Origin of the sequence: Priestia sp. Y58 (assembly GCF_029522095.1) — a bacterium.
Classification (GTDB): Bacteria; Bacillota; Bacilli; order Bacillales; family Bacillaceae_H; genus Priestia; species Priestia megaterium_E.
Window position 1 is genome coordinate 115,343 of sequence record NZ_JAKWFL010000004.1, and the last position, 57,671, is coordinate 173,013.

A 57,671-nucleotide genomic window follows, 5' to 3' on the forward strand; every position below is an offset into this window, starting at 1 on the left:
ATTCGACAGCTAGATTCTTCGATTGTGAATAAGCTGGTTATTTGCGGTACAGGAGATCAGCTTGACGAAATAAAAGAAATTGCTAAGACAGATAGCAGAATTGTAGTAAAAGGAAAAATAACCCAAGAAGAAGTGTATCAACAGATGGCCAGTGTAGATGTAACCGTAGTGCCGTCAAAATGGGCTGAGCCTTTTGGACGGGTAATTATTGAATCTTATCAGCAGGGCACTCCTGTTCTTGCCACAGCTGTGGGCGGAATTCCCGAGTTAATTCCTGAAAAAGATATGTTGTTTGAAAGAGAAAATATAGAAGAGTTAAAAGAAAAACTAATCGTTATCCAAAAAATGTCGCGCAAATCATATGAAAAGTTGGTTTCTGATAGTTACGAAAATTCCGTTAAATATAGAGACAATCTTGTAGATTACAAACGCGTGTATGAGAAAGTAATGTAACAAGTGTTATAAAAATGCGCATGTAGGAGGAGTATAACATGAAAATTAGTGTGGTAGGAACTGGATATGTGGGGCTTGTAACAGGGGTATGCCTATCGGAAATTGGCCATGATGTTACGTGTATTGATACAGACATCAACAAAATTAACAAAATGAGACAAGGGCAATCGCCCATCTACGAACCAGGATTAGCTGAGCTAATGGTTAAAAATATTAACGAAGGTCGCTTACATTTTACAAATGTCCATAAAGAAGGCTTCGAAAATTCAGAAGTCGTGTTCATCGCAGTAGGAACACCTCAGCTTCCAGACGGTTCTGCTAATTTACAATATATTGAAGCGGTAGCAGAGCAAATTGCTCAAGAGGTAACAACTGATGTGGTCGTTGTAACAAAAAGTACAGTGCCAGTAGGAACAAATTATCGAGTAGAGAAAATTATCCGTGAAAATCTTAAAAATGACGTAAAAATCAGCATTGCTTCAAACCCTGAGTTTTTACGCGAAGGTTCAGCGGTTCAAGATACATTTAACGGGGATCGAATTGTTGTCGGAACAGATGACGCTGAAACAGCGGCTATTCTTGAAGAGATGTACAAGCCTTTGAATATTCCAGTATTTAAAACAGACATTTCAAGTTCTGAAATGATTAAATATGCATCAAATGCGTTCTTAGCAACAAAAATTAGCTTTATTAACGAAATTTCTAATATTTGTGAAAAGCTAGGGGCGAATGTAGAAGATGTAGCAAATGGTATGGGCTATGATCAGCGTATTGGCCGAAACTTCTTAAATGCGGGCATTGGTTATGGAGGGTCATGTTTCCCAAAAGATACGCATGCATTAGTACAAATCGCAGGCGGAGTGGAGCATGATTTTGAGTTACTTAAATCTGTTATTCAAGTAAATAACAATCAGCAGCGTCTAATGGTAGATAAAATTGTTTCTAAATTTGGCAGTTTAGAAGGAAAAGTTATTTCATTATTAGGTCTGGCGTTTAAACCAAATACTGATGATATGCGTGAAGCAGCTTCTATCGTTTTAGCAAAAGAATTAATTGCTCAAGGAGCTAAAGTGAAAGCATACGATCCAATTGCTATGGCAAATGCAAAATCACTTCTTCCAGAAGCAGTTACTTACGAAGAATCGGTTTCAGGTGTTCTACAAAATGCTGATGCAGCAGTAATCGTAACAGAGTGGGATGAATTTAAAAATATGAACTTAAAAGACTTGCATACGGTCATGAATGAAGCAGTTGTTTTTGACGGACGTAATTGTTTTGATGAAAAAGCCGTAACAGAAGCAGGTATTGAATATCATTCTGTTGGTCGAAAATCTATTTACACTTCTAAGTCATTAATTAATTCCTAAGGGGGCAGAAGGTTAAATGCCTTCTCCCTTTTTCAAAGCTTCTCTTTCCTATTAGGAATAAATTTTAATGAATATAAGGAGAATACTATGGATGTATATATAAATGGACGATTTTTGACTCAGCGCGTAACAGGTGTGCAACGGTTTGCGTGGGAAATCATACAGCGTTTAGACAAACAAAAAGACGTTCAATTCACGATTTTAGTTCCCCCTAATTATGAGGGGGAGCATTCGCTTCAAAACATAAAAATCAAATCAATTGGCCAATCTACAGGACATAAATGGGAGCAGTTAGAGCTACCGGTTTATGTAAAGGCAAAACCTTTAATTAATTTCTGTAATACGGGTCCTATTTTGAAAAAAAATCAAATTGTTGTGATTCATGACACGGCTGTCTATGCTTCACCGCAAGGCTTTTCAAAAGCTTTTAGAGTATGGTACAAAACAATGTTCACATTCTTCAAGCTTAGATCAAAAAAAGTATTAACTATTTCTCAATTTTCAAAAGAGGAATTAATAAAATATTTAAAAATCAGCTCAAAGAAATTAGAGTTGATTTCTGAAGGCAAAGAACATTTTGATTCTATTAAAGAAGATCATTCAATCCTTGAGAAGTTTGATTTGAAGCCCCAGAAATACATTCTAGCTGTGAGCAGTATGAATCCAAACAAAAACTTCAAAGCGCTAGTCGATGCTACCGAGTATTTGCAAGACGAAGATTTTCAGATTGTTATAGCTGGCGGAACGGATTTAAAAGTTTTTAATAAAATTGACATTGAAAATGAAAATATTAAGCAAGTTGGATATGTAACAGACGAAGATTTAAAAGGTCTGTATATGAATGCAGGCTGTTTTGTATTTCCGTCCGTTTACGAAGGATTTGGATTACCTCCCTTGGAAGCAATGTCTACAGGATGTCCTGTACTTGTGTCCAATGTCGGCCCGATGCCTGAAGTATCTGGTGACGCTGCTATTTACTTTGATCCGAACGATTCACAAGAACTTGCAGATAAAATTAGATATGTCATGAATAGTGATGATGTAAAGCAAGAGCTAAAAGTAAAAGGTTTAAAACAAGCTGAAAAATTTTCTTGGCAAACAGCAGCTAATCAGCTGATCGGATATACAAAGTCGCTGGATGCATAAAAAGGCAAAGGTCTTTTTATGAAAGGAGATTTATCCCCTATGAAAGTAATGCATGTAGGTGAATACGTAAAAGGCGGAGTAGCCACTTATGTAAAGGAAGTTATCGATTACCAGAAACACTGCGAAGATATTGAGGAAATCTATCTTGTTGCAAGTGACACAAATTCTGATAAAGATTTTGATCTTCCCTCTGAACACCTGTTTTTTTATAAATACGAACGTAATTTGAAGAGCGTTGCAAGTGCGGTTAAACAAATAGAAAAAGCAATCGATCAAGTACAGCCTGATGTCGTACATGTTCACAGTACGTTTGCAGGAGTGTTTGTAAGGTTTCCTTTGTTTTTTAGAAGAAAGAAATATAAAATTGTTTATTGTTCACATGGATGGGCTTTCTTGATGGAGTTATCTTCCTTAAAGAAAAAGGTATTTACGTTTGTTGAAAAGGTACTGTCTACAAAGACAGATAAAATTATCAATATTTCGCAAAACGAACAAAAGAAATCTCTTGAATTAGGGTTTACTGATAATAAATTAGCGCTCATTAACAATGGAATTAATACAACTGTACGTGATGGAAATCCAAACCTTAAAGTCGATAAAGAAAAAATAAACCTCTTATTTGTAGGGAGGTTTGACCGACAAAAGGGACTAGATATCTTAATTGAGTTTTTTACAGGCTATAAAAATAAAGATATCCAGCTATATATTATTGGTGATAGTGTGCTGAAAAATAGTGCAATTGAAATCCCTGAAAATGTGATAAGCGTTGGCTGGGTAGATAATAATCAACTAGATTCATATTATGAGTTATTTGATGCGGTGATTATTCCTTCCAGATGGGAAGGTTTTGGATTAGTTGCCGTGGAAGCAATGAAAAACGCAAAGCCAATCATAGTAAGTGATCGAGGAGCGTTACCTGATTTAGTTGGAAATGATAATGGTTATATTTTTTCGCTTAATCAGTTAAGTACATTGGAACAAATCTTGAACTCGCTTAATAAAGCTGAGCTGCGACGTAAAGGTCTAAATGGTTATGACTATTTTATCGACAACTTTACTAGCGAAATAATGAATAAAAAAATTATTGATGTATACAAACAAATAATTTAATAAGGTGGGCATAAATTTGAATTTAGTACTTTTATCAGGTGGGTCTGGTAAGCGCCTATGGCCGCTGTCAAATGATGCGCGTTCAAAGCAATTTCTAAAAGTATTAGAAGATAAAAATCAGTCGCTTGAATCAATGGTTCAAAGAGTATGGAATCAGCTGAAGAATGTTGGACTCGCTGAATCCTCAGTCATTGCAACGAGTAAATCTCAGGTTGATATGATTCACAGTCAGTTATCGAATGAAGCTGATCTAATTGTAGAACCTATGCGCCGAGATACATTCCCGGCTATTGCGCTTGCTGCTTCTTATATATACAGCGTTAAGAAAGCTTCATTAGATGAAGTAGTAGCTATTCTCCCAGTAGATCCGTATGTAGATGATGCTTTTTTTAATAGAGTAAAAGAATTAGAAAGAGTTGTGCAAGAGAGTGAAGCACAGCTGGCCCTTATTGGTGTTACCCCTACATATCCTTCATCTAAATATGGATATATTGTTCCTGCAGAAGAAAAGGAAGAAAGTAAAGCGGATTACCTTTCAGTTAACCGATTTACAGAAAAGCCGAGTGAAACGGCAGCCGCTGATTTAATTAAGCATAATGCTTTGTGGAATTGCGGAGTATTTGCTTTCAAACTAGAATATGTGATCTCTATTCTTGAGGCTAAGGGCTGGCCAACTGATTATGAAAAGTTGCTGAAACAATATAGTACTCTTCCTAAGATTAGCTTTGATTACGAAGTAGTAGAAAAAACAAAAGACATTGTGGTTCTTCCATATGACGGCTATTGGAAAGACTTAGGAACTTGGAATACATTAACGGAAGAAATGGGCACAGTCAAAATTGGTAAAGGTGTTATCAGTGAAGACAGCGAAGGAGTTCATTTAATTAACGAACTAGATATCCCTGTCACAGTACTTGGAGCTTCTAACCTGGTAGTAGCTGTAAGTCCTGACGGCATTCTTGTATCGGATAAAGAATCCAGCCCTCGTATTAAAGAGTTAGTAGGTGAGTTCGATAATCGCCCTATGTACGAAGAACGTCGATGGGGATGGTATCGCGTATTAGATTATACAAAGCTTGAGGAAGAAAAAGAAGTTTTAACAAAAAGAATTGGTGTAACAGCAGGCAAGAATTTAAGCTACCAGCTGCATGATTATCGGGACGAAGTATGGACAATCATTAAAGGAGAAGGCGAACTAGTTTTAAACGACCGCTTGCAAATGGTAAAACCGGGGGATGTAATAAAAATAGCAGCAGGAGAGAAGCATGCAATTAAAGCAATCTCGGATATGGAATTCATTGAAGTGCAAACTGGTTCTCAATTAATCGAAGAAGACATTGTTCGACTATATATGGAATGGGACGCTATTCAGGAGCATGTATTAAGTGTAAAAGAAGTGTAGGAGCAAAAGCAAAAAGGAGTAGCTTCATCTACTCTTTTTTGTTTGGTATTTTTGCTGCTAAAAACGTTATATAAGTAATAATAGAGGAGCTGTACAATCATTGAAACAACCTATTTTTTTACGACCATCATTTCAAGAGAGGATCTGGGGTGGAAATCAGCTAAATAAAAAGTACGGATATACCATTCCATCCTCGAGAACGGGAGAGTGCTGGGCAATTTCTGCTCACCCACATGGTCAAAGTGTTGTAGCATCTGGAAAGTTTGCTGAAAAAAGCTTAGGAGAACTATGGGAAGAACATCCAGATTTATTTGGTCATTTTGAAAGCGATCGTTTTCCTTTGTTAACTAAAATTCTAGATGCAAATGATGATTTATCTGTTCAAGTTCATCCGGATGATGAGTATGCCAATAAGTTTGAAAATGGTGAGCTGGGCAAGACAGAATGCTGGTATATTGTTGACTGCGATGAAGACGCAGATATGATTTTTGGACATCATGCGCAGTCCAAAGAAGAATTTGTTCAGTTAGTGGAAGATGGTAATTGGGAAGGGCTTCTGCAACGAGTCAAAATTAAGCCAGGTGATTTTTTCTACGTTCCAAGCGGTACGATTCACGCTTTGTGTAAAGGAACGCTTGTATTAGAAACTCAGCAAAGTTCAGACACTACATATCGCGTGTACGACTATGATCGCCGAGGAGAAGATGGTAAGCTTCGAGAGCTTCATTTAGATAAAGCAATTGATGTTACTACTGTTCCTCACACTGCAGCTAAAATTGAGCCAGCTATCGCTAAAACAGCTGGGGGAAGCATTACAACATTCGTGGAAGAAGATTATTTCACTCTATATAAATGGGACATTACTAACTCCTTATCACTGACTCAGGAACGCTACTTTACACTAGTAAGTGTGATTAATGGTGAAGGTAAAATAATCTCAGAAGATAAAGAATACTCAATTAAATATGGTGATCATTTTATTATTCCACATGAAATGCATTCATTTACAATTGAAGGACAGGTACAATTAATTGCTTCACAACCAAACAGTAAAGGAGGTCATCGACGTGAGATGGCAAGTACAGCTAGACAAATGGCTAATGTTTGATGATTTGAATGAAGAATTAAAAAAAGAGTTACTTTTAATGGAGAAAAATGAAAAAAAAGCAGAAGATGCATTTTATAAAAACCTAGAATTTGGCACAGGCGGAATGAGAGGAGAGCTTGGACCTGGTACAAATCGTTTAAACATTTATATGGTTCGTAAAGCTACCAAAGGCCTGGCTTCTTATATTGAGGAAAATGGAGGTAGTGCAAAGACACGAGGAGTTGTAGTAGCTTACGACTCTCGTCACAAATCACCTGAATTTGCATTAGAAGTAGCAAAAGTATTAGGGCACCATGGAATTAAAACGTATATTTTTGAAGAGTTGCGTCCTACGCCTGAGCTGTCTTTTGCCGTCCGTTATTTAAATGCATTTGCAGGCATCGTGATTACAGCCAGTCATAACCCTCCAGAATATAACGGATATAAAGTGTACGGAGAAGATGGAGGACAGCTTCCGCCTGCTGCTGCAGATACTATTATTTCTTATGTAAATGCAGTGGAAAACGAGTTATTGATACCAGTAAAAGCAGAACAAGAACTTCTTGCTAGTGAATTATTGACGTATGTTGGCGACGAAGTTGATGCAGCTTATACGGAACAGTTAAAAACAATTCAGTTGAATCGTAAAGTTGTAGAGCAAGCGGGAAAAGATTTGAAAATTGTTTTTACACCTCTACATGGTACTGCCAATAAGCCTGTTCGTGCCGGATTAAAAGCATTTGGTTTTACAAATGTTACGGTTGTAAAGGAACAAGAGCTTCCGGACCCTAACTTCTCAACCGTTAAATCGCCTAACCCTGAAGAGCATGCAGCTTTCGAATTAGCTATTCAATATGGCAAAGAAATTGATGCTGATATCCTAATGGGAACAGATCCAGATGCTGATCGCTTAGGTGTGGCAGTGAAGAATGAAAATGGTGAATATGTAGTACTTACAGGAAACCAAATGGGTGCTTTAATGCTTCACTATTTGTTAACACAAAAGCAAAAACAAAACATTCTTCCAGCAAATGGAGTGGTGGTCAAAACCATTGTAACCTCTGAAATTGGCCGTGCTATTGCTACTAGCTTTGGATTAGAAACAATTGATACATTAACAGGTTTTAAATTTATTGGTGAAAAAATTAATGAATTTGAACAGACAAAAGAGTATCAATTCCAATTTGGCTACGAAGAAAGCTATGGCTATTTAATCGGGGACTTTGTCCGTGATAAAGATGCTGTCCAGTCAGCAGTTTTTGCAGCTGAAGTTGCAGCTTTTTATAAGGCACAAGGGAAATCTCTTTATGAGGGTCTATTAGAGATTTTTGAAAAATACGGATACTACAAAGAATCTCTTTATTCTTTAACGCTTAAAGGAAAAGACGGAGCAGAGCAAATTGAACGAATTTTAACTTCCTTCCGAAATAATCCGCCAACGCAAGTAGCTGATAAGTCTGTGACGTTCATAGAAGATTACCAATCTAGTAAAAAAGTAGATGTAGTTCACAATAGATTAGAAAACATTCACTTACCGAAGTCTAATGTTTTAAAATATTATCTAAACGACGGATCATGGTTTACTGTCCGTCCGTCTGGAACGGAACCTAAAGCTAAATTTTATTTTGCTGTACAAGGTAAAAATCTAGAAGAAAGTCAAAATTTATTGGAAAGACTTCAAACAGAAGTAATAGAATTAGTAGATAGTATAATAAGTAATAAGAATCAACCTGTCACTTAAAAATATGAATTAAGAACTATTCATTAGTTTAGAAAACAGGTAAGTAGTTGTTTTTTTTTAGAGAATTTTATCAGATATTTATAAAATAGTGTAGAAGTTGGATAAAAGTTCTATTATAATGAATAGGAATGAATTTATCTATTATTGGAGGTCAACATGGCAGAAACAATCACGCTGAGAGACTTGTTTCGGACAATTAAAAAGCGTCTGTGGCTTATCGGTATTATTACTTTGATAGCAGCGATAATCAGTAGTGTCTTAAGTTTTTTTATTTTAACACCAACTTATGAAGTGAAAACACAGCTACTGGTGAACCAGGCTAAGTCTGAACAGCAACTCTATAACTCTGGAGAAGTAGAAACAAATATTCAATTAATTAACACATATAACGTTATTATTAAAAGTCCAGCCATACTTGAAAAAGTCAAATCTGAACTTAATTTAGATATGAGTGTTGAAGAATTGAACGAAAAGATAGAAGTTACAAGTGCAAAAGATACTCAAGTAGTAGAAGTACTAGTGACGGATGAATCACCGTACGTAGCAGCTAAAATTGCAAACAAAACAGCACAGGTATTCAAAAGTAAAGTTTCAAAGATTATGAATATCGATAATGTTAGTATTTTAGCACCAGCGGAAGTTAAGGAGAACATATCTCCAGTAAGCCCGAATCCTCCGTTATATATTGGTATCGGAATTGTGTTAGGTCTTATTGTAGGGTTAGGCGTTGTATTTTTAGTTGAACAGCTAGACAACACAGTAAAAACAGAAGATGATATAGAACGTTTATTAGAGTTGCCAATCATGGGCATTGTGGCACCTATTAGTGACACTAACTTGTCTACTAGTAGAAGAGCTCATTCTTCTAGTCGTCAGAGAGTGAGGGGGGAATCCATTGGCTCGCAAAAATAAAAATAACGATAAACTATTGACAGTTCAACGTCGTTTAGTTGCACATAATTCACCAAAATCACCATCGGCCGAACAATATCGTACAATTCGTACAAATATTCAATTCTCTACTTTGGAGGAGGATATTCAGACAATTGTTATGACTTCTTCGGGTCCTGGTGAAGGGAAGTCTACGACCTCTGCTAACTTAGCGATTGTATATGCTCAGCAAGGCAAGAAAGTTCTTTTAGTAGATAGTGATTTACGAAAACCAACTGTACATTATTCTTTTAGATTAGAAAACTACGTTGGTTTTACAAATGTTTTAACAAAACAAGAAACATTATTAAATGCGGTTAAGAAGACAGACGTTCCAGATCTGTTCGTTTTAACAAGTGGCCCAATACCACCTAATCCTTCAGAGCTTCTTGCCTCAGGTTATATGAATGAAGTATTGGAGCAAATGAAAGCTGAATTTGATTTTATTATCTTTGATACGCCACCAACACTGGCAGTTACAGATTCACAAATCCTATCTAACAAAGCCGATGGTACCATCTTAGTAGTAAGTAGTGGCAAGACTAATATGGACGCTGCTAAGAAGGCTAAGGGGTTATTAAGTAATTCTAAAGGTAGATTATTAGGAGTTATTTTAAATAATCGAAAGATGGACAATGATAGCCAATATTACTATTATTATGGTACTAATTAATAAAATCTTGATATTTAGACTCACTTAGTAATTTAAGAAAAGAATAAAATAATCTTTTAGGCTGCCATAACACCAAGTTCTATAGGTGTATGGCAGCCTAATTTTATTTATTGACAGACTCACACACTCTCTCACTTTCTCAACAGACAAGGAGTTATATTTTACGTAGTAGAATCCTTCAGGTTTTAAATTTGATTGGAATGACTCTAATGCCACTAATTTTAACGACCGTACCAGTTCTCAATTGGGTACGACCTTTACTTAATTTAAAAGTCTATAGTTTGGATATAGCAAGTTAAAGGTACTTATAAACTTCTTTAATTATATTTACTGAATCTAGTCAATCAAAAACTATATATAATATCAGCTCAATTGATTTAAACGTAATTATAATAGAAAACATAACAATATAATTATAAAGAAGGTTAAGAAAGAGGGGAAATATGTTAATCAGTAATTTAAAACGGATTTTCAGGAAGAAAATTTTCGTTTTACTGTTAATTTTATTAATAGCTATAACAGGAGTCATCAGTGTTTGGAAACAAAAGCAACAAAATTTCCTAGAATCGCATTATAGCGTGTCTGATGGTTTGGGAGTAAGTATTCATCCAGGATTAAAAGAAGAAGAAATAAAATCTATTGCAGAAGCAGGATTTAAATGGGTAAGAATTGACATTTTTTGGTCTTCGGTTGAAACTAAAAAAGGCATCTATGATTTTAAAGGAACAGGATATGATCAATTAAATAAATCTTTGAAAGAAAATAATATTAAACCCTATTATATTTTAGATTATGGAAACTCCTTATATGAGCAAGATAGGTCTGTTAGTACTAGCGAAGGAAGAGAAGCATTTGCGAAATTTGTGAAAGCTACAGTTACAAGGTATGGTAATCAAAAAGGTATTTGGGAAATATGGAATGAGCCGAACATAGAGAAGTTTTGGAGTCCACAGCCTAGTGAACTTAATTACGCTCTTTTAGTTAAAAAAGTAGCACCAGTAATCAAAAAAAATGATAAAGGTTCAACTATTGTAGCACCTGCACTTGCAGGTATTAATAAACAGTCTTTAATATGGATGCAGAATACGTTGGATCAAGGAATATTGCCTTACATCGATGCGGTATCCGTTCACCCTTACCAATATGATAATCCTGAAAATGTTATTGACCAATACCAAGAATTAAGAAGTTTAATAAAACAATATAGTAAAGAAGATGTACCAATAATATCAGGCGAGTGGGGATATTCACTATCTAATACAAAAAATCAAAAGTCTATTACTGAAATGCAACAGGCAGAATATATAGCCAGAATGAATTTAGTAAATAGCTTAGAAAAGATACCAGTAAGTATATGGTATGATTGGAAAAACGATGGAGGAGACCCAAATAACAGAGAACATAACTTTGGTATTAACTCTTATTATTCAACTCCTAAATTAAGCTATTTATCTATTCAAACCTTATCCAGAACTTTAGAGGGATATCGTTTTTCGAAGAAAATTAAAACTCAAAACCCCAATGACTATATCTTGGAATTTTTAAAAGGAAATAAGAAAAAGGCTATTGTTTATTGGACAACTGAAAATAGTCATCACACAACTATACCTTTAAAAGATGGCAAAGCTATAAAAATTTCAATGCTTGGAATTAAGCAGCAAGTCGAATTGAAAAAAAAGATGGGTTTAAACCTTCTTACAAGTCCTACTTATTTAATGATTGAATAGCAAGAAGGTGTATTTTTTGGTTAAAGAGGGCTGTTATCAGCTCTTTTTTTGGTTCATAAAAAAGTCCGTGTATACATAGCAATTATTGTTTCACATATCATTGGTTAGGCTTTAGAGTTTAATGACAACTGCGGTATTAATTAATGTGCTGAAGATCGCTATAAGGTGCTGGAAAACCCTTAAAAAGCATACGTTGTGTGTTTAATTTAAAGAAGTGTTATCAGAGAGGTTGCCGCTCGCTTAGTAACCTAATCCAATATCTAGCTTATTACTAGTAATGAGTTAATTTCAGCTAATGAGGATGCAAAACACATTGAATGAAATGCAGTGAGGACAATGAAATTCTATGTAGCAGAGAACTCTTACACATCGGCTTGAGAAATATCTCTGTGCATCCATAAATGTCACTGCTTTCAGAAGTAATTAACAAGGGAATACAAGACGAGTGTACAGTTTAATTAATGCTAAGAATTAGGTTTTGGATGCTTAGAAAGCATTACATAACTGAATGAATAAGAAGTTATATCACTGTTCGAGTGCATGTAGGGCGTTAAAACCTTAATAAGCTTATACACGTACAGGGTTAGTTCTTTAGTATCATTTATTTAGATAGAAAGTAGGCGTTAAATAGTATAGAGTTGAAAAAATGATTGGTATTTCCAATTGTGAATTAGTATAATAAGTCTAGTTAAGGAGGAAAAAAACATTGCAAAACATGTCTAATTCAAAACCATTAATTTACTTTTTTCTCGTATTTATATCTTTTTATGGAACAATTGCCGTATTTTTTGATAATACAATATTTAAGATATCCAAAGATATTATTTTGATATTTATTGTGTTAAGTTTTCTATTTTCATTTTTTACCCGTAAGGGATTTGAAAAACAAACATTTTCTATTATTTCTATGCTTGTCATTTTCAGTTGTATAAGTGCAATAGGTCTGTTTGGAAATTCCAGTGGATATTCTTCCACTGATTTTGTATATGGAGTTAAAACTACTATATTCCCAATGCTGGGCTTATTAATAGGTATCTCGCTTCGTGAAGCTAAAGTTAACATTGTTAAGCCTTTGTATATTGTTTTCTTCCTAATTATTATCGTGTGGTTCCTACAACGGATGTTGGGAGTTGAATCACTCATGTCTATGGGATTTGAATATGGGGTGAACGTTAAAACGTTTAATGGAAATTTACGTCTTCCTTCACTTGTAGGGACACCAGATGGTTATGCTTTTCTACTAAGTTTAATAGGAATTCTTATAGACTGGGATTTAACAAAACGCGGAAAAAAGAAGCTTGCAATTTTGTTTAAGGTACTTACGCTAGTTTTCTTACTGTTGGCTACAATCAGATCGGCAATTATCTTCTGGCTAATCTATCAGCTAATTACTACTCTTCGTTCGTTCGCTAAGTTACCTAGAAGTTACGGATATACGGTTCTAGGTTTATTAATGTTTTTAATAATACCTGTTGTTTTAGGCGGTACATACATTTTTACAAATACAACTTTAGGTAGCGTTTCATCTACACAGGATAGACTTTCACACTGGGGTGACAATTTGTCACCGTTGTTCAGCCACCAGGGCTTGTATGGCGAGGGGATTGGTTCAGTTGGTGCAGCAAGCGTTTCTACAGCTGCATTGAATACAATGGAAAAAAGCTATGCAGTAGATAATCAATTCTTTGCTATCTATGAGCAGATGGGGATTTCTGGGGTCATTCTATTATTTTTATTATTTCTAACTTTAATGATTGGATGCCTGAATGCTAATCGGACAGGACTGGAAAATAACGCTAATGCTTTAATAATAGCCTTAGGCATATCTTCAATGTTCACAAATTGCCTTGAAATGTATCCTTTCAACATAATTCTTTGGATACAAATTGGAATGGCTTATCGAAATTCTTATTCAATCAATTATGAATTGGGCGTAACAAATAAAGAGAAAAAACCTCGAATTAAGTTTCGTTTGTTTGAAACACCAGAGCAAAAGGTACAAAAGCAATTAAAATTTTAATTTGATGAAATAATATCAATAAAAAGCTAACCTTTTAGGCTGCCATATCACCAAATTCTAGAGGTGCGTGGCAGCCTTATTTTATTGATGAACCGTTCTCTCTTTCTCAAAAGACATAGAGAGATTTTTACAAATCGGAAGTCTTCAGGTTTTAAATTTAAATGTAGCTATTCTATTGCTGCATTGTCCCCATGCATGGTTTTCTCTTCGCAACATATTACTTACTACAGTCTTTTCTTTTGTGGAAATTTGGTGCGTGCGCATAGGAAGTATAGTTAACATACGTTGTACGTTGCCTCTTCCGATTCTGTTTTGATGAAATGACATCCCGTTTTAGATGTATTGTTTCGAGGATCATTGGCTCCTTTTTAGTTCCTACTTGCATGCATTTGAACAACTAATCTTGCCTATACAAAAACACCTCCGAACAAGTACTTTGTTTAAGGGTACTTATTCGGAGGTGTTTTATAATGTTTCATTTAAATAGGTTAGCCTATTTAGCGAATAACTATTAGTATTTAAACAGCTTTTGGGTGATTAGATGTTCTATTATTTTGTTTTCTTCCTATTTTTAAAATATTACCTACAAGGTATTTACCAAATGGGAATTTATTAATCACAGTAGCTAAAATAATAGAACCGGTGATACTTAATATTAATAAATATAAAGTATATGTAATCATATTCATATGAGGTAACGGTTTAATAGTATATAAGAACATCATATGTAATAGGTAAATGTTAAAAGAATAATTGCTTATTAGAACAATAAAACTTGGAGCAAGTTTTATCTTTCCAGTTAAGTAAAAAATTAAGCAGATGATAGCTGTTGTATAAATTGGTATATCAGGTCTTTTAGAGGATGAATCAGGAAGTATTCCAACTAATTTTAGTCCTACTACCATACAATAAGCAACGACAGCAAAAAGTAAAATAATCTTTCCGTTTCTGTTCAACCAAAGTTTGAAAGCTTCGAAATCTTTACCTATATAATATCCTAAAGTAAAATAAAAAATCCATCCAATAGCTAATAGCCAATAACCTCTTTCCCAAATGTAGTCATGGAATGGAATTGCTTGAATAGGCTGTACAAATTTAAAAAAGGATAAATAAAGAACGTTTACTATTAGTGAAACAGGCAGTATGACTTTCGGAGATGCTTTTTCTAAATACTTTGGTACAAACATGTGAAGTAAATAAAACTGCAAAATTAACAAGATAAACCAAGCTACATAGTCACCAATTAAAATATTCTTTAATGATTCAACGATAAAAGATTTTAAGGTGATAGAGGCACCCAGCTCAAAGAAAGTATAAATAATTCCCATAAAGATGAAAGGTGTGATCAAAAACTTTACTCTTTTCTTTAAAAAACCTTTTGGCACACCTGAGGGATATGCTTTAGCTAATAAAAATTCTGAAATGAAAACGAATGACGGCGTTCCAAATAATGCAGCCGCATAAAACAAATGCAGAAAATAAACCATCGGGGTATTTTCACCTATAAAGTAGTAATCGATTCCTTTCTGAATGGAATGGATAGTTACAACTGCCAAACATGCGAGGGCTCTTAACCAAAAAATTTCATTTACTAATTTCTTTTTCATATAAACCTCCAATTTAATTAATAACTAGACTATTGTACGACATATTTGAAAAATATTTGGGAATAATAGGGGTGTTTTCAATCGAAATCCAACTATGTATAAGCAAGCAAAAATAAGTGAAAAAGTGAAAGAACTGACGCTTCTTTCACTTTTTATGTACTATTTAAGATTTAATTGTTCTTTTAACATACTAGATAATTTTTCTCGTTCGGAGTCAGAAACAATATAGTAATAAATTCCATTCATTTTTGTTCCTTTACCATCAATTTGTATTTGTTCTAAGTCTTTACGAGCCTCTTTATAATTAGACTGAATATCTTTCATTTCATCAAATGTTAAATTCGTTCTTACATTATTACCGATTGCATCAAGAATATGACCGTAGTTAGCCAAAGACTTTACGCTTGCACCTTCTTCAATAACAGCTTGAATGATTTGTCGCTGTCTTTCTTGGCGTCCAAAATCTCCTCGTGGATCTTGATATCGCATACGGGTATAAAGTAAAGCTTTATCACCATCTAAATTTAGCGTGCCTTTTGAATAATGAACACCATCGATATCAAAGGCAAAAGGATTATTGACAGTAATGCCATCTACAGCATCCACAATATCTCTAAAACCTTCCATATTGACTTGTACATAGTAATCAATAGGTACATTAAGGAAATTTTCTACAGTTTTAACAGACATATCTATGCCGCCAAAAGCATACGCATGATTAATTTTATCCTCTTTGCCCTTACCAATAATTTCAGTGCGCGTGTCACGAGGAATACTAACCATTTTTACTTTGTTAGTTGTAGGGTTAACGGTCATTAGAATAAGGGAATCAGATCGTCCTCGATCGGCACCACGCTGATCTACTCCCATTAGTAAGATGGAAATAGGATCCTTTTTTTCTAAACTTACTTGAGTGGAACGCTTGTCAGAAACTGATCTACTTAGTGGTTCATGTGTTTTGTTAAATGTATTGGCAACTGAATTATAAACAGAAAAGCCGTAGATGCCTACTCCGATAATAAGTAGCAAAATAATACCTAAAGCTATTTTAAATCCTTTTTTCTTTTTCTTTCTGCGCTTCTTACGCTTACGTTCTTCTTCCATTCTCACTCTTCCTTTACAAGAAATTTGTTGCTGATAATGTCAAGACTTTTAACATGTGATAAAAGACACAATCATTCTTCCATTCTACCAAAAAAAATGACAAAATTAATCATTTTTTATAAAAAATTTCTCGAATTATATTATAATGAATAAATAAACAAAATAGTAAGGAGATTATTTATGAAAGTATGGATTAATATTATTGCTATTATCACTCTGATCGCTACTATAGTAGTAGGTAAGATGTACTGGAGTGAGAAAGTTGAGGCAGAAGGTGCTGCTCGTCCAACTGCAGTTGGTAGTTCATCGGTTCCTGCTTCTTCAAACGACTGGAAAAGCTATACGAAGAACCTTCCCACATCTATTGTAGAAAAATTGGAGAAGGCAAAGAAAACTGGAAAACCAATTAAGTTGCTTGTTGTAGGCTCACAAGATACCTCAACGGACTCAGGAGCATGGCCTGCTCAGCTAGAGAAAAAGTTGAATGATACATATGGATCTGCAGTAGAAGTTGAAGTTCAAGAATATAAAGATAAAAATTCACTTGAGTTTATACGTGAAAAACTCTATGAAAAGGTTATTGAAGTCAAGCCAGATATACTTTTATTTGAGCCATTTTTAGCTAATGATAATGGAACAGTGGGTATTACAAATACGCTTGATAATATCAGTCTAATCATGACTCATATCAATGAGAATGTAGACGATTTAGTAACGATTATTCAGCCGTCTCATCCCATTTATCACGCAACTAATTATCCAAAAGAGGCAGAGCAATTAAAGGCATTTGCTAAGAAAAATGAGTATGAATATATCAATCATTGGTCACAATGGCCAAACAGTGATTCTGAAAGCTTGTTGAACTATTTGACTGCAGACAAGACAGCGCCAAGTGAAAAAGGAAATACAGCGTGGGCAAAAGCTCTAGAAATTTATTTCACCAATAGTAAATGAAAAAGACTGTCTATCTAGACAGTCTTTTTTTTGTGATATTATATAAAATTTAAAAAATAAAATTGAAGTTTTTTGATAGAAAATATATTATATAAATATAAAGTGTTTGTTACATCGAACAATATTTCGATCTAACGAACAATTCTTCTTAATGAAGGATATTTGATGAAAAGCTAATAAATCAAAAGTCTTAATTTAAGCAAACTTTTCAACATCTTTTTTGTTCTTTTCGCACTTTAATTTGAATATTTCACATGCATAAGCCTTTGGAATGGTATATTTTGTTAAAGTTACATCTTTTTAATTCTCTTCTTTTATTTTACTATTAAGTATATCTATATAATAAGAGGAGAGTTTTTATGGTTGATATTCACACTTTTGTTTTACCTAACTTTAGTAAGGGACCAAAAGATAAGGATACATTTATACATATAGCTAAAATGCTTGTCAAACAAGGCGTTACCCATGCGGTAGCCACACCCACTATTAATAGCGAAGTATCAATTGAGACTAAAGAAGGTATTCTTAATCAAATTGATATTGTTAATCGCCACTTAAATGAACTATCAATCCCCTTGAAAATTCTTCCTGGACAAAAAGTTCGTTCATCTAGACAAATTTTAAGTTTATACACAGAAAGCTTGACTATTAACAATACAAACAAGTATTTAATGATAGATTTTACTGAAGAAGGCTCTGTTACTCAGTTTGACGATATTATTTATAAAATCCAATTAAACGAAGTGGTGCCTATTATTAGTGAACCGGAAATGTGTTCTTTTATCTTAGATAATCCTCAAAAGCTATATCAGTTTGTAAAGAATGGAGCAATTATTCAATTATCGGCCGCTAGCATTTTAGGCCAAAATGGCCGTAAAGCAAAGCAAGCTGCTTTTCAATTTATAGAGCATGGTCTTGTTCACGTTATTGCATCAGGGGTGACAGCTCAAACATTTAATACATACGGATTGCAGCGAGCTTATGAAGTGTTATTTAAACGCTACGGAAGTCGAACGGTCTATATGCTGAAAGAAAATGCAGAATCGATTATTCGAGGAGAAGCGTTAATTAAAGAACGTCCTGAACGAATCAAACAAGCAAAGTTTTTAGGAATATTTTAAGAAAGAGAACTTCAATGAAAATTGAGGTTCTTTTTTTATGAGATAATGGTTGAAAATAGAAAAAATAGAGTAGGAATTGGTATAATAATCGTAGAATATTACAAGTAAGTCAAATTTTAAGGGGGCTAGTAGAATGATTGATTTGTATACACATTTGTTGTTAAATGTAGGACAAGGTCCCAAAAGTGAAAGTGTATTTACAGAAATGGCTAAAAAGCTTGTGGATCAAGGTGTTAAAACTGCAGTTGTTGCGCCATGTAATAACGGAAGCGGCAGGATGCACCCAAAAGATATTAGAACGTATATACAACAAGCTAACGAACTGTTAAGCAGTAAATTTATACCTTTGCATTTAATAGGCGCTCAAGAAGTAATGGCTAGTTCAGACGTACCCATTCAATATGACAATCATGAGCTTATGACAGTCAATGAAAACAACAAATATTTATATTTGCGTTTGCCACCTCAAGGATTTCAATTTGATATAGAAACGCTTGTATATGATCTTCAATTATCAGGACTGATTCCAGTTTTCCTTCATCCAGAAAAATATCCATCATTTCAAGAAAACACTAATTCCTTATACAAAATTGCTAAGCAAGGAGCTGTCCTTTTAGCAGACGCCCAAAGCTTTTTGGGAATGAATAGCCGCAAAACAAAGAAAGTGGCTTTTCAACTGTTAGATCATGGTTTATGTCATGCAATTAGCTCAAGTGCAAATCCTTTTACATATCAAAAAGCTTCTTTAGCTAAAGTATATGATGTAATTAGTCATCAATACGGAGAAGCACTTAGAGATACCTTGATAGAAAACGCTCAAGCTATTGTCACTGGATACTCTATTCTAAAAGATGAGCCTGAACGCATCAAAAAAACAAAATTTCTAGGAATCTTTTAACTTTTCCCTTTGTACCCTGATTAACTTCTGTTTAATCAGGGTATTTGCATACAAAGACCTATTTCAATCCCTTCTTTTATCATCATTATTTGGAGTTATTTTACAAATTATGTTTGCGTTTTCACATAGAGTGATAGTAAAATATTGTTAGTTAAGTAGATGACAGGAAAGTACGCGGTTTTCCGGGGTTCGTGGTGGTAAATGTCGAGAAGAATACATAGTTTCACACGAGAAATCGTCGTAGAATAGAGCTATACAAAACGCAGGGAGGGAAATAAAGTGATTGATATTCATACGTACATATTGCCTAATATCGATAGCGGACCTGAGGAAGTAGACGGCTTTTTGAAGATGGCACGCTCCTTAGCGGATCAAGGCGTTCAGTCCGTTGTGGCGACGCCGCTTTATGATAGCGATCAAGAATTTATGAAACACCATTTATTTCTCTATGTGAATGCAGCTAATGAATGGCTCACAAATTCATGTGTTCCTCTACAAGTATTACCAGGTCAGCTTGTCCCTTTATCGCCTCAGCTTCTGCGAAACTATGAGCGAAATCAGCTTCTTACACTTAATCACACCGATAAATATTTGTTTCTTTCACTGCCTGAATATGATATCTCACCTTATTTTGAAAAAACGCTGTATGATCTTCTCACAAAAGGCGTTGTGCCTATTCTACGTTCACCAGAATGTCATCCGATTTTCCGAGATCACCCTGAGCGTTTGTATGAGCTTGTTAAAAAAGGCGTACTCGTTCAGCTAAGCGCCGCTAGTATTCTCGGTTTAAACGGAAAAAAAGAAAGAAAAGCGGCGTGTATGTTTATTAAATACCGCTTAGCCCACGTGATTGCCTCTGGCGTTCATGCTCGCAATTACCACGACTATTCACTTTCAAAAGCGTATGATTACATTTCCGATATGTACGGTGCGTCAGAACTTTATTTTTTTATTGAAAATGCAGAGGCGATTATCGACGGTCGTCCGGTTCATCAATTAGAGCCTGAGCCAATGAAAAAATTTAGTTTATTTAAATTATTTAGCTGAAAACAAGGGACTTTTCCATAAAAACGGGAAAGTCCCTTGTTTTGTCTTTCTTTCATTGTGGTATGGAATAGAAACAAAGTTAAAGAAAGGAAGGCTGAATATGATAAAAACTACAGCTGGAAAAGCAGCTATGTCCGTGTTAAAAGAATGGAAGATCGATCACATTTTCGGTATGCCGGGAGATTCAATTAATCATTTTATGGACAATCTGCGCAGTGAAAAAGATGAAATTGAGTTTATTCAAGTCCGTCATGAGGAAGTAGGCGCACTTGCGGCATCTTCTTACGCTAAAATCACGGGTAAAATCGGCGTGTGTCTATCAATTGGAGGGCCGGGTGCGATTCATCTGTTAAACGGCTTATATGATGCCAAAGCAGACGGTGCACCGGTGCTAGTGCTAGCCGGACAGGTGCCACGTGCAAAGCTTGGCAATGAATCATTTCAAGAAGTGAATTTAGAACGTGTTTTTGACGATGTGTCGGTGTTTAATCACCGCGTAGACTCGCCTGAATCATTTCCGCATCTGCTTCAGCAAGCGATTCGAACGGCTTATGCGAAAAAAGGCGTTGCGGTTCTAGTTATTCCAGATGATATTCCGTCTTCAACGATTAAAATTGATGAAAAAACGCCAATTGCTAATGTATCAAAATCCATTTCTCACAGTGACCCAGAAGATGTAGCTAAAGCGCTTCTAGCCATTAAATATGCGAAAAAACCGGTTATTTTAGCAGGAACGGGTGCAAAGCATGCGAAGCTTGAGTTAGCACAGTTTGCGGAAAAAATCGCGGCGCCGATTATCTTTACGCTTCCGGGTAAAGGAATACTGCCTGATCATCATCCTTATAACCTCGGTCAGCTCGGGCAGATTGGGACAAAGCCGGCGTATGAAGCAATGGAAGAAACCGATTTGTTAATTATGATTGGAACTTCGTTTCCATACCGTGAGTTTTTACCAGATGGAGTCGAAGCAATACAGCTAGATTCCGATGCCACACAAATTGGCAGACGCTATCCTGTATCGATTGGATTAGTCGGAGACTCGAAAACGACGCTGTCGCAGCTTGCGCATAATTTAGATTATCAAGAAAACCGCCGTTTCTTAGAAGAGTGTCAAGTTAATATGGAAAACTGGTGGAAGCACGTAGAAAAAGAAGAAAATGAAGTGAGTACGCCAATCAAGCCGCAGCAAGTCATTCCTAAGCTGCAAAAAATCGTAGATGATGATGCGATTGTATCTGTTGATGTCGGGAACGTGACGGTATGGATGGCGAGACATTTCCGCATGACGAATCAAAAATTTGTCATTTCCAGCTGGCTGGCAACGATGGGCTGCGGACTTCCGGCTGCGATTGCAGGAAAGCTTGCCCATCCGGAAAAACAATCGGTAGCCGTGTGCGGTGACGGAGGCTTTACGATGGTCATGCAAGATTTTGTGACGGCTGTGAAGTACAAGCTGCCAATTGTGGTCGTCGTCCTTAATAACAGTGAAATCGGCATGATTAAATATGAACAAGCCATCCAAGGTCACTTAGATTACCAAACGCAGCTTGGTGAAATGAACTTTGCGAAGTTCGCTGAATCGTGCGGAGGGATTGGCTACCGCGTTGAAAAACACGAAGAGCTCGAAACAGCATTTGAAAAAGCAGCGCTTGCGAATGTTCCTGTTGTGATTGATGTCGTTATTGCGGATGAACCGCCGCTTCCAGGCAAAATTTCATTTGGACAAGCAGCGAATTATTCAAAGCACATCATGAAAAAATTCTTTAAAGAACATGAGCTCGAAATGCCGCCGCTTCGAAAAGGGCTAAGCAGAATGCTTTAATCAGTGACTCTCCGTATAGGAGAGTCTTTTTAGGAGGGATATCATGGGAGTGTTTGAAATCATTTTACTTATTTTTGGTGCGGTAATGATGCTTGTGATTGTAGTGCCGGTTATTATCGCTATTATTCTTTGGATGAAAGATGAAAAACAAGAAGAGCATTCCGTGCTTAGAAACTATCCGCTGCTCGGGAAGATGCGCTATATTTTTGAGAAAATGGGGCCTGAACTGCGTCAGTATTTATTTTTAAATAATAACGAAGGCAAGCCGTTTTCTAGAAATCAATACGAGCAAACCGTTAAGTCAGGTAAGTACTTGAACCGAATGATGGGGTTTGGCTCAGAACGTGATTTTAGCGAACCAGGCTACTATATTCGAAACGCGGTGTTTCCAAAGCAGCGTGACGAAATGAAAGCGGATAATACGCCAAAAATTAAAACGAAAGTATATAAAATGGACGCTGATAACTTATTCAGCCGAAGAGAGCACCGAGAAGAAAAAGAAGCGGATCCGTTTTATTTGCGGGATGAAGAGGCGGTCGTTATAGGTCCTTCATGTAAAAATCCGTTTGTTGTAAAAGGATTAATCGGTCAATCAGGCATGAGCTTTGGAGCGCTTGGTGACCATGCGATTACCGCTTTATCACTAGGGTTAGGACGAGCAGGCGGCACGTGGATGAACACGGGAGAAGGAGGCCTTTCACCGTATCATTTAAAAGGAAACGTCGATATCATTTTTCAAATTGGTCCCGGGCTTTTTGGCGTTCGGACAAAAGAAGGCGAATTTTCCTGGGAAGCATTTAAAAAGAAAAGTGAAATGAAGCAAATCAAAGCGTTTGAAATTAAGCTTGACCAAGGAGCCAAAACGCGAGGCGGTCACGTAGACGGTTCAAAAGTAACGGAAGAAATCGCCGAAATTCGCAACTTAAAGCCAGGAGAATCGGTAGACAGTCCAAACCGCTTTAAAGAGTTTGCGTCGTATCCTGAAATGTTCCAGTTTATTGAAAAACTTCGAGACGTAGGCGGCAAGCCAGTAGGCATTAAAATGGTTGTCGGAAACACAAATGATCTTGAAGAAATGGCGGCGTATATGAAAGAGACGGGAAGCGGTCCTGATTTTATTACGATCGACGGAGCAGAAGGCGGAACAGGCGCATCATTTCAAGAATTAGCGGACGGAGCGGGCGTACCGCTGTTTTCAGGACTTCCTTTTGTGGATGAACTGCTTAAAAAATATGGCGTTCGTGATGAAGTAAAGCTTTTTGCATCGGGCAAGCTGTTAACGGCAGATAAAATTGCGACGGCTTTATCGCTGGGTGCTGACTGCGTTAATATTGCCAGAGGCTTTATGTTTTCTGTCGGCTGTATTCAAGCGCAGGTTTGTCACAATAACCGTTGTCCAGTAGGCGTAGCCACAACAGATCCAAAGCTGCAAAAAGCGCTTATTATTGAAGAAAAGTCATACCGCGTGTGCAACTACGTGCTGTCATTACGTGAAGGATTGTTTAATTTAGCCGCAGCAGCCGGTATTGATTCGCCAACGAAGTTTTCAAAGAAACACGTGGTGTTCAAAAACAGCAGCGGACAGTTAGCTGATATTTCTATAAAAGAAAAGATGTACGTATAAAAAAGCTGCCGATTGGCAGCTTTTTTATTGTCTTCGCTGAAGCAAATGCAGGCAAAATTCTAAGTCTTTTTGAAGATGCTCTTGCATTAACGCCTCGGCTTTTTCAGCATTGCGTTCTTTAATAGCGTTATAAATGTCTTCGTGTTCGTCAATTAAAAACGGGCGGTTGTAAAATACGACCGTATGACGGAATAAGTAAATGATGGACTGCATGCGGTCGATGATATTAATCATTACGTCATTGTTGCTTGCGTTCACAATAATGGCGTGGAAACGTTCATTCGCGCTCATAATTTCTTCAAACGAGCCGTTTCTTCCGATGTCTACGCATTCCTTTAATTCTTCTAATTCGTTATCAGACAAAAAAGTCGCCGCAGCTTTAGAAGCTGAGCCTTCTAGCAGCATTCGCACTTCAAACAAGTTGCGTAAGTCTTTTTCTGTCGGCGACACCACTTTTTTTCGAACAATCAGTCCTTCATATTCTAAGCGTCTAATGGAATCACGAATCGGCGTTCGGCTAAATCCAAGCTCGCTCGCTAATTTTTCTTCGACGATTTTTGTACCGCCTTCAAGCTCACCGTTTAAAATTTTATCTCGAATCATCTCATAAGAAGGGTGATGAGACGAACGAGAACCTTGATTTCTTAACATACTCTACTTCACCTCTAGCATTGGACACGAGGAAATCTCGTCTCTTTCTCTCTTTATTTTTTATCATTTTGTACGTGTATACCCAAATCATACTATAACTTGTGAAAAGGTGGGACGGAAAGTTTCGGTTTTGGAAATAAATTTCATTTAAAAAAAGGCTAGACAAATAAATAAAATGCGAATATGATGAGTGTATACAAAATTATCAGAAATGTATACAAAAAATATTTTAACGTATACATTCTTTTTTAAAACGTATTTGAAAACGTATACAACAAGGGGAGGAAACGAAAATGACAAAACGCGTTGGATTTATTGGACTTGGAATTATGGGAAAACCGATGACACTCAATTTATTAAAAGCAGGTTTTGAGGTAACGGTTTACGATATTAATAAATCAGCAGTAGAAGAAGTGAAAGCAGCAGGAGGATTTGGAGCAGAAAGCCTTGCTGAAGTTGCAGTGAACAGCGACGTGATGATCACGATGCTTCCGGCTTCACATCATGTAAAAAGCGTAGTGCTTGGAGAAGAAGGGTTAATTCATAGCGCCAAAGAAGGAAGCGTTATCATCGATATGAGTTCCATTTCACCGGTAGCATCAAAAGAAATTGCGGCTGAACTTGCACAAAAAGGAATTCACATGCTAGACGCTCCGGTTAGCGGAGGAGAGCCAAAAGCAATTGACGGCACGCTTGCGATTATGGTCGGAGGAAACGAACACATCTTTGAAAGCGTTTCACCTATCCTTCATGCGATGGGAGCAGAAGTAACGCTTGTTGGTGATAATGGAAGCGGCGTAACAGCTAAGCTTGCAAACCAGGTAATTGTAAACTTAAACATTGCAGCGATGTCGGAAGCACTTGTACTAGCAGCCAAAGCAGGCATTGACGTTGAAAAAATGTATCAAGCAATTCGCGGCGGGTTAGCTGGAAGCGCTGTATTAGATGCAAAAGTGCCGCTTATTTTAGACCGCAACTTTGTAGCAGGCGGACGCATTGATATTAACTTAAAAGATATGACAAACGTGATGGAAACGGCTCATGACATTGGCGTACCGCTTCCTCTTTCAAGTCAGCTTGTGGAAATTTTCCACGCGTTAAAAGTAGACGGAAAAGCAAGCGATGATCACGGCGGAATTGTACAGTATTATGAAAAATTAGCAAACGTTGAAGTGAAAAAGAAGGTGGAAGCATGATTAAACAACAAGAAAAACGTCTTGTAAGCGATGTGTTTAAAAACATTCCAGCGGTCGACGAAGCACTTGTACAAAAAATGCTCGACGATGAGCTTCTGACGTTCAATCAAAAAATCATCGTACTGGATGATGATCCAACGGGCGTTCAAACGGTTAACGGTATTTCCGTCTATACAGACTGGAGCAAAGAGAGCATCAAGCAAGGGTTTTTAGAAGAAAACTCCATGTTTTTTATTCTAACAAATTCACGCGGATTTACCGCTTCTGAAACGGAAAAAGCACACGAAGACATTGCTGCTGTTATTACAGAGGTGGCGGCTGAAGTAGATAAAGAGTTTTTAATTATCAGCAGAGGTGATTCCACTCTTCGCGGTCACTATCCGTTAGAAACAGAAGTGTTAAAGAAAACGGTTGAACAGCATTCCAATCAAGTGCTTGACGGTGAAGTTATTTTTCCTTTCTTTAAAGAAGGCGGACGATTCACAGTTGATAACATTCACTATGTGCAAGATGAAGACTACTTAGTGCCGGCAGGAGAAACGGAATTTGCAAAAGACCGTACGTTTGGCTACAGTAACTCTCATTTAGGCGAGTGGGTAGAAGAAAAGTCAGAAGGGAAATTTAAAGCAAGTCATACGACATATATTTCGCTTGGGAGCATCCGTGCACTTGATTTAGTGACGATTACAAATCAGTTAATGGAAGTGAAAGACTTTAACAAAGTAGTTGTGAATGCAGTGGATTACGTGGACGTAAAAGTTGTGACGATTGCGCTTCTTCGCGCGATGAAGCTTGGAAAGCACTTTATGTATCGAAGCGCTGCAGCTCTAACAAAAGTAATGGGCGGCGTCAGTGACAAAGACCTTTTAACAAAAGAAGAGCTCGTTAAAGAAAAATCGTCAAACGGCGGATTAATTATGGTTGGTTCACATGTTAAAAAAACAACAGAGCAGTTAGAAGAATTAAAGAAATGCAGCTTCATTGAATTTATTGAATTTGATTGTCATCTTGTCTTAGAACCTGAAAAGTTTGAAGAAGAAGTGAATCGTATTATCAATGAAGCAGAGAAGCTTATTTCACGAGGTCAAACGGTAGCTGTGTATACAAGACGCGAGCGCTTAGATCTTGGCGAAGGCAAAAAAGAAGAAGAGCTCAAATTATCGGTGAAAATTTCAGATGCGGTTACAAGCATTGTTCGCCGCTTAAACGTTCGTCCAAACTTTATCGTTGCAAAAGGCGGCATTACATCAAGTGATATTGGCGTAAACGGCTTATCCGTAAAGCGCGCGACGGTTGCTGGACAAATCAAGCCGGGCATTCCGGTATGGGTAACGGGAGAGGAAAGCAAGTTTCCAGGCATTGCGTACATCATTTTCCCTGGGAACGTCGGAGCCAAAACAACGCTTCGTGAAACGGTTGAGTTATTAAGTAAATAGAAAGAAGTGAACGTACGATGTGCGTTCGCTTTAGAAAATATTTGAAAGCGTATACATTATTTGGATGTACGTACATGAAAAATGGTCACACTAAGGGGATGAACATATGAATTCAGTATTCGGATTAAGTCATGAAGCAAGTCTTTTGCTGTATGCGATTGTATCGATTGTCGGACTGATCTTTTTAATTGCCAAATTTAAAACAAATCCGTTCGTAGCACTGATTGTTGCGGCTTTGTTTATGGGTCTTATTTCAGGAATGAAGCTGCCTGATATCGTAACGGCTTTCCAAGAAGGAGTAGCGAGCGTCTTAGGGTTTATCGCGATTGTTCTTGGTCTTGGAACGATGTTAGGTAAAATGATGGCAGAGTCAGGCGGAGCCGAGCGTATTGCCCGCACGTTAATTAAAGTATTTGGTGAAAAGAACGTACACTGGGCGATGATGGTTGTAGCCGTTATTTGCGGTATCCCGGTCTTTTTCCAAGTTGGCGTTGTGTTATTAATTCCGCTTGTGTTTGTAATTGCCAAGCATACGGGTACGTCACTTATTAAAATTGGTTTATCATTAATTGCCGGTTTAGCCGTTGTTCACAGTTTAGTACCTCCGCATCCGGCAGCGATGCTAGCGGTGGATATCTTTAAAGCAGATTTAGGTAAAACGATTTTGTATTCATTAGTTGTTGCATTTCCAGCTGCAGCAGTGGCGGGTCCGATTTACGGATCGTTCATTTCACGCCGTGTTCACGTAGAGCCAACGGGTGAAATTATGGAGCAGTTCACAGAGTCAAAGCATAAAGATCTTCCTGGCTTCGGAATTACGTTATTCACGATTTTACTACCGGTACTATTAATGCTTTTAGCAACGATCACTGGGTTTGTTTATCCAGAAACAAGTACGATTCGCTACGTAACAAACTTTATCGGAAGTCCAATCGTAGCGCTGTTAATTTCGCTAGTGTTTGCTTTTTATTCGTTCGGTTTTGCAAGAGGGTACAACAAAGATGATTTATTAAAATTCACAAATGAATGTCTTGGACCTGTTGCTTCGATTATTCTAATCATCGGTGCAGGCGGCGGTTTTAACAAAATTTTAACAGCAAGCGGTGTAGGTGACGCGATTGCAGGATTTGCTCAAGATGCACATCTTTCTCCTATCGTGCTAGCGTTTGTGATTGCAGGCTTAATTCGTGCAGCAGTTGGCTCAGCAACAGTAGCAATGACAACAGCAGCAGGTATTGTAGCACCAATTGCAGCAACGATGCCAAACGTAAGCCCAGAGCTGCTAGTACTGGCAACAGGCGCAGGTTCTGTGATGCTATCGCACGTAAATGATTCTGGCTTCTGGTTAATCAAAGAATTCTTTAACATGTCAGTAGCCCAAACGTTAAAAACGTGGACAGTGATGGAAACGATTCTATCATTTGCAGCGTTTGCAATGGTTCTTATTTTAGACATTTTTATTTAAAAGAAAAGCGCTGGCTTCAGCGCTTTTTTCTTTGGATATGAAATATATTCAAAATATTTCAAATAATGAGAAAAAAAGACTAGATTTTTCCCGTTTCGATAGTATAGAATAGTTATAAAGTAGCAAAGGGGGTAGATGTATGACAAATGATGAAAAGTATCAAATTGGTTTGACGACAAAAGCATTAATTCCAGTGAACGATCCTGTGCACCGAACGAAGGTGCTGGATGAAGCAGGAGAATACATGCTAAGCAAGACGTGTAAGCAATTATTAGAAGAAGCGTGCATTCGAGAATTAAGTACGTTTAAGGGATCGATTGCCGCCGTTCGAAAAATGTTTCCGTACAAACAGCTTACGCCGCTTGTTATTAATCGTTCACAAGCCATCATTGCGTTTCCGACATCTTCGCCAAATGACTATGGCTGCGCTTGGATTTTTGCCTCTCATGTTCATACTTCACACACGCTTGCTACAGTTGATCCAACCTCCATGCTAATTCACTTCAAAGATGGAACGTTCATTCCAGTGAAGCTTTCTTATTATAGTTTAGAAAAAAAGCTGGCCAGAGCGGCTGTTATTCGCAATTATTGTTTAGAAAGTCCGCTTTTTTTAGCGTAGTTCGTTCGATTTATCAAACGAACTTGTCCTACATATGAACAATCGGTTGCATGGGACTACACATATGTACTAAAGGAGGAAGCTTAAAATAAGCTTCCTCCTTTTTTTATTCCTGAAGAAGCGAGGCTTTTAGCTTTTTGCGAGCTGCTTTTCCCCAGTTTTTAACGGCTCCCGTGGAGACTCCGTATTTGTAGGCAATATCTTTATACGAGTAGCCTTCTAGCAGATGTTCGAGTACATAGATTTTTTCTCTTCCTGTTAAATGTTCGATATGCTGCTCGATGATTTCACTTTCTAGCGGAACGGGAAGAGCGGGATCTTCGTTCAGTGAAAGCAGGTTTTGCTCAGCCGGTGTTTCACGTTCTTCGTATAAAATGGTGCCTTTTAGATGAGAAAGAATCGTACCGCGCACGGTTGTGTAGGCATAAGCGGAAAAAGAGCCTTTGCTTTCATCAAATTTTTGATACGCTCTCCATAAACCAATTAACGCAATTTGATAATATTCGTCGTAGTCTTTATAAATATGAAATTTTTTAATCATCGATACAATTAATGGATGAAAAGATGAAGCGATTTGATCAAACGAGCTTTTTGGCATCTAGCATTCCTTTTTCAAAAACGCGTTTTTGCTGTATTCCGCCGGTATCTCTACTGTACAAGGGAAAGATCACATGTGCGAATGAACGTACATTATGTTTTCTTTTTAAGAAACGTGACGTAATTTCCCCGGAAACTTCATGTTTCGCTAGGAAATATGCGAAGTATACGTGTATTTGTAGAGATTTTACGTACGAAAGGTCCCCCATTCCAATTTCTACTAATCTATAATTACTCTTATATCGATGTAGCAACTCTACCATCACGGAAGAGCGGTGATGGTAGAGTTGCTAGACCTATCCGGATGAGACCCTCCCTTGCGGGCTGGTCTCATCCGGATAGGTGGACCTTTGAGGGTATATTCTCAGGAGCTACTAATTTTGAGTTCTTCTTTATGAAAGCAAGTTGCTGATATTATAAGAAAAACAGGTAAAGGGGAGATTGAATGAAGGCGATGGTTGGGGTAAATGTGGCGGCGGCTGTTTTGTGCGGGGCGGTGATGTATGCGGGGACGCAGCACTGGCAGGAGCAAACGGAAGCGCAGGCAAGTGAAGTAAAAGCTGCTGTTGTACATAAAGAAAAACAGTTTTCCGATGTATCTGCTTATACAAAAAATCTTCCGGACTTTATTACAAAGCAAATTGAGTCATCTATTGCAAATAAAAAACCTCTAACTCTTGTGGTTGCCACATCGGCAAAGAAAGCAGGGTGGCCTCAGCAGTTAAAAAAAGAGCTAGCAGCTACATATGGAAGTGATGTATTTACGGTCAAAACCTTTTCATACGGCAGCCAAACAACGGATGAGCTTTTATCCTCACATATTGCCGATCAAATTGATCAGCTTCAGCCAAACATTATTCTGTTTGAAGCACCTCTTAAAAATGACTATCAGCATCTTACGCTAGATGAGACGCTTGAAAATACAGACAAGCTGATTCATCAGCTCAAAGACTTGAAAAAAACCCTTATGATTCAGCCGTCACAGCCATATATTTCACAAACCGAGTCCTATGAAGAAGGGGTAGAAGCGATCAGGGGAGTCTCTGAATCAAACTGGGTATATTATATGAATCACTCGCTCATTTGGCCGTTTCATTTAGGAGAGTATATAAATAAAGACAGCGGTGATTTAACGAAAAAAGGAAATGAGGTGTGGGGAGAATATGTTGTGAATTGGTTTACAGGAGAATAAAAAGACAAGCCCTCTTTCAAAAGAAAGAGGGCTTGTCTTTTATAGTTTTATAAGATTATGACTTTTCCTTGTTCTGATAAAAGGATAGATGCCAAGATACTAACCCAAGTCTTTAGAAAAAGACTATGAAGCTATTGCTCATTTTTAATAGGAGTGATTTTTATCATAGCTCAGGTTATTTATTCTTGCTAAATTAATGTTGTGAAAAACATCACAAAATAAAATGAAAAGGATGATCCAAATTAAAACGTAATTAGACCACTTATTTTTTTTGCTTGCTGTTAAAGCAATGGAATCGCATACATACCATAACTGTGTTAGATAATCTAACACATAAGTTGAACGATTCAGAAAATTCATATATCTTAAATGTATCTTTAAAGATGCATAGAAAATATATCTTTGAAACAAGCAGGTATAGACGCCAGGGGAGGAATAGAAGATGCAAAAAAAGAAACTCGTATTGATTGGAAATGGAATGGCTGGAGTTCGAGCGATTGAAGAAGTATTGAAGGTTTCAAACGAAGCGTTTGAAATTACGATTTTCGGAAGCGAGCCGCATCCGAACTATAATCGTATTTTACTATCAAAAGTGCTGCAAGGAGATACGAATGTTGAAGACATTACGTTAAACGATTGGAACTGGTATCAAGAAAACAATATTACATTATATACGGGCGAAACGGTTACTAGTATCGATTCAGTAAAAAAAGAAGTAGCGACAAACAGCGGCAGAGTAGAATCGTATGATGAGTTAATTTTAGCAACGGGCTCTCTTCCTTTTATTCTTCCGATTCCAGGGTCTGATAAAAAAGGAGTTACGGCTTTTCGAGATATAAAAGACACGGATGAAATGCTGCAGGCTTCTCAGCAGTATAAAAAAGCAGCGGTTATTGGAGGCGGACTGCTTGGATTAGAAGCGGCGCGCGGACTTTTAAATTTAGGAATGGACGTATCTGTGATTCATCTAGCTCCGTATTTAATGGAACGCCAGCTTGATCCAACTGCCGGCAAACTGCTTCAAAACGAATTAGAAAAACAAGGTATGAAGTTTTTGCTTGAAAAACAAACGGGGGAAATCGTCGGCGATGAGCGAGTTGAAGGGCTATCCTTTAAAGACGGGACGTTTTTAGAAGCTGATTTAGTCGTGATGGCCGTTGGAATTAAACCAAATGTTCAGCTTGCAAAAGAAGCGGGACTTAACGTAAATCGAGGAATTGTTGTGAATGACTATATGCAAACGGATATTCCAAACATCTACGCGGTTGGAGAATGTGCGGAGCATAGAGGAATGGTATACGGACTAGTGGCACCTTTGTATGAACAAGGAAAAGCATTAGCAAAAGCGATTTGCGGAGCAGAAAAAGTGCCTTATGAAGGATCGGTTTTATCAACGCAGCTAAAAGTATCAGGTGTTGAAGTGTTTTCGGCAGGCGACTTCACGGAAGATGAAGAGAAAAAAGCGATTAAAGTGTTCGATGAACAAGACGGCATTTATAAAAAGCTTGTTTTGCGAGGGAATCAAATCGTAGGAGCTGTTCTTTTTGGAGACAGCAGCGACGGAAATCGACTGTTTTCAATGATTCAAAAGCAAGAAGATGTATCCGATGTCGCAAAAGTGTCGATTTTACAGCCGTCTGGCGGTAACGCGGGTGAAAGCTTAGTCGCAAGTATGAGCGCGGATGATATTATTTGCGGCTGTAACGGTGTAACAAAAGGTACGATTGTGGAAGCTATCCAAAAGCAAGGATGCTCATCGGTTGATGAAATCAAAGCTTGTACAAGTGCCTCACGCTCTTGCGGAGGATGTAAACCGCTTGTAGCGGAAGTGCTTCAGCATACTCTTGGCGCTGACTTTGACGCGGCAGCTCAAAAAGAAGCGATTTGCGGCTGTACGACTCTGTCACGAGATGAAGTTGTCGAAGAAATCAAAGCAAAAGGACTTTCGCATACGCGTGAAGTTATGAATGTACTCGGATGGAATAATGAAGAAGGCTGTTCGAAATGCCGTCCGGCGCTAAACTATTATTTAGGTATGGTGAATCCAACCGGATACGTTGATGAACGCGAATCACGATTTGTGAATGAACGCATGCACGCAAATATTCAAAAAGACGGTACGTATTCTGTTGTTCCTCGCATGTACGGAGGCGTTACAAATGCAGAAGATTTACGAAAAATTGCAGATGTTGTTGATAAATATGAAATTCCGCTCGTAAAAGTGACGGGTGGGCAGCGTCTTGATTTGTTTGGTGTTAAAAAAGAAGATTTGCCTAGCGTATGGGAAGAGTTAGATATGCCTTCTGGCTATGCGTACGGCAAGTCGCTGCGGACTGTGAAAACATGCGTCGGCGAACAGTTTTGCCGTTTTGGCACGCAGGATTCAATGGGTGTTGGAATTGCGCTTGAGAAAAAATTTGAAGGACTATGGACGCCTCATAAAGTGAAAATGGCTGTATCTGCTTGTCCGAGAAGCTGTGCTGAGTCAGGCATTAAAGATATTGGCTTTATTGGAATTGACGGCGGCTGGGAAATTTACGTGGGCGGAAATGGAGGTACGCATCTTCGCGGCGGAGATTTATTGTATAAAGTAAAAACAGACGAAGAATTGATGGACATTACAGGAGCTTATTTGCAGTATTACCGAGAAACGGCTAATTACTTAGAGCGTACGTCTGCATGGATTGAGCGTATGGGACTTTCGCACATTCAATCAGTGCTTGATGACGCTGAGACGAGAAGAGAACTGAATATGCGTATGGACGAAGCGTTATCTACGTACCGTGATCCTTGGAAAGAAATCGTCGAAAGCAAAAAGACGAAAAAAGAGCTGTTTGAAACAGTTGTCACATCATAAAGCTGGGAGGAAATAAAGATGGTGAATAAAAACATTACAAAAGTATGCGTAGGGTCAATTCATGATTTTCCGGTAAGCCTAGGTAAAACAGTGAAAGTAAACGGAAAAGAAATTGCAGTGTTTAAGCTATCAAGCGGAAAAATACGGGCAATTGAAAATCGCTGTCCGCATAAAGGCGGGGTGCTCAGTGAAGGAATCGTGAGCGGCGACTCGGTGTTCTGTCCGATGCACGACTGGAAAATTTGCTTGCATGACGGCAACGTACAAGAGCCTGACAGCGGATGTGTAGACACGTATGAAGCGTCTGTTGAAGGAGATTTGCTGTATCTTTTAATTGAAGAATAAGTAACGTGGCGCGTTGATTTTCAACGCGCCACAAAAATTCAAGGGGACACACTAAAAGGAGCGAAGCAAAAATGAGAACAGGAAAAGTGTACATTGTAGGAGCCGGACCAGGAGATCCAGATTTACTAACGATAAAAGCAGCCAAATGTTTAGAAAAAGCAGATGTTATTTTATACGACCGGTTAGTGAACCCTGTTCTTCTTCAGTATGCAAAAGAAGGAGCCGAACTCGTCTACTGCGGGAAAAAGCCTGGTGATCACTGCGTTTCTCAAGAGGATATTCATGATTTGCTTGTATTCTATGCAAGAAAAGGAAACATCGTCGTCCGGTTAAAAGGCGGAGATCCGTTTATTTTCGGAAGAGGCGGGGAAGAAGCAGAAGTGCTCGCTCAGCATGGAATTCCATTTGAAATCGTTCCAGGTATTACAGCAGGCATCGCGGCACCGGCCTATGCTGGAATCCCTGTGACGCATCGGGAGCTGAGCCGTTCGTTTGCCGTTGTGACGGGACACTGCTTGAGCGGCAAGCCGGAAAGTATTCGCTGGGAGCATTTAGCAAAAGGCGTTGATACGCTTGCGATCTATATGGGCGTTAAAAACTTGCCGTATATTTGCCGTCAGCTTTTAGACGCCGGAAAAAGCGCAGATACGCCGGTCGCTCTTATTGAACAAGGCACGTCGGTTTATCAGCGCACGGTTACAGGTACGCTTGGCACTATCGTAGGCGTAGCCTCGGAGCAGCAAGTGAGCAATCCCGCGATGATTGTGATTGGTGAAGTGGTGAAGCAAGCTTCTGCTCTTTCTTGGTTTTTGGAAAAAACAGAAGAAAAAGTATGCGTCTAAGATGAATAAAAGGAGGAAACGCTTTTGTTTAAGAATTCACTGCAGTCAATGAATGAGTTAGCCCGTGAAAAAACGAAGCTTGTGAATGATCATTTGCCGAGTTATTTGCTGTTAGCTGTGCTAGCGGGTGCTTATGTAGGACTTGGCGTTATATTAGCTCTATCGGTAGGAGCGCCTTTAGCTTCTGCTTCTTTACCGGTCGTTTCTCTTGTGATGGGGTTATCTTTTGCTGTTGCTCTCCTGCTTGTCGTATTTGCAGGAGCTGAATTGTTTACGGGGAATCATATGGTTTATACGGTCAGTACGCTATCGGGAGTCACGACATGGAAAGATACGTTCAAAAACTGGACGTGGTGTTTTATCGGAAATACGATAGGTGCGTTTGGGCTTTGTTTGTTAATTACCGGAACCGGTTTGTTTAAAGGAATTGAACCGAACCATTTACTCATGACGCTGGCAGCTAAAAAAATGAATTTGCCGGTCAGTGAATTATTTTTCCGCGGCATCCTTTGCAACTGGCTTGTGTGCCTGGCGATTTGGACGGCTGCGCGCACTAAAAGCGATGCGGCAAAGATCATGCTTATTTTTTGGATGCTTTTTGCATTTGTGGCTTCAGGATACGAGCACAGCGTGGCAAATATGACGTTTCTTGGTCTAGCTTTATTGCTTCCGCATTCCGATGCGATTTCGGCTGCTGGACTATTTCATAACTTGATTCCTGTTACACTCGGAAACATCGTAGGGGGAGGATTGTTTGTAGGAAACATTTACTGGTTCGTGAACGCTAGGCAGCTAAAAGAAGCTAAAAAACAGCCGGCTGCTCTCTCAGCTGATTTGGATTCTGCTAAACTGTCTAAATAGCAAAAACCGCTCTTTGTACCATATAGTCTGCTTTTTAAAGCTATCATAACGGTATTTTAGAGCGGTTTTCTTCTATATAATATAAACTGCTTAAAGCGTATTCACATCTATACGTATCGAACAAGCAGTATCGTTCTTCATTTTATAGAAACAGGAAGTCTGTGAGAATTGAATCCGGACAGATTCTGTTGAAATGAATGTGTGAGGGTGCAGATATCATCGAAGAGGCAGAGGGCATCTTAGAATTTTAATATTGTTTGGCATTTTATGCTCTTTTTGAGCTTCCTTAAAGCAGTTGTACATTGCTTTGCTGCCTGAATGATTAGCGGAGTGAATCGTAATTCGATCGGCATATAAATGATGCTTTACCATAAAATGCACGAGCATTAATCCATTCCGTGTCTTGCTGAGTAAATCGTGATCGAGTGATAAATGTTCAACGTCGAATGATCTTAGCAGATCAATACATTCATCAATCGTTTCGGCTAAAACATGACCGTCAGGGCACTTGCGATAGTCGTCTAGAAAAACATTGATTTTCATGACTGATTCTCCCTTCCTTGCCTTGTATTTAGTGTAACATACATAATGTCATATACCTACCTAAGTCTATTCGACACGTTTTAAGCTATTCCTTCTTAAATAGGGGTAAAAACACGAATTTTTATCATTATTTGCATATTCGCGGCGAATAAACAGGAAATAAGGAAAGAGATGTCGAACGAAAAGTGAATAGATAAACAGTTTAAACTGGAAATTAACTTTTTTTATTCTCCCATCTTTGTGTAAGAGAGTCATTTTAACCCTAGATTTGACAAGGGATGGAAGGGGTTTGACTTATAAAAGATTGTCAGAAGAAAACGATAATTTGCGATTTTTTTAAAATAAATTGGAAATTTCTCTTTACGAAAAAGATGTTTGGGACGTATAATTTGATTTAAGGATTTTTTGGAACATAGTATGACAATATGACAAAAAAGAAAAGTAAGGTGAATAGAATGGGTAAGTTATTTAGTATCGGTGAAGTATTAATTGATATGATTCCAGCTCAAAAAGGTCTTCAATTAAAAGAAGTGGAATCGTTTACGCGTGTGCCAGGCGGAGCGCCGGCAAACGTTGCGGCAGTTGTTGCTACATACGGTAATGAGTCAGCGCTTATTACAAAAGTTGGAGAAGATGCGTTTGGAGACTTTCTAGTAGATACGCTTCGTGAAGTAGGAGTAGGTACTGATATGGTCTATCGTACAGAAGAAGCAAACACAGCTTTAGCTTTTGTTTCTCTGCGTGAAGACGGAGAAAGAGATTTCAGCTTCTATCGTAATCCTTCAGCAGATTTATTGCTAACAGAAGACGAAATTAACCCTGATTGGTTTGCAAGCAACGATCTTCTTCATTTCTGTTCGGTTGATTTAGTTGAAAGTCCTATGAAATACGCTCATATGAAAGCGATTAAAAGCATGAAAGAAAAAGGCGGAGTTATCAGCTTTGATCCAAATGTACGTCTTCCACTGTGGAAAGATCATGAGCTATGCCGTCAAACAATTTTAGAATTTATTCCTCAAGCGCACATTGTCAAAATTTCAGACGACGAGCTAGCGTTTATCACAGGCATTGAAGATGAACAGCAAGCAATTCAGTCTCTATTTACAGGTGACGTTCAAGTAGTTGTGTTCACAAAAGGTGCAGAAGGCGCAACGCTTTATACAAAAGAAGCTGTCTATGAATCAAACGGTTACAAAGTAGCGGTTGTTGATACAACAGGTGCAGGAGATGCGTTTATTGGCGGATTCCTTTATCAGCTATTAAGCCGCGATGTGTCACAAGAAAACTTAACAGCTATTCTTGACTCAGACCACGATGCTATTTTGCGCTTTGCCAATGCAAGCGGTGCCTTAACGACAACTGGAAAAGGTGCGATCAGTTCCATTCCAGCCAAAGAAGTAGTCGAGCAATTTTGTAAGCCTGTAGCTAACTAAAATGAAAAGGCTTTATCTCTTCTTATTTTCAATCAGCAGAGGCGCTAGTTTCTGCTGATTGCAGATCACATAAGAGGAAAAAGCGAGCTACGGAGCAAGAAGAAAAAAATTTTTTCTGTTTTTAAAAAATAATCAAAAAAATTTCTAGCTAAATAATAAATGTTCGTGTTAGTATAATACGAGCAGCAGGAAATAGCAGTTTTACCACCATTTATGAAAACGTTATATATTTATCGATGTAGAAAATTTAATAGAATCAAAGAGCGATCCTATTAAATTTTCTAGACCTATGCGTCTGTTGCCCCCCTTGCGGGTAGGCAGCAGACGCATAGGTGAACCTTTGGGGGAATATCCGAGGGGGAACAAGCGTGTAGCCCTTGGTAAAAGAAAAGCAGCAGGTCGTTACATACGATGTACATAGATTAGAAATAGGAAAGTAGGTTAAGAGAAAGATGGATATTTTGCTAGGTGTTCTTCCTTCCGTTGCGTGGGGAAGCATGATTTTAGTTAGTATGAAGATGGGCGGTGGACCTTACAGTCAAACGCTGGGAACAATTATTGGAGCTTTGATTCTTTCATTTGTTCAGTTTATGATTGTTCAGCCGGTGTTAACGCCAACGCTCGTTATTGTCGGAATTGTTTCAGGTTTGTTCTGGTCAGTAGGTCAAAGCAATCAGTTTAAAAGTGTTCCATACCTTGGGGTTTCAAAGTCAATGCCGATTTCAACCGGTATGCAATTAGTATCAACAGCTCTTTTTGGTGTTATTGTATTTAAAGAATGGTCAACGCTTCAAACGATTGTGCTTGGATCTATTGCGATTCTTTTAATACTAGCAGGCGTTGTGCTTTCTTCATTAGACGGTAAAAAAGAAGGTGCACAAGGGGCTCCAGGACAAACGAAAAAAGGAGTTATCACTCTTATCATTTCAAGTCTAGGATTCTTAGTTTACGTAGTTATCGCACGTATCTTCAACGTAGACGCATGGGCAGCACTATTCCCGCAAGCAATCGGTATGTTAATTGGGGGCTTAATCATTACATACAAACATAAGCCATTTAACAAATATACGATTCGCAATATCTTACCAGGTCTAATCTGGGCATCTGGAAACATGTTCTTATTCTTATCTCAATCAAGACTAGGCGTAGCAACAAGCTTTTCATTATCGCAAATGGGTATCGTTATTTCAATTTTTGGCGGTATTGTCTTCTTGGGAGAAAAGAAAACAAAGCGTCAATTATTTTATGTATCTCTTGCGAGTGTACTGATTATTTCAGGCGGTATCTGTATCGGCCTCGCCAAAGCTCATACTTGATTTATCGATGTAGAAAAAACCTCATGGCTAAAGTGCAGCCATGAGGTTTTTTCTAGACCTATGGTTTTGAGGCCACCCCTTGCGGGGTGGCCTCAAAACCATAGTTAAGGTCAAAATCTTAGTCAAAACCTACCCATATGCTCTTCTGAGTTTCAAAGCTGTATGTTCCTGTTGGGGGTTCTCGTTCTTAAGGCTGATTGTTTTTCATTCTTTGTTAGGAAGCTGTTTGGTGTGAGATGGCTTATAGTAGTAGGAAAGGATGGAGGGAAGGCTATGATTAAGAGTATTTGTGAGACGCATGTGCAGGTGCGGAATTTGGAGGATTCGATTGAGTTTTATAGACGTCTTGGGCTGACGTTTGTTCATAAAATTGAAGAGAGGCGGTGTGCTTTTTTCTTTGTTGGGGAACAAAAGCAGATGCTTGGGCTATGGGAAACAAACGAAAAAGAGTTAAAAAGGAGTCATTTTGCTTTTGGAATTGAGGCAACGGATATTCATGAAGCGTTAACGTGGCTGCGTTCAAAAGGCATTGAACCAGAAAAGACGTCGTTTGGAAAGCCGCAGACAGAGCCGATTGTTCATACGTGGATGCCGGCAGCGTGCGTGTATTTTAATGACCCTGACGGTAACAGCTTGGAATTAATTACGCTTTTGAATGATGAGTCTGTTGTATCTAAGGATTTTCCGTATTTAAGTGAGTGGAATAAAGAAACCGGGACGAAATTATTTTAGCCTAAGTGAAAAACGAACCATTGATCAACGTGTTTGATTAGCGGTTCGTTTTTTTTGTTATGGTAAACGCAGGTTTGATCTGTTTTGTTCCTTCTAGCAGTTGATTGGAGGGCAAGGCGAAGACTCCTGCGGGAAAAGCGGAACAGGTGAGACCCCACAGGAGCGTAAGCGACGAGGAGGCTCACCGGCCGCCCGCGGAAAGCGAAGTCTTGCACGGGAATCAACTGCGGTGTCATAAGCGATTTATACGAGCTCGTGTATCCCGTTTGTTCATCTTTAGGTTGGATTCATTTCGTTATGTCTCAACCTTTTTTATGTATCATAAACGTATAATTGACATAAAGATAAACATATAATATATTTGTTTATAAATTAATAAACAAAATAGAAAGGTGTCTATTTGAATGGTAAACGACTTGTTTTGGGAATCATCTTTTGAAGATATGAAGAAAGGGTACGGGGAAAGCGAAGATCACTACCACTGCTTACTGTGCGGTGAAAGTATTGAAAAAGGCATTATTTATCCGGTGGAAGGTGTTTTTTATGAAGCAAAACGCTATATGAAGCTTCATATTGAACAGCAGCACGGATCTGTATTTCATCATTTAATAGGGCTAGATAAAGAGGTAACCGGTCTTTCTGATCATCAAAAAAATTTAGTGAAGTTTTTTAAAGAAGGAAAAAGCGATAGTGATATTCAAAAAGAAATGGGAATCGGCAGTTCATCCACCATTCGGAATCACCGCTTTACGTTAAAAAAGAAAGAGCGTCAGGCAAAAGTGTTTTTAACGCTGATGGAACTGTTAAACGACGGGGAAGAAAAGAAGGCGGTACCTGTAACAAATACGGCGCCTAGAAGAAGTCAGCGCTACAGCGTGAGTGATGAAGAACGTGAAAAAATTTTAGCGAAGAATTTTCCGCAAGGTTTAAGCGGACCTCTTCGCACCTTTCACTTGCAAGAAAAACACCGTCTTGTTGTTCTTGAAGAATTAAGCGGGCATTTTGATTTTGGTAGCACGTATACCGAAAAAGAAGTAAATGATAGGTTAACACCTTTTTATGACGATTATGCGGTGCTGCGACGCTATTTAATTGAGTACGGGTTCTTAGAGCGCAGCGCAGACGGAAGCAGCTACTGGAGAAAAGGAGAGACAGGGATGAGTATGGACTCAAAAGACTATAAAAAACAAATGAAACAACTAGCGAAAGAAGTAAAAACAGAAGGCGGCGTGTATCAAATTAAAAACCTTCAAAACGATAAAATTTACATTGGCTCTACGCCTAACATCAAAACGTTAAACGGCGTAAAGTTCACGTTAAAGACGAACACTCATCAAAATAAAGAGCTTCAAAACGAGTGGAATACGTACGGAGCGGATGCTTTTTCAATTGAGATGCTGGAAACGATTAAAAGAGAAGAAGAAAAAGCACTTTCAAAAAAGGATTTGCTAAAACTAGAAGCGAAATGGTTAGAGAAGCTGCAGCCTTACGGCGAAAAAGGCTATCATTCGCCGAAAGCTGATACAAAGGAGAAATAGGTGTGAAGAATCAAGATGTGAAAAGTGAAGTAGTGGAATCAGAAAAATCCGTCAGTAAGCTGATGCTTGTGTTTTTGATTCCGCTCATGTTAAGTAACGCCATGCAGTCAGTTGGGCAGCTGGCGGGAAGTATTATTGTCGGAAGAACGCTTGGAGTTGATGCATTAGCCGCTATTTCCGCTTTTTTTCCTCTGTTTTTTCTGCTCGTGTCATTTTCGATTGGAATTGGTTCAGGAAGTTCTATTTTAATCGGGCAAGCGTACGGCGCACAAAATGAAAAACGAGTCAAAGAAATTATCGGTACCACGCTCACGTTTACATTTTTAGTTGGAATTGTGCTTGCTGTTTTGGGAAGCATATTTGCTCCGGAGATTCTTCGGATTATGGGAACGCCGGCTAATATTATTGATGTAACGGTTCACTATGCGCGCATTTTGTTTGTGGCGATTCCTGTTTTGTTTTTATACTTTGTTTATACGACGTTTATGCGCGGAACCGGAGACTCTAAAACGCCTTTTTACTTTTTAGTTGTAAGTACGGTCTTAAACCTCATTTTTCTTCCGATTTTAATTTTTGGATGGATCGGAGTGCCAAAGCTTGGCGTGTACGGCGCTGCGTACGCAACGGTGTTTTCAACCGTATTAACGTTCGTTATTATGATTATCTATTTACGCAAGAAAAATCATCCGTTAAAGTTTGACTCATCTATTTCATTAAAAATGGACGGAACGCTTTTAAAGCTGCTTATGCGTTTAGGGATTCCAGCTAGTATCAATATGATTTTAGTTTCTCTTTCTGAAATCGCGGTTATTACGTTTGTAAATGGATTTGGCTCAGACGCTACAGCAGCGTACGGAGCGGTGAACCAAGTGGCAAGCTATGTACAAATGCCGGCAATCAGCTTAGGAATTGCGGTTTCTATTTTTGCGGCGCAGTCGATTGGCGCCAATAAATTTGAGCGTTTAAAAGAAGTTATCCGCTCTGGAATTATGCTGAATTACGTTATTGGCAGCGTATTGATTTTACTTATTTATCTCTTTTCCAATCAAATTTTAGCGCTGTTTTTAACAAGTCAGCACACGCTCCATATTGCTGAAGAGCTGTTAGTGATAACACTTTGGAGCTATTTGATTTTCGGTCATGCGCAAATTATTACCGCTACGATGCGAGCAAGCGGAACGGTGCTTTGGCCTACGGTCTTTAGTATTATGGCTATTTGGTGTGTAGAAGTACCCGTAGCCTACGTGTTATCGCAGTTCACGTCTCTTGCAATCAAAGGGATTTGGATTGGATATCCAGCGGCGTTTGTGGTTAGCTTAATCCTGCAGTACAGCTATTATCAATTTGTATGGAAGAAAAAGAAAATTGAACGTCTTGTCGGATAAAAAACGAGTGGAAACGCTCGTTTTTTATTTTTCCTAATTAAAACACCCTGAGCTAAGAATTTTAATAGGATAGTGCATATAACTTTTTGATGAAAAGAGGGTATGACACTATGAGTAAATCTGGATTTGTGCCGGATAATTCAAATATTAAAAAAAGCTCAGGAACGCCTAATCTGTCAGTGAATTATAAGCAAAACGTCCTGTTCAAACGAAACGACCAAAATATAGCGTATCAACTAACCTCAACTCAGCTGCCTGCAATGCTCGGAGGTGCTTTTGTTGATTTATATATGACGAAAGGGCATATGAGAGAGCCGCACTGGCATCCAAACGCGTGGGAATTAGATGTCGTCGTTTCAGGTGAAGTGCAGGTGTCTGTCTTGGACCCTGATACAAGCAGCATGCACAATTACCGGATAAAAGAAGGCGAAGTTGTTTTTATACCGATGGGCTGGTGGCATTGGATTGAGCCCTTATCGGAAGAAGCGCATCTTCATCTCTTTTTTAACAATGATCAATTCGAATCTACAGAAGGATCCGACGTGCTGCGCTTAACGCCTCCGATCGTGTTTCAAAAAGCATACGGAGTAAGCGCAAGCGAAGTAGCAGAAGCCGTTGCTCCGATTACGGATACGGTTGTGCTTGGACCGCCTAATAATCATTCTTTTTATCAAAAGAGCTATCTCAAAGATGAACGGGATGAACAAATTGTGGTTAAAATAAATGAAAAAGTGGTGCCTGCTGAAGATAAGTAGCAAAAAAAGAGGCTGGGATAAAAGTCTTTTAGGCGAAGTGAAAAACGAACCATGAATCAAAATGTTTAATTCACGGTTCGTTTTTCTGTTATGGTGAACGTAGATTTCATCTGTTTCATTCCTTCTAGCAGTTGATTGAAGGGCAAGGCGAAGACTCCTGCGGGAAAAGCGGAACAGATGAGACCCCGCAGAAGCGTAAGCGACGAGGAGGCTCAGCGGCCGCCCGCGGAAAGCGAAGTCTTGCACGGAAATCAACTGCGGTGTCACAAGCAGTTCAGCTTATGTATCTCCTTTGGTCGTCTTTAGATTGGTTTCATTTTGTTATGTCCCAGCCTCTTTTTCGTGAAGCGTTTTTTATAAAAACAGATCGCTACGTTCTAAGTGCTTATACAGCCGCGTTGTGACTTGTTTTTGGTTCCATTCGTTTTGCGGAAACTGCTGCTTGTCTACGTGAGAAACTGCCGGTTTGTAGGTTTTTTGAATCCGTTTGATATCATTAAACGTTGCGTTGGTTTCAATGTGATCAGCGAGCGTAAATACAAGAGAATGCAGCTTTGTAACATTGGGAATCGTAGCTGCTTGGCTGAAAATGGCTTTCGCGACGGACAGCTGTCTTTCATGTGCAGTAAAGATGTCTTGATCATTACGCTCCTTTAAAAAAACAAGTGCTTCTTTTCCGTTAAGGCGAATCGATCCTTTTGGAAAAACAATGTTGCTATGTTCAAAAGCACGTTTGTTTGTGACGATAATGCCGCCTAATTTATCTACAGCATCGACGACTGACTGCTGATCCATTTTGACATAATAATCAACAGGAAGCTTTGCATACGTTTCGACGTTCTTTACGACAGCATTCATATTTCCTTGGTGATAAATGGTTCGCAGTGTATCATTGCCGAGCTGAGTTGACCCTGGCAAGTGGGTCATTTTTATTGATTCATGCTGCTTATTAACAGTCATATACACAAATGAAGTATTTTGATGGTTTTCTTGAATTAAAAGCAGGGAAAACGGTTGCCCTTTTTTTAAATTGACGTGTGTTTTGTTACCATGCTCAAGCGGTACATACGTTTGAGCAACGGCAGCTTTCACCGTATGATAGCCTGCAAATGTGATGCTGACAAAACTGACGAGTAAAAATAGTACGAGACCGCCAATCCACTCTTTTTTTGCTTTGCTGCTCATCGTCTCACCTTTTTCTATCGAAGTCGTTCGTAGTATTGCCATCTTAAAAGGGGAGTAAAACAAATGAGCGCTATTTTTATTGCGTATCTCGCTTTTTCTTGGCGTAGGTTTTGAGCTCTGTAATTAAGATTGCTTGTTCTTCCACATCGTTAAACGCTTCAATGCCATAAAGGTATTCGGTGTGCCGTTTTTCTTTCCACACGCAAAGTCCGGTAATATGGATGGGTTTTTCATTTAAATAAAAGCTGATTTTTAGCTGAATTTGATGGTTAAAAATAGGTAAATCAAGCGGCGTAATTATTTTGATTCCTTTTGGTGAAAGGTCGATAACGGACAAAGGACCTGGCTTAGAATCGATTTCTTTGTTGTCGTATTTAGCAATGGAAAACGTTCCAACAATGGGAGTCTCAAATAAAAAGCGAAACGGTTCTTCACGTTTAAAATGCATGTATCATCAGTCCTTTTCGTAATCTAAGTTTGTTAAGTAAGTATTCGATTAAAATCTAAAAATTCCTACACGTTTTTCCTCATTACGAATATAATACGTATCGATTTAGAAAATCGTAGGCGATCCACCTTGCGGGGGTGACCGCCTACGATTAGGTGAATCTTTGTGGGAGGATTCAAGAGGTCTTAGTTATCGATTGCCGATTGTGAGTACTATTGGATTATTAAATAGCGGGTATATTAGTAAGACATTCGTAAAATAAGGGTATAATAACTGCTTTTATAGTATCGGAAGTTTTGTTTGAAACTTTAAATAGCGAGGGAAAGGTTTTGAAAAAAGCGCTACGCTAGAGTTAGATTGTATGTTAAAATTAAACTTTGTGAAGTAGCTGTATTACAAGTCAGCGTTCCTTCAACTAATTAGGAGGTGAGATGAATGGGCACTGATGACCCCATTTCGATGAAGGTTACTGCAAAACAAGATAGGGGCAACAAAGGTGTATATGTTCCTCTCATTTCAACGAAGGAAAATACCCCTTAATGCCTCAATGATGTGAGGTGAAAAATCAATGATTAAAACATACTTATATGATGATGAAACAAAAGAAATGGTAACGAATCTTGATTTAGGAGACGTGCATGAAAAATTGCGCAATCCTGATAATTTGCTGTGGATTGATTTGTATGATGTCCACGGACAAGAGCTTGCTCAAATTGCTAAATTATTCGATTTTCACCCATTGGCGATTGAAGACTGCTTACACGACAGTCCTCGCGCTAAAATGGATGATTACGAAGACTATAAATTTTTCGTTTTTCACGCGCTTCGCTATAACGAAGAAAGTGATGACGAGATTACGACGCTTGAGTTAAATGCCTTTGTCGGATCAAATTACGTAGTGACGATTCATAAACATAAAATGGGCTGGCTTCGCAAAATGGATGCTGTGTGCTCACGCTATCCAAAGTTTATGAACCGCGGCGCCGACTTTTTATTGTATGCTTTGATTGATGGCATCACGGACGAATACTTTCCGATTTTAGACCGAATTGACATGCGTATTGATGAACTAGAAGATGAAATCTACAACAAAGAAGTGCGCGGAGTGACGGAAGAGTTCTTGGCGTTAAAAAGAACGATTATCTTAATCCGGCGCGTTATTCTGCCTCAGCGCCGAATATTCTTAACGGTTAATGGAAAGTGGAAATTCGACATACGAGAAGAAAACGTTCCTTTCTACATTGATTTGCTTGACCACTTAGAGCGTATTGTAGACTCTGCTGAAACGTTTAGAGACCTCGTAAACAGTGCACTTGATACGTATTATTCTATTACCAATGCAACTTCATCGGAAAAACTGAACGTCTTAACGTTGATTTCAACGATTATGCTTCCGCTCACGTTCGTAACCGGATTTTTTGGGATGAACGTACCGATTCCATATCAAAATTCCCACTGGGCTACTGCTGTTATTATTGTTATGTTAATTGTGTTAACGTGGGGAATGTGGAAATACTTTAAAAACAAACAGCTTTTATAACAAAAAGGCACTTGGCTTATGGCCAAGTGCCTTTTTTCTTTATTTTGTCACTGTTTTTGTTGTTGCTTTACTCGTATTATTTGCTTTGTCTTTTGCTGTTACGCTTAAAACTGTTTTTTCTTTTTGCTTTTTAATTTTTACTGAGTATTGTCCTTTGCTGTTAGCAGCAGCAGAGCCAATGCTTTTTTTGTTTACTGTTACTGTTACGGTAGCATTTGCTTCTGTTTTACCCGTTACAGTCGTGCTTTTTGTTGTGACAGCATTTACGCTTGGTGTAGCAGGCGGTGTTTTATCGCTTACTTTTACAGTCGTAGCTTTACTTGTGTTGTTGGCTGCGTCTGCTGCTGTTACGCTGATTGCTGTACCTGCTTTTTGTTTTTTAATTGTTATGCTGTACTGACCTTTTGCATTGGCTTTTGCTTTGCCAATTTCTTTGTTATTTACTTTGGCTACAACAGATGCATTTGCTTCCGTTGTTCCTTTAATAGCCGTATCCGCGTCGCTGACTGGATTTACTTTAGGTGCATTTGGAGCAATAACGTCACGCACCGTTACTTTTACTTCTTCACTTTCCTGTTTTTGGCTGTTTGTAGCCGTGATATATAAAACTGTATTTTCTTTTTGTTTTGGAATTTTCACTTTGAACGCGCCTTTTGCGTCAGCTTTTGCTGAAGCAATCACTTTCTTGGCGCTGTTTTTAACATTTACCGTAAAATTCGCTTTAGACGTTCCTGTTACATACTCATCTTTATTCGTGACCGCTTTTACCGCTGGTTTGGCAGGTGCTTTTTGAACAACTGCACGAATGCTCGTACTTGCTTTTCCGTTTGTGACAACTACTTGTAAAACGGTATCAGCTTTTTGAGCTGGAATGTTCATAGAGAACGTATTTTTTGCATCAGCTTTAACTGTGCCAAGTGTTTTTGAGCCGTTCATTACTTTAACAGTTGAACCGCTTTGAGCTTTACCTGTAACAATTTTTTGCGTGCTGGCAAACGTATTTACCTGCGCTTGCAGCTGCTGTGCACTTACCGCGCTGTACGCATTTAAACGTCCCCATCCTGATACGTAATCGTAGCCTGGAGCAGGGGGTTCTGCCGGACCTTCTTCATCATCGTATACAGGAGCATCTTTTTCATCAAATTTAATATCTTTAGCTGTATCCGTTAGGCGTTTTTCAACGTCTTTTGGCTTTAAGCCTGGGTTTTGGGATAGTAATAATCCCGCAACGGCTGCCACGTGAGGCGTTGCCATTGATGTTCCGCTTAAATAAGTGACGTTTCCGTCTGGAACAAGACTTGGAATATCAGAGCCAGGAGCTGTAATATCTAATCCTTTTCCGTAGTTTGAGTAGTCAGATACGATATCTAAACGGTTTGATGCGCCTACTGAAATCGCATAGGCAGATGAAGCAGGGTAAGAGAGCTCTTCCATACCGTCGTTTCCACTTGCAGCTACAACCGTTACGTTATGATCGTATGCGTATTTTAACGAATATTCAAGCACGCGGCTGTAAGATCCGCCAAGGCTTAAGTTAATAACTTTTGCACCGTGATCAACCGCGTATTTAATACCGTACGCAATTTGTTCTGTATCTCCGCTTCCAGATGCATCTAGAATTTTAACCGGTAAAATTTTTGCGTGAGAATTAATGCCGGCCATTGAATAGTTATTATTTGCAGAGGCTGCGATAATACCTGCTACGTGAGTTCCGTGTCCGTTGTCATCAGTTGCATTTGACGAACGATCCACGTAGTTATAGCCTGTCTTTGTATCCACCACGCCTTTTAAATCAGCTAGTGATGAATCGACGCCCGTATCCGCAACGGCAATAACTGTATCTTTTAATTTTTGACCGTTTAGTAATTTTTCAAGCGATTCATATTGAATATCGGCATGTTGAGTGCCATCATTTTTACCCGTGTTGTTTAATGACCATTGATACGAATATTGTGAATCCATCGAAAGAGCGTGGTACTCTTGAACCGGCTCGATGAATTCAGTTTCAGGAAGTGCCTGAATTTGTTTTGCCGTCATTTTACCTTGAGCAGATGACGTGCTGAAGCTTTTTGCATTACTGTCATCTAATTGAATAACAAACATATTATCAAAAGAAGCAGCTGATTGTTTTAATGGATTAATAGATTCAATGCTTGCTGATTTTGACTGTGCTTTTGTTTTGAATGATTTAGCATTTGCACCATCTTTTAATTTAACAATATAGCGAGTTTCAGCTTTTGTTGAAACGCTGTTTGCACTGACTAACTTAGCTCTTACTAATACAGACGATACGTTTAAGTCCGTTACGTCTTTTAATTTTGTCTGTGCTGCTACTTTTTCCAAGTCTTTCTTTAAAGCAGCCGGAACGGATTTATAAGCGATGCTGTATAAATCATTGATTGCTTTTTGATCAGCACTTGTAATCATATATGTGCTTGATGCGCCGTTTTTCGCTACATCTGTAAATAGACCCTTTAGCTGAACTAAATCTTTGTATACTTGTTCACGCATCGATTTATCAATAATCATTTTAGAACTGATAAACGGAGCGGCTTTGTAGTAAAGAGAAGAAAGGTCTTTTCCGCTTGCTGTTTTTGAAAGCACAGCGTCGCGAATCGTACGCAAATCTTTTAAAATACCTTTTCCGTTTTCTTTTTGGCTTGTACTTAATTCAGCCGGGCATTCTTCTTCCATCATTTGAGAAGGAGGAAGTGAAGCGCCTTCATAGCTGATTGTGTAAGGAATTTCTGTTTTTAATTCCGGTTGAGGTTCAGAAGGTGTTTTTCCATCTTCTTCTGTATCGTCTTCGATGATGATATCTTCATCTCCATAATACTCAACTTTCACATAATAAGGGCCAGTCCAGGCGATTGGAAAATCTAGCTGAGCAGGCTCGTCTTTGTAAGAGTATCCCATATAACGGTCAAATGCCACGTTGTTTTTGGCATTTTCAAGACTGGAGTAAACCGTGATGTTTACTTCATCATCACTTTGAAGCTTAATTCGGTAGTGTGAAAACTTTGCTACCTCTTGCTTAGAAGGATTAATTTTGTACCAATGTGTTTGTTCTGGTTCTGTAAATGTTCCTTTTGCTGCTTTACCAATGCTTAATGTTTTTTCATTAGCAGGAGGATTGCCTGCCGCTTGTGTTTTCAGTAAGCCTAATTGGCTAAAACACAAGGTGAACATTAAAGCAAAAGCAATAAAACGATAAATTGACCCTTTTTTCATGTTAAACCTCCAAAAAATATAGTAAAAAACAGGAATTACATACCTATTAAACCATAAAGTTTAAAAACTTGTAAATAATTACTGTTGCTTATTTTAGTATTTTGTCAAGTTATTAATCTCGCATAAGAAATGGTGAGATAAGTCCTAGTTGCAAAAAGTAGAAAAAATTGGAATAATAAAGATTGAGCCTGTTTATAAGAGGCGAAAGTACGCTGAAAAGGAAAGAAGGGAATGAGAATTATTTTTAAAAGCAGAATCTGTTGGAGAAAATCTGATCGGTTTCTTTTTACCTGTGTTTATAAAGAGGAAATCGGGCTATATAAATAAAGATTGGAAAAAATTTCAGTCTAATTAAGTTCATTTGTAGCATATAATACGAGCTGGATTTCTTTTATAATAAACAAAAGCAAAGAAAGAGCAAATGGTGAAAAGGAGTGAAAGAAGTTGTCAAATGTGATGCAACGACAAGAAAAACGAATGAAGTTTGATGCCGAACAGCTTGCACCCCTTGATATTGATAAAGAGACAAAGAAGTTGCTAACAGAAAAAGGATTGCCCAAAGAAGCTTCACCATTTCTAGAGTTCGTTTCATCCAAAGGAAAGCTAACAACGCTATGCGAAACATTTGAGTTATCATCTCGCTACCAGCACTATTGGTTTTTAGGAACAACAGGGGCTGGAGATCCAATTTGTCTTCATCAAAAAAACGGTTCGGTTGTGCTGCTCGATACGTCCAATGATGACTGCGAGCGCTTTGTTAATACAACTTTTCCGCAGTTTTTAGCATGCTTAGATGTGTTTGAAGAGCTAGTAGAAGAAACGATTCAAGCTAACGGAGAATCTGCATACTTAGAGAGACACATTCCTGCTGAGGTGCTGCAGAGATGCAAAAAACGCATGAATGAAATTGATGAAGCTTGCTTAGCCACTTATTCTTTTTGGTTCAAAGAACTTTCTTTTTAATAATATAGTAGAAAAATAGACATGACCGCTTTGGTCATGTCTATTTAGTTGTGGCTGCAGGGCTATTAATATAGATAGAATAAATAAAAATGATAGTATATAATGGATATAAATTCCTTTTTTAGAGAAGGAGGAAGGTGTAAATGATTTCTTTATTTGGATTAATGGGTGCTTTCTTTGTGCTGCTTGCTGGTGCGTCGTATTTCTTCTATAGAAAGAACTCGCCCGTGCAGTACGGAATTTCACTTAGCAGCATGATAATAAGTATATTTCTATTTCTATATAGCATATTTGGAGTTGGTGGCTTTGAAGGAATGAGTCTTGGTGCTTTAGCGGCTGCTTTGTTTTTGGCGTCGGTTCTGAGCTTGTTCGTCAGTGTTCTTTTTAACATCATAAATAGACACGGGAAAGGTGCTGTGTGAAATGGGAGAAATAACCTTTAGAGAAGCAGTGCGGGAAGATTTAGATCAAATTGTTGGAATGCTCGCTGATGATATGCTCGGAAGCAAACGAGAACGCTATGAATTACCGCTTCCAGACTGTTATGTTCAAGCATTTCAGGCAATTGATGCGGATCCAAACAATGAACTGATTGTCGCATGTAAAGATAGTGAAGTAATAGGTGTTCAACAAATAACCTTTACGCCCCACATTGCACGACAAGGCGGGTGGAGAGCCACGATTGAAGGAGTTCGAACCGCTTCGTCACAGCGCGGAAAAGGGGTTGGCTATCAGCTGATTACATGGGCGATTGAACGAGCGAAAGAACGTAATTGTCAGTTAGTACAATTAACAACGGACAAGGAACGATCGGAGGCTTTGCGTTTTTATCAAAAGCTTGGGTTCACAGCTTCTCATGAAGGATTAAAGCTCCATTTATAATAGGGTGCTAATGGTTATGAACATAAAATAATAAGTATAGATGAGCTGGACTGCTTATTACACCGCAGTTGATTTCCGTGCAAGACTTCGCTTTCCGCGGGCGGCCGCTGAGCCTCCTCGTCGCTTGCGCTCCTGCGGGGTCTCACCCCTTCCGCTTTTCCCGCAGGAGTCTTCGTCTTGCTCTCCAATCAACTGCTAGAAGCAACTAAACAGATTAAATTTGCGTTCATCCTGCAACAAAAATACTTTTTTCTCAGCCGTTTTTTTTTGCGTCTAGCTTACTGCAAGAAACTAACGGAAATTGTTTTTAATAAATGTTTTTTCATCCGATTCGCTGAGTCTGCCGGTTGCTTCTCCAATGTTGCCTCCTTGAAGGGTCCAAAAATAATTATGATCTTCTACTACCTTACTAAAATCATTATTCTCCCATCTATTTAAAATTTGAAGAAGCTGAGCTTTATGTTCAAATTCATTTATCTCTAATACATGTTTAACTTTTTGAATATTAGCCGAAGTCATTTCAACTGCGCCCCATTTATCAGGAGAATATACTTTTTGATGAGTCATTTTATGCATCGTTTCAATGACTGTTTCTTCACTTGTAGATTGATTCAGTTCAACTTCGGGCTCAGGCGTTCCTCCTATGTATGAGACTTGCTCTTCTAATTGTTGGTCTTTTTCCTTACTTTCTTTAGCTGCTGGAAAGGCAGATTTAGTATGGAAAGCGCTAATCAACCCAACACCTAATGCAATAATTACCGTACAGCAGGCTGCTATAAATGTCCAAAATAAAATCTTCTTCATAAAACGTTAGCTCCTCACTTCATAAAAAAATATGTATATATACCTAATTATGTATAAGTATAAACTTATTTGCTAGTATAGTAAATATAAGGTACTAGTATATTGCCATTTTAGTAGGTAGTGAGAATGACACGAAGTGGAGTAGCAGTACGGACAATTATTGTTTGACACTTAAAGTATAAAAGAGTATAATTATGTTAAACATAGTAATTATGTCGGATAAGTAGGTTATGGTGCTGTGAACAAGACTTCTACTGATAAAGAGGAGATCTAGTCCAAATCGTACAGTCCGACTTTGATGAGATGCTTTCAAGCATCTTTTTTTTGTGCAAAAAAACAGCCGCAGGGGCTGTTATAGGGCAGTAATTCTTCCTTTGTAAGCATCAATCAACCGCTGGTTATGTTCATCTGAACCTTCCATGTTTCCGCTTAAAAAGACAGGAGGCGTGATGCGGCGGCTGAGCAGTTTTTGAATGGTTCTAGATAGGATATCGTTTAAGATAGCGCCTCCAATTACAGTAGAACCAGAAGCGAAAGAAATGTCTTGCTGATGAAGAAGAACGTCTCCTTTTGGAATATGATTATTAATAACAAGATCCACGACATCATGAAGGTATTTTCCGCTTTTATGTCGCGAAGCCCGGCTCGTGGCATAAGAAGGAGAGGTAAGCCCGATAACAAAGGCGCCTTTTTCTTTTGCAATTAAGGCCACATCAATTGGAACGGGATTTACGCCCGACGTAGAAATCACAATCATGATATCGCCTGGTACGATATCTTCTTTTTCCATAAAGGTATTTGCATAGTCGTTTTTACGCTCTAGCTGTGAAGAGCGCGAAGCTCCTTTATGAAGCATCAGTTCTTCTACAAAAATAGGATGAATCGGTGCAAGCCCTCCGGAACGGTAAAACACTTCTTCTGTTAAAATATGAGAATGACCGCACCCAAATAAATGAATGAGGTGATGAGAAGCTAATTGCTGTGAAATTTTCTCGGCTGCGGATTCTATTGCCTGCTGTTCATGCGTCTCCACTTTAGCAAGCAGTTTTGTTAGTTCCTGTAGATATAAACTAGACATAAAAAAACTCCTTAGTTAAGATCGTGTCATGTTAATCGTAAACTTATAGCGGTCTGCTCTGTACGAAGACTTCACCACTTCAAGCGGCGTGCCGTCTTGCAAATACGTATTTCTTTGAATCAATAGAACGGGTGAATATGAGCTGATTCCAAGATGCTTCACTTCGGTTTCAGAAGCTAAAATGGATTCTAACGTTTGATTGGCTTCGCCAATTTTCAGCCCGAGCTCTTCTTCAATATAGCGGTAGAGAGAGTCATTAACAATGGATTCTGTTAATCCTTTGACTAAGTTAGCGGATACATACACGCTTTCGAGCGCCATTGGCACGTCGTCAGCTAAACGAATACGCTTGATTTCATAAACAGGTGCATGAAGAGAAATGTGCAGCTGCTCGGCAATTTTTTCTGAAGCCGCAATGATTTCAAAACTTAGCAATTTACTGCTTGGCACCATTCCGCGCGCTTTCATATCTTCTGTAAAACTCGTTAATCCAACGAGCTGCTGCTCCAGTTTTTTTTCAGATACAAAGGTACCGCGGCCTTTTTGACGATATAAATAACCGTCGTTTACTAAATTGTTAATTGCTTGGCGAACGGTCATTCTGCTGATTTCAAATCGTTCTGCAAACTCTCGTTCAGAAGGAAGCGAATCATTTGGTTTTAACTCTCCGTTTTCAATTTGTTTTTTTAACTGTTCTTCAATTTGATAATAAATCGGAAGAGGTGAGCTTTTATCAATCACTTAAGTTCTCTCCTTTATGTAAACCTCCTCATCTAAAAAGACGAGGAGGTATGTTATCTATATATGCTCTAACTAATAGTCAAATATCTTTCTTTCATAAAGACGGATTGATTATAGCCAGGGCAGGCTACTTGACTATTCTTTCAAAGGTTCACTTTAGCTAAAGCTTCTTGGTCCGCAATAATTGTAACACAGTGATGCTTCTTTAAAATAGAAGCAGGAAAGTCTTCTGTGATTTCTCCGTTAAGCAGTTGGTACATGGCTTCTGCTTTGGCTTCCCCGGAGATAAGCAGTAAAATTTCTTTGCTTTTCATAATTGATTCAATTCCCATTGTAATAGCCTGAGTAGGCACTTCGTCAAGAGAATTAAAGTAGCGCGCATTGGCTTTTCGAGTTGACTCTTCTAACGTCACAATATGAGTAGGAGAGTTGAATGACGTACCAGGTTCGTTAAAGCCAATATGTCCGTTTTGGCCGATTCCAAGAATCTGAAGGTCAATGCCTCCGTGATTTTGAATCATTTCATCGTAGCGGCGGCATTCTTCTTCAGGCGTATCAGCCAGCCCGTTAGGAACGTGCGTGTTGCTTACGTCAATATCAATGTGATTAAATAACGCATCTGCCATATAGTAGTGATAGCTGTTTGGATCTTGCGGCTTCATTCCGACATATTCATCTAAGTTAAAGGAAGTAACGTGTTTGTAAGACGTGCCGTGCTCTTTATGATCTTGAATTAAACGATCATATAATCCTTTCGGTGTGCCTCCCGTTGCAAGTCCCAGATTCATATTTGGTTTTTTATGAAGTTTGCTAATCAGCATATCAGCTGCTTTTGCACTCATTTCACTGTAGTTTTTCACTTGGATGATATTCATTGTTAGTCCTCCTTTTGAAAGCTCAATGTGCCTCGGCAAAATGTCATTTCAACATCTAAGTTTTCATTTAACACCACGATATCCGCATCTTTTCCAATTTTGAGACTTCCTTTTGTATCAAACAGATTAAGCTGTTTTGCTGGGTTTTCAGCAGTCATTTTTACGATGTCTTCCAATGAGCAGTTCGTAAAGCTCATCGTGTTTTTAATTGCATCGTTCATCTTTAAGATGCTTCCCGCTAACGTTCCATCTGCAAGGGTAGCCGTTGTGTCGTTTACGTGAACAGGCTGTCCTCCTAAATCATACGTACCGTTTTTTAGACATTTGGCACGAAGAGAATCCGTGATAAGAATCATGCGTTCACTTGTGATTTGATCGTACGCAAGCTTGACCATTTCAGGTCGGCAGTGGATGCCGTCTGTAATGAGCTCTACAAATAATTCATCTCTCAAATAAGCGGCGCCTAATACGCCCGGCTCTCTATGGTGAAGGCCGCGCATGCCGTTATATAAGTGCGTAATATGAGACGCTCCGGCTTCGATAGCTTCATCAACTTGATCATATGTGCTATCAGAATGGCCAATAGAAGCGACAACGTTTGTTTCTTTTAAATAAGAAGTAAGCGCTAAGCCGTTTGGCTGCTCTGGAGCTAATGTGACAAGTTTAATATGTCCTCCGGCTGCTTTTTGCCATTCTTGAAACAGTGACACATTTGGATCTTGAATGTGAGTAGGCGGCTGTGCACCCGCACGTTTTGGTGAAATAAACGGACCTTCTAAGTGAATACCCACTACTTCAGCATCTTGATCTGTCTGTTCTTCAATATAAGCGCCCGCATTGCGAAGTGCTTTTTCAACCGCTTCATTTGATTGCGTCATAGTGGTTGCTAAAAAGCTTGTTGTACCTTCTTTAGGAAGCGTGCGCGCCATTGTTTTTAATGCTTCTGCAGTACCGTCCATAGCGTCCGCATTGTTCACGCCATGAATATGCACATCAATGGCACCAGGAATGACTTTATAGGAAGGAGAAAGCTCAATCACATGATCTTTTGGCTGACCTACGTATTGATGGATCTCTCCGATTTCAGTAATTTTCTTGTTCGTTAGTTTAATATACCCGTTTTTTAATGTCTGATTTTCACTATAAACGGTTACATTATAAATAATGATGGATGAATGTGTATCCATACATACACTCCTTTGCTCGTGGTATTGATTTAAGTGTAACGCTTTTTGGAATAGTTGTCTAGACCAGTTAATTCTTTTTTGTGAACTAGAAAGTTTTGTAAGGGCTTTTAACATTGATATAGAAAGGTTTTTAAAAAGAAAATTGGTATAGACAACTATATATTTTATGTGCTAGTATGAGTCCATGCAGTAAAACCGCCGTTATTTCAGCTGATGATGATGTAATCATAGGCCGGGACGAATGCGGTAACTTGTCATCCGATAAATATTGTTACGAAAATCCTTGCTCGTAACATCGGGTTAAATACGTTATACAAAGGGGATAGAAACATGCTGAATTTTTTACAACGTATTGGTAAATCGCTTATGCTGCCAATCGCAGTATTACCTGCTGCGGCATTGCTTCTTCGTTTGGGTCAAAAGGACTTATTAGATATTCCATTTATGGCTCAAGCCGGAGATGCGATTTTTGCGAATTTAGCACTACTGTTTGCACTCGGAATTGCTGTAGGACTTTCAAAAGATGGAAGCGGCGCAGCAGCACTTGCCGGAGTCGTCGGTTATTTTGTGTTAACAAAAGGAACTGTAGCTATTGATAAAGATATTAACATGGGTGTACTCGGCGGGATTGTCTCAGGGGTAACAGCTGGTTTACTATACAATCGTTTCTCAGCGATTAAGCTGCCAGAGTGGCTCGGCTTCTTTGCAGGAAAGCGGTTTGTACCGATTATTACTTCAGTCGTTATGCTTGCGCTTGCAGGAATCTTTGGGGTTATTTGGCCGCCGATTCAAGATCAAATTAACAACTTAGGAACGTGGATTACAGGAGCAGGAGCTCTTGGAGCAGGTATATACGGATTTTTAAACCGTCTATTGATTCCAATTGGACTGCATCACGTATTAAACAGCTTAGTATGGTTTGTGTTCGGAGACTATCACGGCGTAACGGGAGATTTGAATCGCTTCTTTAAAGGAGATCCAACGGCAGGAACATTTATGTCTGGATTCTTCCCGGTTATGATGTTTGGTTTACCGGCAGCAGCGCTTGCGATGATCGCAGCAGCTAAAAAAGAAAAGCGCAAACAAGTCAGCGGTATGTTAATTGGACTTGCTGTTACTTCTTTTTTAACGGGAATTACGG

Annotated in this window: 53 protein-coding genes (2 of these 53 running past the window's edge); 39 read left to right on the forward strand and 14 right to left on the reverse strand. The window is 38.5% G+C overall.

Annotated features, from left to right (window positions below; genetic code table 11):
• The 11 genes from MMB68_RS13880 to MMB68_RS13930 form a co-directional block, all read left to right on the forward strand.
• A protein-coding gene (locus MMB68_RS13880; RefSeq protein WP_277549084.1) for a glycosyltransferase family 4 protein crosses the window boundary here: on the forward strand, positions 1-453 show its final stretch. Its footprint begins 702 nt before the window's first position; 453 of the gene's 1,155 nt are visible here — the last part of the coding sequence; the start codon falls outside the window, past its left edge; its stop codon occupies positions 451-453.
• 38 nt (positions 454-491) lie between these two features.
• Entirely contained in the window at positions 492-1,820 is a 1,329-nt protein-coding gene (locus MMB68_RS13885) for a UDP-glucose dehydrogenase family protein (RefSeq protein ID WP_277549085.1), read from the forward strand.
• An 87-nt stretch (positions 1,821-1,907) separates the two neighbouring features.
• On the forward strand, positions 1,908-2,966 hold the full coding sequence (locus MMB68_RS13890) for a glycosyltransferase family 4 protein (protein ID WP_277549086.1): 1,059 nt from the start codon (positions 1,908-1,910) through the stop codon (positions 2,964-2,966).
• A 39-nt stretch (positions 2,967-3,005) separates the two neighbouring features.
• Positions 3,006-4,076, forward strand: a complete 1,071-nt coding sequence (locus tag MMB68_RS13895; protein WP_277549087.1) for a glycosyltransferase family 4 protein — start codon at positions 3,006-3,008, stop codon at positions 4,074-4,076.
• Positions 4,077-4,092: 16 nt separating this feature from the next.
• Positions 4,093-5,478, forward strand: coding sequence for a sugar phosphate nucleotidyltransferase (locus tag MMB68_RS13900; protein WP_277549088.1), 1,386 nt, complete (start codon positions 4,093-4,095; stop codon positions 5,476-5,478).
• A gap of 100 nt (positions 5,479-5,578) precedes the next feature.
• On the forward strand, positions 5,579-6,586 hold the full coding sequence (manA, locus tag MMB68_RS13905; RefSeq protein WP_277549089.1) for a mannose-6-phosphate isomerase, class I: 1,008 nt from the start codon (positions 5,579-5,581) through the stop codon (positions 6,584-6,586).
• Positions 6,546-8,306: a phospho-sugar mutase gene (locus MMB68_RS13910; RefSeq protein ID WP_277549090.1), complete on the forward strand. Its 1,761-nt coding sequence runs from the start codon at positions 6,546-6,548 to the stop codon at positions 8,304-8,306. The genes manA and MMB68_RS13910 overlap by 41 nt, the downstream gene beginning before the upstream one ends.
• 156 nt (positions 8,307-8,462) lie before the next feature.
• Entirely contained in the window at positions 8,463-9,218 is a 756-nt protein-coding gene (locus MMB68_RS13915) for a YveK family protein (RefSeq protein WP_121944605.1), read from the forward strand.
• Positions 9,202-9,909, forward strand: coding sequence for a CpsD/CapB family tyrosine-protein kinase (locus MMB68_RS13920; protein WP_155008333.1), 708 nt, complete (start codon positions 9,202-9,204; stop codon positions 9,907-9,909). Before MMB68_RS13915 ends, MMB68_RS13920 begins: the two co-directional genes overlap by 17 nt.
• 443 nt (positions 9,910-10,352) lie before the next feature.
• Positions 10,353-11,636 carry a cellulase family glycosylhydrolase gene (locus MMB68_RS13925; protein ID WP_277549091.1) on the forward strand — a complete coding sequence of 428 codons (1,284 nt, stop codon included), beginning with the start codon at positions 10,353-10,355 and terminating at the stop codon, positions 11,634-11,636.
• A gap of 706 nt (positions 11,637-12,342) precedes the next feature.
• Positions 12,343-13,656, forward strand: coding sequence for a hypothetical protein (locus tag MMB68_RS13930; RefSeq protein WP_252124233.1), 1,314 nt, complete (start codon positions 12,343-12,345; stop codon positions 13,654-13,656).
• Positions 13,657-14,174: 518 nt separating this feature from the next.
• Here MMB68_RS13930 and MMB68_RS13935 read toward each other — a convergent pair.
• Complete coding sequence (locus tag MMB68_RS13935) at positions 14,175-15,263, reverse strand: acyltransferase family protein (protein WP_277549092.1); 1,089 nt, start codon at positions 15,261-15,263, stop codon at positions 14,175-14,177.
• A gap of 159 nt (positions 15,264-15,422) precedes the next feature.
• Positions 15,423-16,367: a polyisoprenyl-teichoic acid--peptidoglycan teichoic acid transferase TagU gene (tagU, locus tag MMB68_RS13940; protein WP_277549093.1), complete on the reverse strand. Its 945-nt coding sequence runs from the start codon at positions 16,365-16,367 to the stop codon at positions 15,423-15,425.
• Between the two features lie 180 nt (positions 16,368-16,547).
• Between tagU and MMB68_RS13945 the strand changes: the two genes are divergently transcribed.
• The 6 genes from MMB68_RS13945 (at position 16,548) to MMB68_RS13970 (ending at position 23,833) form a co-directional block, all read left to right on the forward strand.
• Positions 16,548-17,321 carry an SGNH/GDSL hydrolase family protein gene (locus MMB68_RS13945; protein ID WP_277549094.1) on the forward strand — a complete coding sequence of 258 codons (774 nt, stop codon included), beginning with the start codon at positions 16,548-16,550 and terminating at the stop codon, positions 17,319-17,321.
• 359 nt (positions 17,322-17,680) lie between these two features.
• Complete coding sequence (locus MMB68_RS13950; protein WP_277549095.1) at positions 17,681-18,442, forward strand: tyrosine-protein phosphatase; 762 nt, start codon at positions 17,681-17,683, stop codon at positions 18,440-18,442.
• A 133-nt stretch (positions 18,443-18,575) separates the two neighbouring features.
• On the forward strand, positions 18,576-19,340 hold the full coding sequence (locus MMB68_RS13955) for a CpsB/CapC family capsule biosynthesis tyrosine phosphatase (protein ID WP_277549096.1): 765 nt from the start codon (positions 18,576-18,578) through the stop codon (positions 19,338-19,340).
• Between the two features lie 279 nt (positions 19,341-19,619).
• Positions 19,620-20,387, forward strand: a complete 768-nt coding sequence (locus MMB68_RS13960) for a tyrosine-protein phosphatase (RefSeq protein WP_221813102.1) — start codon at positions 19,620-19,622, stop codon at positions 20,385-20,387.
• A 100-nt stretch (positions 20,388-20,487) separates the two neighbouring features.
• Positions 20,488-22,209, forward strand: a complete 1,722-nt coding sequence (locus MMB68_RS13965; RefSeq protein ID WP_277448287.1) for a pyruvate oxidase — start codon at positions 20,488-20,490, stop codon at positions 22,207-22,209.
• A gap of 43 nt (positions 22,210-22,252) precedes the next feature.
• Positions 22,253-23,833, forward strand: a complete 1,581-nt coding sequence (locus tag MMB68_RS13970; RefSeq protein WP_277549097.1) for an FMN-binding glutamate synthase family protein — start codon at positions 22,253-22,255, stop codon at positions 23,831-23,833.
• Between the two features lie 24 nt (positions 23,834-23,857).
• On the opposite strand, the gene MMB68_RS13975 is transcribed toward MMB68_RS13970, so the two are convergent.
• Positions 23,858-24,484 (reverse strand): GntR family transcriptional regulator, encoded by a 627-nt coding sequence (locus MMB68_RS13975; protein ID WP_047751465.1) that lies wholly within the window; start codon positions 24,482-24,484, stop codon positions 23,858-23,860.
• 293 nt (positions 24,485-24,777) lie between these two features.
• Here MMB68_RS13975 and garR point away from each other — a divergent pair, with 293 nt between their 5' ends.
• The 4 genes from garR to MMB68_RS13995 all read left to right on the forward strand — a co-directional run bounded on the left by garR (position 24,778) and on the right by MMB68_RS13995 (position 29,200).
• On the forward strand, positions 24,778-25,680 hold the full coding sequence (gene garR, locus MMB68_RS13980; protein WP_277549098.1) for a 2-hydroxy-3-oxopropionate reductase: 903 nt from the start codon (positions 24,778-24,780) through the stop codon (positions 25,678-25,680).
• Positions 25,677-27,116 carry a four-carbon acid sugar kinase family protein gene (locus MMB68_RS13985; RefSeq protein WP_277549099.1) on the forward strand — a complete coding sequence of 480 codons (1,440 nt, stop codon included), beginning with the start codon at positions 25,677-25,679 and terminating at the stop codon, positions 27,114-27,116. The genes garR and MMB68_RS13985 overlap by 4 nt, the downstream gene beginning before the upstream one ends.
• Positions 27,117-27,222: 106 nt before the next feature.
• On the forward strand, positions 27,223-28,581 hold the full coding sequence (locus tag MMB68_RS13990; protein ID WP_013055857.1) for a GntT/GntP/DsdX family permease: 1,359 nt from the start codon (positions 27,223-27,225) through the stop codon (positions 28,579-28,581).
• Positions 28,582-28,720: 139 nt separating this feature from the next.
• Positions 28,721-29,200 carry a competence protein ComK gene (locus MMB68_RS13995; RefSeq protein WP_277549100.1) on the forward strand — a complete coding sequence of 160 codons (480 nt, stop codon included), beginning with the start codon at positions 28,721-28,723 and terminating at the stop codon, positions 29,198-29,200.
• 106 nt (positions 29,201-29,306) lie between these two features.
• Here MMB68_RS13995 and MMB68_RS14000 read toward each other — a convergent pair whose 3' ends face one another.
• The gene (locus MMB68_RS14000; protein ID WP_098579135.1) at positions 29,307-29,798 is read right to left on the reverse strand and encodes a sigma-70 family RNA polymerase sigma factor; all 492 of its coding nucleotides are present in this window, start codon (positions 29,796-29,798) and stop codon (positions 29,307-29,309) included.
• A gap of 444 nt (positions 29,799-30,242) precedes the next feature.
• Here MMB68_RS14000 and MMB68_RS14005 point away from each other — a divergent pair, with 444 nt between their 5' ends.
• From MMB68_RS14005 to MMB68_RS14025, 5 genes are all read left to right on the forward strand, one after another.
• Positions 30,243-30,989, forward strand: coding sequence for an SGNH/GDSL hydrolase family protein (locus tag MMB68_RS14005; protein WP_277549101.1), 747 nt, complete (start codon positions 30,243-30,245; stop codon positions 30,987-30,989).
• Positions 30,990-31,431: 442 nt separating this feature from the next.
• The gene (gene nirB, locus MMB68_RS14010; protein ID WP_277549102.1) at positions 31,432-33,846 is read left to right on the forward strand and encodes a nitrite reductase large subunit NirB; all 2,415 of its coding nucleotides are present in this window, start codon (positions 31,432-31,434) and stop codon (positions 33,844-33,846) included.
• Between the two features lie 18 nt (positions 33,847-33,864).
• Positions 33,865-34,191: a nitrite reductase small subunit NirD gene (gene nirD, locus MMB68_RS14015; protein ID WP_013055862.1), complete on the forward strand. Its 327-nt coding sequence runs from the start codon at positions 33,865-33,867 to the stop codon at positions 34,189-34,191.
• 71 nt (positions 34,192-34,262) lie between these two features.
• Positions 34,263-35,033: a uroporphyrinogen-III C-methyltransferase gene (gene cobA / locus MMB68_RS14020; RefSeq protein WP_221813083.1), complete on the forward strand. Its 771-nt coding sequence runs from the start codon at positions 34,263-34,265 to the stop codon at positions 35,031-35,033.
• Positions 35,034-35,057: 24 nt separating this feature from the next.
• A complete protein-coding gene (locus tag MMB68_RS14025) occupies positions 35,058-35,894 on the forward strand; it encodes a formate/nitrite transporter family protein (RefSeq protein ID WP_277549103.1) in 837 nt (278 codons plus the stop codon).
• Between the two features lie 216 nt (positions 35,895-36,110).
• Here the strand turns inward: MMB68_RS14025 and MMB68_RS14030 are convergent, their stop codons facing one another.
• Entirely contained in the window at positions 36,111-36,437 is a 327-nt protein-coding gene (locus tag MMB68_RS14030; protein ID WP_075422303.1) for a cyclic-phosphate processing receiver domain-containing protein, read from the reverse strand.
• Positions 36,438-36,892: 455 nt separating this feature from the next.
• Here MMB68_RS14030 and MMB68_RS14035 point away from each other — a divergent pair, with 455 nt between their 5' ends.
• From MMB68_RS14035 to MMB68_RS14070, 8 genes are all read left to right on the forward strand, one after another.
• Positions 36,893-37,870: a carbohydrate kinase family protein gene (locus MMB68_RS14035; protein WP_014461164.1), complete on the forward strand. Its 978-nt coding sequence runs from the start codon at positions 36,893-36,895 to the stop codon at positions 37,868-37,870.
• A 452-nt stretch (positions 37,871-38,322) separates the two neighbouring features.
• Positions 38,323-39,186: a GRP family sugar transporter gene (locus tag MMB68_RS14040; protein WP_129706892.1), complete on the forward strand. Its 864-nt coding sequence runs from the start codon at positions 38,323-38,325 to the stop codon at positions 39,184-39,186.
• Positions 39,187-39,459: 273 nt separating this feature from the next.
• Entirely contained in the window at positions 39,460-39,918 is a 459-nt protein-coding gene (locus tag MMB68_RS14045) for a VOC family protein (protein WP_277549104.1), read from the forward strand.
• 100 nt (positions 39,919-40,018) lie between these two features.
• The gene (locus tag MMB68_RS14050; RefSeq protein WP_277549105.1) at positions 40,019-40,156 is read left to right on the forward strand and encodes a hypothetical protein; all 138 of its coding nucleotides are present in this window, start codon (positions 40,019-40,021) and stop codon (positions 40,154-40,156) included.
• A 166-nt stretch (positions 40,157-40,322) separates the two neighbouring features.
• The gene (locus tag MMB68_RS14055) at positions 40,323-41,456 is read left to right on the forward strand and encodes a DUF2087 domain-containing protein (protein ID WP_277549106.1); all 1,134 of its coding nucleotides are present in this window, start codon (positions 40,323-40,325) and stop codon (positions 41,454-41,456) included.
• 62 nt (positions 41,457-41,518) lie between these two features.
• Positions 41,519-42,841: an MATE family efflux transporter gene (locus MMB68_RS14060; RefSeq protein ID WP_277549173.1), complete on the forward strand. Its 1,323-nt coding sequence runs from the start codon at positions 41,519-41,521 to the stop codon at positions 42,839-42,841.
• 110 nt (positions 42,842-42,951) lie between these two features.
• Entirely contained in the window at positions 42,952-43,596 is a 645-nt protein-coding gene (locus tag MMB68_RS14065; protein WP_277549107.1) for a cupin domain-containing protein, read from the forward strand.
• A 131-nt stretch (positions 43,597-43,727) separates the two neighbouring features.
• Positions 43,728-44,000 (forward strand): hypothetical protein, encoded by a 273-nt coding sequence (locus MMB68_RS14070; protein ID WP_277549108.1) that lies wholly within the window; start codon positions 43,728-43,730, stop codon positions 43,998-44,000.
• Here the strand turns inward: MMB68_RS14070 and MMB68_RS14075 are convergent.
• Both MMB68_RS14075 and MMB68_RS14080 read right to left on the reverse strand, forming a co-directional pair.
• The gene (locus MMB68_RS14075; protein ID WP_277549109.1) at positions 43,951-44,781 is read right to left on the reverse strand and encodes an LCP family glycopolymer transferase; all 831 of its coding nucleotides are present in this window, start codon (positions 44,779-44,781) and stop codon (positions 43,951-43,953) included. The genes MMB68_RS14070 and MMB68_RS14075 overlap by 50 nt on opposite strands.
• Positions 44,782-44,857: 76 nt before the next feature.
• Positions 44,858-45,229 carry a PilZ domain-containing protein gene (locus MMB68_RS14080; RefSeq protein WP_013055873.1) on the reverse strand — a complete coding sequence of 124 codons (372 nt, stop codon included), beginning with the start codon at positions 45,227-45,229 and terminating at the stop codon, positions 44,858-44,860.
• A gap of 568 nt (positions 45,230-45,797) precedes the next feature.
• On the opposite strand from MMB68_RS14080, the gene corA reads away from it, so the two are divergent.
• Positions 45,798-46,769 (forward strand): magnesium/cobalt transporter CorA, encoded by a 972-nt coding sequence (gene corA, locus MMB68_RS14085; RefSeq protein WP_013055874.1) that lies wholly within the window; start codon positions 45,798-45,800, stop codon positions 46,767-46,769.
• Between the two features lie 39 nt (positions 46,770-46,808).
• On the opposite strand, the gene MMB68_RS14090 is transcribed toward corA, so the two are convergent.
• Positions 46,809-50,000 (reverse strand): S8 family peptidase, encoded by a 3,192-nt coding sequence (locus MMB68_RS14090; protein WP_277549110.1) that lies wholly within the window; start codon positions 49,998-50,000, stop codon positions 46,809-46,811.
• A 453-nt stretch (positions 50,001-50,453) separates the two neighbouring features.
• Between MMB68_RS14090 and MMB68_RS14095 the strand changes: the two genes are divergently transcribed.
• The 3 genes from MMB68_RS14095 (at position 50,454) to MMB68_RS14105 (ending at position 51,845) form a co-directional block, all read left to right on the forward strand.
• Complete coding sequence (locus tag MMB68_RS14095) at positions 50,454-50,963, forward strand: SUKH-4 family immunity protein (RefSeq protein ID WP_223260128.1); 510 nt, start codon at positions 50,454-50,456, stop codon at positions 50,961-50,963.
• 143 nt (positions 50,964-51,106) lie between these two features.
• Positions 51,107-51,385 carry a YesK family protein gene (locus MMB68_RS14100; protein ID WP_277549111.1) on the forward strand — a complete coding sequence of 93 codons (279 nt, stop codon included), beginning with the start codon at positions 51,107-51,109 and terminating at the stop codon, positions 51,383-51,385.
• A gap of 1 nt (position 51,386) precedes the next feature.
• Positions 51,387-51,845 (forward strand): GNAT family N-acetyltransferase, encoded by a 459-nt coding sequence (locus MMB68_RS14105; RefSeq protein WP_013055878.1) that lies wholly within the window; start codon positions 51,387-51,389, stop codon positions 51,843-51,845.
• Positions 51,846-51,902: 57 nt separating this feature from the next.
• Here the strand turns inward: MMB68_RS14105 and MMB68_RS14110 are convergent, their stop codons facing one another.
• The 6 genes from MMB68_RS14110 to nagA all read right to left on the reverse strand — a co-directional run bounded on the left by MMB68_RS14110 (position 51,903) and on the right by nagA (position 56,530).
• Positions 51,903-52,037 carry a hypothetical protein gene (locus MMB68_RS14110; RefSeq protein WP_260506576.1) on the reverse strand — a complete coding sequence of 45 codons (135 nt, stop codon included), beginning with the start codon at positions 52,035-52,037 and terminating at the stop codon, positions 51,903-51,905.
• 99 nt (positions 52,038-52,136) lie between these two features.
• Complete coding sequence (locus tag MMB68_RS14115; RefSeq protein WP_221813077.1) at positions 52,137-52,649, reverse strand: DUF6241 domain-containing protein; 513 nt, start codon at positions 52,647-52,649, stop codon at positions 52,137-52,139.
• Between the two features lie 352 nt (positions 52,650-53,001).
• Complete coding sequence (locus MMB68_RS14120) at positions 53,002-53,727, reverse strand: SIS domain-containing protein (RefSeq protein ID WP_269871773.1); 726 nt, start codon at positions 53,725-53,727, stop codon at positions 53,002-53,004.
• A gap of 15 nt (positions 53,728-53,742) precedes the next feature.
• Entirely contained in the window at positions 53,743-54,468 is a 726-nt protein-coding gene (locus tag MMB68_RS14125) for a GntR family transcriptional regulator (protein ID WP_025749507.1), read from the reverse strand.
• 143 nt (positions 54,469-54,611) lie between these two features.
• The gene (gene nagB / locus MMB68_RS14130) at positions 54,612-55,343 is read right to left on the reverse strand and encodes a glucosamine-6-phosphate deaminase (protein ID WP_277448309.1); all 732 of its coding nucleotides are present in this window, start codon (positions 55,341-55,343) and stop codon (positions 54,612-54,614) included.
• Positions 55,344-55,345: 2 nt separating this feature from the next.
• Entirely contained in the window at positions 55,346-56,530 is a 1,185-nt protein-coding gene (nagA, locus tag MMB68_RS14135; RefSeq protein ID WP_277549112.1) for an N-acetylglucosamine-6-phosphate deacetylase, read from the reverse strand.
• A 330-nt stretch (positions 56,531-56,860) separates the two neighbouring features.
• Here nagA and nagE point away from each other — a divergent pair, with 330 nt between their 5' ends.
• Positions 56,861-57,671, forward strand: the start of a protein-coding gene (nagE, locus tag MMB68_RS14140; RefSeq protein WP_277549113.1) for an N-acetylglucosamine-specific PTS transporter subunit IIBC. The gene runs 1,067 nt beyond the window's last position; 811 of the gene's 1,878 nt are visible here — the first part of the coding sequence; its start codon is at positions 56,861-56,863; the stop codon falls past the right edge of the window.

What these genes read in the sequence shown, in the direction of transcription:
- MMB68_RS13915 (WP_121944605.1), top strand. Translation starts at nt 8,463, where the DNA reads ATGGCAGAAACAATCACGCTGAGAGACTTGTTTCGGACAATTAAAAAG.
- MMB68_RS13890 (WP_277549086.1), top strand. Translation starts at nt 1,908, where the DNA reads ATGGATGTATATATAAATGGACGATTTTTGACTCAGCGCGTAACAGGT.
- MMB68_RS13895 (WP_277549087.1), top strand. Translation starts at nt 3,006, where the DNA reads ATGAAAGTAATGCATGTAGGTGAATACGTAAAAGGCGGAGTAGCCACT.
- MMB68_RS13965 (WP_277448287.1), top strand. Translation starts at nt 20,488, where the DNA reads ATGATAAAAACTACAGCTGGAAAAGCAGCTATGTCCGTGTTAAAAGAA.
- MMB68_RS14115 (WP_221813077.1), bottom strand. Translation starts at nt 52,649, where the DNA reads ATGAAGAAGATTTTATTTTGGACATTTATAGCAGCCTGCTGTACGGTA.
- MMB68_RS14030 (WP_075422303.1), bottom strand. Translation starts at nt 36,437, where the DNA reads ATGAAAATCAATGTTTTTCTAGACGACTATCGCAAGTGCCCTGACGGT.
- MMB68_RS13945 (WP_277549094.1), top strand. Translation starts at nt 16,548, where the DNA reads ATGAAAGTATGGATTAATATTATTGCTATTATCACTCTGATCGCTACT.
- MMB68_RS14105 (WP_013055878.1), top strand. Translation starts at nt 51,387, where the DNA reads ATGGGAGAAATAACCTTTAGAGAAGCAGTGCGGGAAGATTTAGATCAA.
- MMB68_RS14055 (WP_277549106.1), top strand. Translation starts at nt 40,323, where the DNA reads ATGGTAAACGACTTGTTTTGGGAATCATCTTTTGAAGATATGAAGAAA.
- MMB68_RS14120 (WP_269871773.1), bottom strand. Translation starts at nt 53,727, where the DNA reads ATGTCTAGTTTATATCTACAGGAACTAACAAAACTGCTTGCTAAAGTG.
- MMB68_RS14045 (WP_277549104.1), top strand. Translation starts at nt 39,460, where the DNA reads ATGATTAAGAGTATTTGTGAGACGCATGTGCAGGTGCGGAATTTGGAG.
- corA (WP_013055874.1), top strand. Translation starts at nt 45,798, where the DNA reads ATGATTAAAACATACTTATATGATGATGAAACAAAAGAAATGGTAACG.
- MMB68_RS13990 (WP_013055857.1), top strand. Translation starts at nt 27,223, where the DNA reads ATGAATTCAGTATTCGGATTAAGTCATGAAGCAAGTCTTTTGCTGTAT.
- nirD (WP_013055862.1), top strand. Translation starts at nt 33,865, where the DNA reads ATGGTGAATAAAAACATTACAAAAGTATGCGTAGGGTCAATTCATGAT.
- MMB68_RS14100 (WP_277549111.1), top strand. Translation starts at nt 51,107, where the DNA reads ATGATTTCTTTATTTGGATTAATGGGTGCTTTCTTTGTGCTGCTTGCT.
- MMB68_RS14035 (WP_014461164.1), top strand. Translation starts at nt 36,893, where the DNA reads ATGGGTAAGTTATTTAGTATCGGTGAAGTATTAATTGATATGATTCCA.
- MMB68_RS13985 (WP_277549099.1), top strand. Translation starts at nt 25,677, where the DNA reads ATGATTAAACAACAAGAAAAACGTCTTGTAAGCGATGTGTTTAAAAAC.
- MMB68_RS14080 (WP_013055873.1), bottom strand. Translation starts at nt 45,229, where the DNA reads ATGCATTTTAAACGTGAAGAACCGTTTCGCTTTTTATTTGAGACTCCC.
- MMB68_RS14075 (WP_277549109.1), bottom strand. Translation starts at nt 44,781, where the DNA reads ATGAGCAGCAAAGCAAAAAAAGAGTGGATTGGCGGTCTCGTACTATTT.
- MMB68_RS13995 (WP_277549100.1), top strand. Translation starts at nt 28,721, where the DNA reads ATGACAAATGATGAAAAGTATCAAATTGGTTTGACGACAAAAGCATTA.
- MMB68_RS14090 (WP_277549110.1), bottom strand. Translation starts at nt 50,000, where the DNA reads ATGAAAAAAGGGTCAATTTATCGTTTTATTGCTTTTGCTTTAATGTTC.
- MMB68_RS13955 (WP_277549096.1), top strand. Translation starts at nt 18,576, where the DNA reads ATGATTGATTTGTATACACATTTGTTGTTAAATGTAGGACAAGGTCCC.
- MMB68_RS13975 (WP_047751465.1), bottom strand. Translation starts at nt 24,484, where the DNA reads ATGTTAAGAAATCAAGGTTCTCGTTCGTCTCATCACCCTTCTTATGAG.
- nagB (WP_277448309.1), bottom strand. Translation starts at nt 55,343, where the DNA reads ATGAATATCATCCAAGTGAAAAACTACAGTGAAATGAGTGCAAAAGCA.
- MMB68_RS14065 (WP_277549107.1), top strand. Translation starts at nt 42,952, where the DNA reads ATGAGTAAATCTGGATTTGTGCCGGATAATTCAAATATTAAAAAAAGC.
- MMB68_RS14000 (WP_098579135.1), bottom strand. Translation starts at nt 29,798, where the DNA reads ATGCCAAAAAGCTCGTTTGATCAAATCGCTTCATCTTTTCATCCATTA.
- garR (WP_277549098.1), top strand. Translation starts at nt 24,778, where the DNA reads ATGACAAAACGCGTTGGATTTATTGGACTTGGAATTATGGGAAAACCG.
- nirB (WP_277549102.1), top strand. Translation starts at nt 31,432, where the DNA reads ATGCAAAAAAAGAAACTCGTATTGATTGGAAATGGAATGGCTGGAGTT.
- MMB68_RS13925 (WP_277549091.1), top strand. Translation starts at nt 10,353, where the DNA reads ATGTTAATCAGTAATTTAAAACGGATTTTCAGGAAGAAAATTTTCGTT.
- MMB68_RS14005 (WP_277549101.1), top strand. Translation starts at nt 30,243, where the DNA reads ATGAAGGCGATGGTTGGGGTAAATGTGGCGGCGGCTGTTTTGTGCGGG.
- tagU (WP_277549093.1), bottom strand. Translation starts at nt 16,367, where the DNA reads ATGGAAGAAGAACGTAAGCGTAAGAAGCGCAGAAAGAAAAAGAAAAAA.
- MMB68_RS13950 (WP_277549095.1), top strand. Translation starts at nt 17,681, where the DNA reads ATGGTTGATATTCACACTTTTGTTTTACCTAACTTTAGTAAGGGACCA.
- cobA (WP_221813083.1), top strand. Translation starts at nt 34,263, where the DNA reads ATGAGAACAGGAAAAGTGTACATTGTAGGAGCCGGACCAGGAGATCCA.
- MMB68_RS14040 (WP_129706892.1), top strand. Translation starts at nt 38,323, where the DNA reads ATGGATATTTTGCTAGGTGTTCTTCCTTCCGTTGCGTGGGGAAGCATG.
- MMB68_RS13970 (WP_277549097.1), top strand. Translation starts at nt 22,253, where the DNA reads ATGGGAGTGTTTGAAATCATTTTACTTATTTTTGGTGCGGTAATGATG.
- MMB68_RS14060 (WP_277549173.1), top strand. Translation starts at nt 41,519, where the DNA reads ATGCTTGTGTTTTTGATTCCGCTCATGTTAAGTAACGCCATGCAGTCA.
- nagA (WP_277549112.1), bottom strand. Translation starts at nt 56,530, where the DNA reads ATGGATACACATTCATCCATCATTATTTATAATGTAACCGTTTATAGT.
- MMB68_RS13885 (WP_277549085.1), top strand. Translation starts at nt 492, where the DNA reads ATGAAAATTAGTGTGGTAGGAACTGGATATGTGGGGCTTGTAACAGGG.
- MMB68_RS13935 (WP_277549092.1), bottom strand. Translation starts at nt 15,263, where the DNA reads ATGAAAAAGAAATTAGTAAATGAAATTTTTTGGTTAAGAGCCCTCGCA.